Source organism: Mycobacterium sp. (genome assembly GCF_052144515.1).
Lineage (GTDB): Bacteria > Actinomycetota > Actinomycetes > Mycobacteriales > Mycobacteriaceae > Mycobacterium.
The window spans coordinates 1-54,667 of the sequence record NZ_JBKQQD010000521.1 but is presented as its reverse complement, the minus strand read 5'-3'; the positions used below and the strand labels follow the sequence as shown (position 1 = coordinate 54,667).

Sequence of the window (54,667 nt, the reverse complement as noted above, 5' to 3'; positions counted from 1 at the left end):
GCGAGCTTGGCCTGGATGGCATTCCAGGTGGTGGAATTGTCGCCGATGCCGTGAATCAGCAGGATCGCCGGCCCGGAACCGGCGATCCGGTACGCCCGCCTGTAACCGTGGATGGTGCGGAACTGAAGCGTCGGCGCGGTCACTTCCCGCACCGGGCGAAGATTGCGATTTCGCTCAGGCATGTCGCAACCTCGTCGTCGGGCCGTCAGGGCGTCTTGTGCGGGTCAGGAGGGATCAGCTGGGATCATCGTCGTCAAACTTCTTCTCGGCCTGCTGGGCGAGGAATCGCTCGAATTCCGCGCCAAGCTCGTCGCCGCTAGGTAGATCTTCGTCGCGCCTCAGTAACGACCTGTTCTCCTGAGCGTCGATGAACGCATCGTACTGGCGCTCGAGTGCCGCCACCACTTGAGCGACCTCCGCGCTTCCCTCGACTTGCTCGTCGATCTTGGCCCGGATCTCGGCCGCCGCTTCGGACAGCGCCGTCAACGGCAGCTCCAGCGACCCGGACTTGGCCACCTGCTCGAGCAGCGCCTGGGCGGCGGCGGGGTAGTCGGTCTGCGTCAAGTAGTGCGGGACGTGCACGGTGAATCCGACCACCTCATGACCGTGCTGGGCCATCCGGTACTCGAGCAGGTTGGAGGCGCTGCCCGGGACTTGGATCTCCGAGATCCACGGCTGGAAATCGGAGATCAGCTCACCGTTGTTGGAGTGCGCGGTCAGCGTGATCGGCCGCGTGTGCGGAACCGCCATCGGGACGGTGCCCAGGCCGATGGTCCGTCGTACTCCCAGGCGCTCGGCCAGCAGCCGCACCGCGCCGATGAAGCGCTCCCACTTCAGGTCGGGTTCCATGCCGGCCAGCAGCAAAAATGGCGTGCCGACGCTGTCGCGCAGCGCGTACAGGCTCAGCTCCGGGTCGTCGTAATTGGTGAAGTGATCGGTCTTGAAAGTCATCAGCGGGCGCCGCGAGCGGTAGTCCAGCAATTCGTCGATCGCGAACGAAGCCACCAACTCGGTGTCCAGGGCCGCCTTCAGGTGGGTAGCGGCCAGCCGGATCGCGTGACCGGCGTCGGAAAAGCCCTGCAGGGCGTGTACCAACACCGGACCGCGGCCGTCGGATGTCACCAGTTGGGGCGCCGGCAACTCAAGCTCGTAGATGCCGGACTGCCCGGGCTGGTGGTGCTGCTCGTCAACTCGGTCTTGATCGTCAGACATGGTGCTGCCTCCTCTCTGGGGGCCCTTAACCAGTGTCCCCCAAATCGAGGGGCACTGGCTGTTTCTAACTTCGGAAAATGCGCGAGCGGCTTGGGCGGTGGTGAATTTGCCGGCAAGACGATTAGTGCGATTGTTACAGGCTGACCACAGATCGGCGGCCGGTGGTCGGGCATGATGGGACTCAATGCGCACGATGAGGGTCTTGCTTTGCCTGCTGGCCGGCTTGGCGCTGCTGCTTGTGTCGTGCAGCCGGCCCGCTGGTCACGGGTTGGCTCTTCCCGCGCCCGAGCCACGGCCCAGCGTACCCGCCCAGCAGCTCGGCGACCCTGGGCGCGGGGGCGTGGCAGGTCCGGTGGACCCCGACCCGCGGGTGGGTGCGGTCTTCTTCGACGGGGGCAATCAGCACTCGTGCACGGCCTCGGTGGTGCATTCGAAGGGGGGAGATCTCGTCCTGACCGCCGCGCACTGCCTGTCCGGGGGTCCGCAGGCGGGCTTTGTCCCCGGTTTCGCCGGTAACGCCGCCGACATGTGGACGCTCAACGAGCTGTACTTCGACCCGCGATGGCTCGCCGGCAAGGATCCGCACGCCGATTACGCGATCGCGCGGGTGAGCGGCGCCGGCGGGGGACCACTGGAAGCCCACGTCGGCTCCGCCCTGTCCCTGGCCACAGCGCCCGCCCCGGGCAGCCGGGTCAGCGTGATCGGCTATCCGGGTGGCGTGGGTGGCCTGCCCATCGGCTGTCAGGCCAGTACCGCGGTGACCGACAGCGGGTTTCCCTCGTTGCCGTGCGAAGGATTGGTCGACGGCACCAGCGGCGCGCCCTGGATCAGCGGTTCTGCCGTCACCGGGCTGATCGGCGGCCTTGAGGGCGGTGGGTGCGCGGAAAACGTGTCGTACTCGGCGCCGTTCGACGAACACACCGCCGCGCTGCTGGCGCGCGCTGAGGGCGGCGGCCCCGGCGACAGCGCGCCGAGCGACTACCGGGACCCCTGCTAGACCCCTGTTAGCGGCGGAACTGGCTGAGCGCCCGCATCTTGTTGGTCACGTCCAGCGCGGCGACCTTGTAGGCCTCGGAGAACGTCGGGTAGTTGAACACCGCGTCGACCAGGTAGTCGACAGTGCCGCCGCAGCCCATCACGGCCTGCCCGATGTGCACCATCTCGGTGGCGCTGGTGCCGAAGATGTGCACCCCGAGCAGCTTGCGATCCTCGGTGGACACCAGCAGCTTGAGCATTCCGTAAGAGTCGCCCGCGATCTGGCCGCGGGCCAGCTCCTTGTACCGCGCCACTCCCACTTCGTAGGGAATCGAGTTCTTGGTCAGTTCCACCTCGGTGGCTCCGACGTAGGAGATCTCGGGGATCGAATAGATGCCGATGGGCTGTAGGTCGGTGATGCCGTCGCACGCTTCCCCGAACGCGTGGTAGGCGGCGAGTCGGCCCTGTTCCATCGAGGTGGCCGCCAGGGCGGGGAAGCCGATGACGTCGCCGACGGCGTAGATGTGGTCCACCTTGGTCCTGAACTTGTCGTCGACCCAGATTCGTCCGCGGCCCTCGACCTCGAGGCCGGCGTTGTGCAGGTCGAGGTGGTCGGTCTGGCCCTGGCGTCCCGCGGAGTACATGACCGTCTCGGCGGGAATCTGCTTGCCGCTGGCCAGGGTGGTCACGGTGCCCGCAGCGCCGACGTCGACCCCGGTCACTTCCTCCCCGAACCGGAAGGTCACCGCCAGGTCGCGCAGGTGGAATTTCAGCGCCTCGACCACCTCGGGGTCGCAGAAGTCGAGCATGTCGTCGCGCTTCTCCACGACGGTCACCTTGGTGCCCAACGCGGCGAACATCGAGGCGTACTCGATGCCGATCACACCGGCACCGACGACGACCATCGAGGCCGGCAGCGACTTGAGGTCGAGGATTCCGTCGGAGTCGAGCACCCGGTCCTCGTCGAACTCGACACCGGACGGCCGAGCCGGCGTGGTGCCAGTCGCGATGACGATGTAATCGCCTGTGATGGTGGTCGTTTCGCGTTGTGAGGGGTCTTCGACGGCGATGGTGTGGGGATCGACGAAACGGCCGTGCCCGACCAGCAGGTCGACCCGGTTGCGCATCAACTGGTTGCGCACCACGTCGATTTCCTTGTTGATCACGTGCTGGGTCCGGGCCAACAGGTCGCCCGGGGTGATCCGGTCTTTGACCCGGTAGCTCGCCCCGTACAGCTCGCGTTGATTCATCCCGGTGAGGTAAAGCACGGCCTCGCGCAACGTCTTTGACGGGATTGTGCCCGTGTTGACGCACACACCGCCGAGCATGCGGCCGCGTTCGACGATCGCGACGGATTTGCCTAGCTTGGCCGACGCGATGGCGGCCTTCTGCCCGCCCGGCCCCGAACCGATCACGACGATGTCGTACTCCTGTATCGAACCCATGGCATAGACGATAAGGCTCACAGTCGGAACTTTCTCCACAGACGACTGGTTGATCGCAGTGCGCGAGCACGCGTTGACGGCCGGGGTCGTCAGCGTTGAGGTTCATGACCAAGCATCGAGCTGACTTTGAGCTGAACCGCCCCGGAGCATTAATCGCCGCGCTACCGGCCGTTCTCGGTTTCGTCCCGGAAAAATCACTGGTCCTCGTGTCGCTGGATGGTGGCGAACTGGGGTCGGTGATGCGGGTCGACCTCTCCGAGGAACTCCTCGACCGGGTTGAGCACCTCGCGGAGGTCGCCGCCGCCGCCGCGCCCGAGGCCGCGATCGCAGTGATCGTCGACGCGGACGGCGCGCACTGTCCACGATGCAACGAAGATTACCGGCAGCTGTGCACGGTACTCGCAGAAGCGTTGTCGCAGAACGACATTGAGCTGTGGACGGCGCATGTGGTGGACCGGATAGCCGCTGGCGGGCGCTGGCATTGCGTGGACGGCTGCGGTTCGAGCGGCGTGGTCGACGATCCGTCGGCGTCGCCACTGGCGGTTGCCGCGGTGCTGGACGGCCGACGGCTCTACCCGCGGCGTACCGACCTGCAGGCTGTCATCGCGGTCGACGACCCTACGCGCAGCGCTGAACTGGCGGCCGCCGTCGAGCGACAGGCGGCAACACGCAAGGCCGCGCATCGTGTCGATGCCGCGGAAGAGGGCCTGTTATGCCGCCGGGACGTCGAGAACGCGGTGGCCGCCGCCGCGCGGGTCGCCGACGGGCAACCGCTGCCCGACATCGAGTTGGCGCGGCTGGGTTGCGCGCTGACCGACCCGCAGGTGCGCGACATCCTCTATGCGCTCGCCGTCGGCGAAAACGCCGGTGCCGTTGAGTCATTGTGGGCGGTTCTGGCGCGCACCCTGCCCCCGCCGTGGCGGGTCGAGGCGCTGGTGTTGCTCGCGTTCAGCGCCTACGCCCGCGGCGACGGGCCGCTGGCCGGGGTGTCGCTGGAGGCCGCGCTGCGCTGCGAGCCGGGCCATCGGATGGCGGGCATGCTGGACACCGCGCTGCAATCTGGTCTACGGCCGCAGGACATTCGGAAACTCGCGGACACCGGTTACCGGCTTGCGGATCGTCTCGGGGTGCGGTTGCCGCCGCGTCGCACGTTCGGCCAGAGGGCGGGGTAGATGCGGGATCGATCAGACCTTTTCGACCTTGACCGCGTGCGCCATCTCGTGAGGCAGGGTGACGTTCTCGTGGCCCGGGATCACGATGGTGACTCCGCCGCTCTGCGTGGTTTCGACGGTCACCCGGGCATTGGGCACCACGCCGGCGTCCTTCAGCCGCGTGATCAGGTCGATGTCGCCCTGGACATGCTCGGTGAGCTGCCGCACGACGACCGCGACCGGCGATCCGGCCGGCAACTCGGTCAAGCGGACCAGATTGGCGTCGCCGGCGCCGAAGTCCGGACCCACGCCCAGATCCAACAGACCAGGGATCGGGTTGCCGAACGGGGACGTGGTCGGGTTGTTGAGCACCTGAACCAGCCGGCGCTCGACATCCTCGCTCATCACGTGCTCCCAGCGGCACGCCTCGGCGTGCACTTCTTCCCACGGCAAACCGATGACGTCGACGAGCAGTCGTTCGGCGAGGCGGTGCTTGCGCATCACTGCGATCGCCAGCGCCCGGCCCTTGTCGGTGAGCTCCAGATGGCGGTCGCCGGCGACTTGGAGGAGCCCGTCGCGCTCCATCCGGGAGACGGTCTGGCTGACGGTCGGCCCGCTCTGCTCGAGCCGCTCGGCGATCCGGGCACGCAGCGGCGTCACGCCCTCTTCCTCGAGGTCGTAGATCGTCCGCAGGTACATCTCGGTGGTATCGACCAGCTCGTTCATTCGGCACCCTCCATTGCCGCTGAGTCTACTTGGCCAGCTGCGCGAATGGGTCTAACGCTTCCCAGGCAAGCAGTATGCCCGCCGCTGGTGCGGCGGGCATACTGTCTGCTAACTGGTTTGAGTTGTCGGCAATCAACTGGCGTAAGAGCGCAACCGATCGGCCCGTTCGCCGTTGCGCAGTTTGCACATCACGTCGCGCTCAATCTGACGGACCCGCTCGCGGGACAGACTGAACAGCTTGCCGATCTGATCCAGCGTGCGCGGCTGGCCGTCGTCCAGACCGAACCGCAACCGGATCACCTGGTGCTCACGCTCGTCGAGAGTGGCCAGAACACTGCGGATGTCGGTGTGCAACAGCTCGGCAATCACCGCGTTCTCCGCGGACATGGCTTCGGCGTCCTCGATGAAGTCACCCAAGGGGGCCTCTTCCTCGGAGCCGACGGGCATGTCCAGGCTCACTGGGTCGCGGCTGTGCTCGAGCAGGTCGTTGATCTTGTCGACCGGAATGCCGGATTCGGCGGCCAGTTCCTCGTCGGTGGCTTCACGTCCCAGGTTCTGGTGCATTTCCCGCTTGATTCGGGCGAGCTTGTTGACCTGCTCCACCAGGTGAACCGGCAGCCGGATGGTGCGGCTCTGGTCGGCCATGCCGCGGGTGATGGCCTGACGAATCCACCAGGTGGCATACGTCGAGAACTTGAATCCCTTTGTGTAGTCGAACTTCTCCATCGCGCGGATCAGTCCGAGGTTGCCCTCCTGGATGAGGTCCAGCAACGGCATGCCCCGACCGGTGTAGCGCTTGGCCAGCGAAACCACCAGGCGCAGGTTCGCTTCCAGAAGGTGGCGGCGGGCCTCTTCGCCATCGCGCACCACGGCAGCCAATTCGCGCTTGCGGTTCTCGCCGAGGCGCTTACGCGTCTCCAGCAGGTGCTCGGCGTAGAGCCCGGCCTCGATGCGCTTCGCCAACTCGACTTCGCCGGCGGCGTTGAGCAACGCCGTCTTTCCGATGCCGTTCAGATATACACGCACCAGGTCGGCAGCGGGGCTTTGAGCATCCAGATCGCCCTCAACCCGGCTTGTGGTGGCCCTTTTGGTGGCTTCGGCCATTACGCTCTCCCCGATCGGCTTTGTACTGTCATGAGGTTTAACGACAGATCAGCACTGAGAGTTCCCACCCGCGCGTCATCTCACACGCTTTGACGTGCAGAAATGTGCCGACGACCTGAGAATGTGCTGAGAAGTGCGGCGCGTGCCCGCCAGGCGACCCGACTAACCCGGGCCCTCGGGGTCAGCAGACCGCGGGGCCTCGATCGCCGGACGCTCGGCTGTCGGGAACAACGGCGTGCGTCGCGCAGGGGCGTCAAACCGTCGGGGCTCGGTCGAGCGGCGAGGCGGTCGATCGTTGGCGATCAGCACGGCCATCCACGGCAAGGGCACCGACGCCGCCACGATCAGTAGTGAGATCAGACCGTTGTGCCAGGCGCCGTAGGCGACCGCGGCGAGGATCAGCGCCGGAATGCGAAACGCCATCAAGGTCAGGTACTTACGTACCCGCGCGCGATGCTCCTCCTCATACGACGGAGCGGCGGCGGTGATCAGTACCGGGTGACCATCATCGTCGAAACCCAGCTTGGGGCCGCGCTTCATTACTCCACTCTCCCACATCAGATCGGTTCCGGCTTGGGCGAGTTAGGAGGCACAATGTCAGGTATGGACACCCAGACGATCGAACGCACCGACGCCGACGAACGCGTCGATGACGGGACCGGCAGTGACACGCCTAAATACTTCCACTACGTCAAAAAGGACAAGATCGTCGAGAGCGCCGTCATGGGCAATCACGTGGTCGCCTTGTGCGGCGAAGTGTTCCCCGTCACGCGGTCTGCCAAGCCGGGCTCGCCGGTTTGTCCGGATTGCAAGCGGATCTACGACACGATGAAGAAGGGCTGATCAGGGCCGATCAGCGCCAATCAGTTTGGCGGCTCTGCCGTCACCGTATTCTGCTGCGCCGGCGGCGAATCCATTGACGTCCTAGCAGTCCTGGCGGCGCGCATCCCACGCACGCGCGACACCAGCCACGTGCGCAACCGGTGGGCATGCGTCTTGGGTGCCGGGAACTCCTCCTGAACGGCGGCGTTGAGTTCGGCGCCGATCATGATCGCGAAGCCGGCGAAGAATGCGTACAGCAGGAACGCGATCGGCGTGGCCAGCGCGCCGTAGGTGTAGCCGGTGCTGGTGATCCATCGCAGGTAGAAGCGCAGGCCCAGCGTGGTCACCACGAACACCGTGGTCGCCAGGATCGCCCCGTATATCAGTCGGTGCGACGGCAGTGGCACTGGCAGCGCGACCCGGTAGAGCAGCATGACCCCGATCGCAAGGCCGACAACCAGGGTGGGGTAGTAGCCGTAGTGCAGCATGTTGGCCCAGCTGTTCGGGATGTGCTCGCCCACCTTGCGCGGTCCCACCACCGCCAGCGGCGCGGCTGCGACGACAAACATCAGCAACACGATGTACAGAAAGAGCGCGAAGAATCGCTGCCGCACCGGGTGGCGCAGCGGGGTCTGGTCATGCGCCTCGACGACGGAATCGACGAATGCCGACATCGCCGACGATCCCGCCCACAGCGAGATCACAAAACCGAGCGAAACCACCTCGCCGCGCGCCTCGCCGGCGATATCGCGGATGGTGGGCTCGATGATCTCGTTGACCACGCTGGGGGAGAAAAAGCTGTGGGCAGTGGAGACTACGCGTTGCTCGATGATGGACAGCGTGTCCGCGCCGAACAGCGGCGCGACGTAGGCCAGGCTGCCCAGCATCCCCAACAACAGCGGCGGCAACGACAAACAAGACCAAAAGCCGGCCTGCGCCGACTCCGAGAAGATCGAGTCGTCCCAGCTCTTGGACAGGGTCCTCAGGCTGATTCGCCAGATGTGGTGGCGCGTCGGCTTAGCGGGTTGGTCGTTCATACCCTTCCAGCATTGCCGACGATGGCAAGCGCGGCCTTCATTACCGACGGGCGATTCGCCCTAACTAGCTTCCGCTGACCTCCAGCACTGCGGCTAGCTCGGTCAGTTTCGCCTCATGCTCGTTGGCGTGATGCTGGCAGAAGAGAAGCTCGGCACCGGAGGGCAGCGTGGCACGGACGCGAGCTGCAGCGCCGCAGCGATCGCACCGGTCGGCTCTAGTCAGCTCGGGAGTGGTCAGAGTTGCGTTCATGGCTGCTCCGTTCTGGCGTGTCTTCAACTCTGTCAGACGCTCGGGGTTTTCGCGTTGTTCCCGGGCCGTTGTCAGGTGTGTCGTTTCTCACGAATTCCCGCCCGCGCATCGGGCAAACTAGCTACCATGCCGCCCACCCCCGCCGTGCTGGCCCATCTGTGTGGGGAACAAGAGTGGGCCCAAGCCCGTATCCGGGGCGGAATCCCCGTTGAACCGAGCGATTCGTCCGATGAGGCCCCGTTCATCCATCTCTCGACGCTCGAGCAGGTGCACCTGCCGGCAAACCGGCTGTTTCGCGGGCGCACGGACCTGGTCCTGCTGTACATCGACCCGGCGGCGCTTGACTCACCGGTGCGTTGGGAACCGGGGGTGCCCACCGATCCGGAGTCGATGCTGTTCCCGCATCTGTACGGTCCGCTGCCGGCGGGCGCCGTGATCAAGGTCACCCCGTACCCGCCCGAGCCCGATGGCATCTTCCCGCCGGTCGCCGAATCTCAGGATTCCACGTAGGCGTCGGCTTCGATCTCCACCAGCAGCTCAGGTGCAATCAGCGCCGAAACTTCGACCATGGTGGCTGCGGGACGTGTTTCACCGAAAACTTCAGCGTGCACTTCTCCGACCTCGCGCCACCGCGAAATGTCGGTCACGTAGATGCGGGTACGGACCACGTCGGTGAGCGTCGCGCCGGCCTGCCGAGAGCAACTTCGATGCGGCGCAACGCATCTCTGGTCTGGGCGGCGATGTCACCGGCCGGCCCAGCGCCGGTTGTTCCGGCCACCGCCACGTGCGGGCCGACCCGCACCGCGCGGGAGTACCCGACCACCGATTCGAAATCGGATCCGGACGAGACGACGGTGCGGCTGGCTGACATGCGGTCACAGTACGGCCCCTAATCTCGCGGGGTGTCGCGGGCGCAGCCGACTTTGGTGTGCCGCAGCGGAATCGAGCGGTCCAGTAACCCGATGACCCCTGCAACGTGCACACTGGTGGTCGTGACCCCGCAGGTGAGGCGTGGATGCGCAATGTTTGAGGGTTTGTCGCCGCAGATACAGCGGGATTTCGCTGGATCGTTCCCGGCGTATGCGAGGTGAGATGTCGTGGACTTTTCAGCGTTGCCCCCCGAGGTCGTCTCTGCGCGGATTCATGCTGGACCGGGTGCGGAATCACTCATCGAGGCATCTGGCGCGTGGCAGCGGCTCGGCACGAGTTTGGAGGAATCGGCCATGGATCAATGCCGCCGCGTTGTCGTCACTGACTGAGGCCTGGCAGGGTCCCTCCGCGGCGGCCATGGCCGAGTCCGTCCAGCCGTACCTCTCTTGGCTGCGCAGCACCGCGCAGCAATGTCAGCAGATAGCCGTCGCGGCACAGGACGCCGTCGCGGCCTTCACCTCCGTTCGCGCGGCGGTGGTTCCGGTCGCGCTGGTCAGAGCCAATAGGACTCGGCTGGCGCAGCTATTGGCCACCAATCAGTTCGGGATCAACCTTCCGGCGATCGCCGAAACCGAAGACGAATACCAGGGCATGTGGGCTAACAACTCGGCGGCGATGAGTCGTTATCTGGCGGCCTCGGCGCACGCCACCACGCTGCCGCTGTTCTCGTCGCCGGCTGCGATTGCCGATCCGGCGGGGTTGGCCGCCCAAGCCAGTGCGGTGTCGTCGGCGACCACTTCTACGACGGCCGCTGCCAGCTCTCCGATCTCTTCGATCATCTCGGCCATCCAGGGCTTCGACCCGAACAGCGGCTGGGCCGGATTCGTGAACACCTGGATCACCCAGGTCATCGCCGGGGGACTTCCGATCAACCTGCTCAGCTACCTCGCGCAGTCCACCGCGGCCCAGGCACTGCAGACGGTGGGAGGCGACGTTGGCCAGGGACTGGCCGAGGGCCAAGGCGCCCTGGGAGGGGTGGCCGGGGGAGCGGGTGCGTTCGGCGCCGCCGGACTGTCGGCAGAACCCACCGCGGCGATCGGTGTGGGTGTGTCGATGGGCAAGCTGACCCTGCCGCCCGCGGTGGTGGGCATGTTGCCCGCGGCGCAGGCGCCGGTCCAACTCGCGTCGGCGGCAACGCCGCTTGCTTACCGATCTGGACACTGTGGACTCCGACTTCCCCCTGCCGCCGTTGATGCCGCCGCCGGTCTCGTCGGCAGGCAGCGGTTGGCGCAAGAGGAAGCAGCAAAAGTACGGGGCGTACCAGGATCCCGACGAAGACGAGTACGAAGAGCCTGCAGACGAGTCGGAGGAGCCACCGCAGTCGCCAGGCAGCGGTTGGCGCAAGCGGGCAAACTACGACGACATCGAGCTTGGGGCGGAGCTTCGCGGGACGGTAATAAAAAAGCCGCCATCGGCTGGATGAGTAGCGGCGCAGACGCATGCGGCGCGTCACCCCGCCGGCAGCTCCACCACCCGATCGTTGCCGTAATCGGTGACGTAGAGGTTGCCCGCGGTGTCCACGGCTACGGCGGTGGGATTATTGAGGCCGGTGATCGGCAGCGCCGTCGGGGTGGCCGCGCCCACCGCCAGTTTGAGCACCCGATTGTTGAGATCGTCGGCGACGTAGAGGTTGCCGCCGGCATCCACCGTCACCCCGTAGGGGCCGTTGAGGCCGGTGAACGGCAGCTCCGCCGGCACGTCCGAGCCGGCCGGTAGCCTCAGCACGCGATTGTTGCTGAAGTCGCTGACGTAGACGTCGCCGGCGGTGTCCACCGCCACGCTCTGGGGGGCCCTGAGGCCGGTGAACGGCAGCACGGCCAGGGTGGCGGAGCGCGCGGCCAGCTTGACCACTCGATCCTTCGTCACGTCGGTGACGTAGATGTTGCCGACGGCATCGACCGCCACACCCCAGGGCTCGTTGAGGCCGGTGAACGGCAGCACGACCTGGGTACCGGGGCCCGCCGCCAGCTTCAGCACCCGTTTGTTGCCGGGGTCACTGACATAGAGGGTGCCGGCGGCATCGACCGTCAGACCCTGCGGCTTGTTGAGGCCGGTGAACGGCAGCCCGATCGGGAAGCTCGACCCGGGCGCCAGTCTCAGCACCCGACTGGTGCCGAAGTCGGCGACGTAGACGTCACCGGCGGTGTCTACCGCCACGTCGCCGGGTCGGCTGAGGCCGGTGAACGGCAGCGTGACTTGAGGACCGTATCCGAGTTGAAGGGGCTGGGCGCCAGTGGGCTGCCCACTGCTGGTGGACTGCGCAGTGCTGGCGGGCGGCGCGATCACGGGGCGATTCGCGTTGTGTTGGCGTCGGCCGGTGATGACGGTGACGAGAATGGCGGCAGCGATGACGGCCACCGCCACCAGGACAGCCGAGATCACGCTGGCCCGCCCGCGGCTCGACCACGGCTGCCGTGGCAGGGTGCCGGTGTCGGGTGTCGGGCGGTTGGCGGGCTGAGCCGGCGGCATCGCGGCCTAATCCTTTCGCACCGTGCGCGATCTTGACGTTGTTGACTCCGAACTTCGGCTACGGCTTGCCGACTAGCCGCAAGCCCGGGTGATCCAGGATTTCCGGCTGTTGGTGAAGGTTACCGCGCTGCCGCTTGATGAAACCCCGGCTTTTTGGGAGCGGGCTGGCCGTACTGGGGGCAGTAGGCCTGGATGGCGGCTCCGGTGAAGTAGGCGGCATCGTTGGCCGGCCAGCTGGTGGCGCCGGTGACCTTGGCGATCAGATCCGCGTTGCTGGTGTTCGGGTTGTCGTTGAGGGTGCCGCAGACGACGGTTTTCGCGACCTGGATCGCCCTGTCGGGTGCGCCGTAATTGATGCCGGAGCTGTTGAGGTTGGCGAGGAATGCATCGTCGGTGCTGTCCGCATAGGCCGGGGCGGCCAACCCGACGGCGAGCACCATCAGCGCTAAAGCTCTTACGGCTCTTACCACGTTGCTCTAGTCCAGGTAGTCCCGCAGAACCTGGGAACGGCTGGGGTGGCGCAGCTTTGACATCGTCTTGGACTCGATCTGGCGGATGCGCTCGCGGGTCACGCCGTAGACTTGGCCGATCTCGTCGAGGGTGCGGGGCTGCCCGTCGGTGAGGCCGAAGCGCAGCCGTACCACGCCGGCCTCTCGTTCCGAGAGTGTCTCCAGCACCGACTGCAGCTGATCCTGCAGCAGCGTGAACGAGACCGCATCGACGGCGACCACCGCTTCACTGTCTTCGATGAAGTCACCCAGTTGGCTGTCGCCCTCGTCACCGATGGTCTGGTCCAGCGAGATGGGCTCGCGGGCGTACTGCTGGATCTCCAGCACCTTCTCGGGGGTGATGTCCATTTCCTTGGCGAGCTCTTCAGGCGTGGGCTCGCGGCCCAGATCCTGTAGCAGCTCGCGCTGAATGCGGCCGAGTTTATTGATCACCTCGACCATGTGCACCGGGATGCGAATGGTGCGCGCCTGGTCGGCCATGGCGCGGGTGATGGCCTGACGGATCCACCACGTCGCGTAGGTGGAGAACTTGTACCCCTTCGTGTAGTCGAACTTCTCCACCGCGCGGATCAAGCCCAGGTTTCCCTCCTGGATCAGGTCCAGGAACGCCATGCCGCGGCCGGTGTAGCGCTTGGCCAGCGAAACCACCAGCCGCAGATTGGCTTCCAGCAGATGGTTTTTCGCGCGGTCGCCGTCACGGCAGATCCACACCATGTCGCGGCGCTGAGCGGCGGGCAGTTTGTCGCCCCGCTCGGTCAGCTCGGTCATCAGTTGTGTGGCATACAGACCGGCTTCGATCCGCTTGGCCAGCTCGACCTCTTCCTCCGCGTTGAGCAGCGCCACCTTGCCGATCTGCTTGAGGTAGGCGCGAACCGAGTCCGCCGAGGCGGTGAGTTCTGCGTCCTTGCGAGCCTGGCGCAGCGCCTCGGATTCGTCTTCGTCCCACACGAAATCGCCGGAGGCCTTGTCCTTTTCGGACGGCTCGGCGATCTCCTCGTCCTCATCGGTGTGAGCTTCGCCGGCCGCTGCGGCCGGGGGGGCTTCGCCGTCCCCGGCATCGCCCGGCTCGATGTCGGTGTCCTCGGCATCGGCCGCTACGTCGTCGTCCTCCAGGTCGTCGAGGTTGAGGTCGGCGGCCTCGATGTCCTCGCCGGCGAGGTCCGGTTCGACGTCCAGGTCCTCTTCGAGCTCAGCGCCGTCGGAGTCGACGGCCTCCAGGGTTACCTCTGAATCTTCCGGAGCGTCGTTGGGCGCCGCGGCTTTTGTTCCGCGGCCGCGGGTGGAGGGTGCCTTGGCCGGCGCGCCCTTGGCCGAGGCGCGGGTTTTCTTCGGGGCCTCCTCGGCGGCGGCCCCAGCGTCCCCAGCGGCCCCAGCGGCTTTAGCGGCCCGGGGTGCCGTCTTGGTGGCCCGCTTCGCGGGGGCGGACCCGTTGGCGGCCTTCGCCACTGGTCGCTTGGTGGCGGTTTTGGCTGGTGAACCGTGAGATTTCGTGGCGGTGCGCTTCACCGGCTCATCGGTTGCCGGGCTTGCTTTGGTCGCTGCCACATACACCCCTTCGGTAGGACTCACTTCCGGCGGGTCTGGGCATGCTTAACCGAAAGTGTCTGCTATGTCGAATGTCGGCTTTGATATCAGCGTGAGTACTCGCGCGCTATCGGTCGGGCGGCCGCGGTGACCATTGTAACGACAGTGCGGGCCTCTACCGCGCCACCGGGCAAAATTCAGTGCGTGACGTCGGTGGTGGAAGCCATGGCCGCGCCGACTATTCCGGCGGTGTTCTGCAGGGCTGCGGGCACCACCGGGGTGCGGTTTTCCAGCAGTGGGACCCATTTGTCGGCCTTGCGGCTGATGCCGCCGCCGGCGATGAACAAATCGGGCCACACCACGTTCTCGATTGCAATCAGCACCCTGGTGACCTGCGTGGCCCACCTTTCGTAGCTCCAGTTGTTGAGCTCTTTGACCGACGACGCCGCCCGGTGCTCGGCCTCTTTGCCGCCGACCTCGAGATGCCCGAATTCGGTGTTGGGTATCAACGTCCCGTTGTGGATGACCGCAGACCCGATTCCGGTGCCGAACGTGAGCAGCACGACGAGGCCGGAGTTGCCTTTACCGGCCCCGTAGCGTTCCTCGGCGAGCCCGGCCGCGTCGGCGTCATTGAGGACGGTGACGTCCTGGCCGTTCAACTCGGACCTGATGACGTCGCGCACATTGGTGCCGATCCAGGCCTTGTCCACGTTGGCCGCCGTCTGGACAACGCCGTGGGTGACGACGCCGGGATAGGTCACCCCGAGCGGTCCGGTCCAGCCGAATCCGTTGACCACCTCGGCGATGGTCTTGGCGACCGCCGACGGGGTGGCCGGCTGCGGGGTCAGCAGTTTGATCCGGTCGCCGATCAGCGCTCCGGTGTCCAGGTCGACGATTCCGCCCTTGATGCCACTGCCGCCGACGTCGATGCCGAAGCCACGGCGCTGGGCTGAATCCGCGGTCGAGTCGGTGCTGCTCATCGAATCTCCTCGGCGAGATTTGGCTGTCCGCTCACCTTAACCGGATGAGGTCGCCGCTTGGGCGGTCTGAGATGGCCGTCGGCGGCACCAGCGACTTTGATGCGACTGTGATGCGATAGAGCGGTGACACGACCTGAGAACGAGCCCGCGCGGCTGCGCTCGGTGGCCGAGACGCTGGCCGCCGGGGCCGCCGAGTTCGTGCGGTGTCGTCGCGCCGAGGTGTTCGGCGCCCACGCCGATGCCGCCGGTGGTGGCGCGGTGCGGGCAAAGAGCACCCCGACCGATCCGGTGACCGTGGTCGACACCGAGACGGAACGGCTATTGCGTGACCGGTTGGCTCAACTGCGGCCCGGTGATTCGATCCTGGGGGAGGAGGGCGGCGGGCCCGCCGATCCGGCGTCCACTCCCGCCGGCGCGGTCACCTGGGTGCTTGACCCCATCGACGGCACGGTCAATTTCGTCTACGGCATCCCGGCGTACTCGGTGTCGGTGGCAGCACAGGTCGGCGGCGTGTCGGTGGCCGGCGCGGTCGCCGACGTCGTTGCGGGCCGGGTGTATTCGGCCGCCAGCGGCCTCGGCGCGCACGTCACCGACGAACAGGGCACACACGTGCTGCGGTGCACCGACGTCGACGATTTGTCAATGGCGTTACTGGGCACCGGCTTCGGGTATTCACCGCGGCGCCGCACCACCCAGGCGGCCCTGTTGGCCCAGATGCTGCCGGTGGTCCGCGATGTGCGTCGCATCGGGTCCGCGGCGCTGGACTTGTGCATGGTCGCGGCGGGCCGGCTGGATGCGTACTACGAACACGGCCTGCAGGTGTGGGACCGCGCGGCGGGCGCGTTGATCGCGGCCGAGGCGGGGGCGCGGGTGGTGCAGCCCGCGCAGAACGGGCCGGTGGATCTCGCGGAATTGGTGGTGGCCGCGGCCCCGGGCATCGCCGACGAGCTGTTGGCGGCCCTGCAGCGATTCAACGGCCTGGCGCCGATCCCGCACTGACGTCAGCAGCTGCTGGCGTGGATCTTTGACAGCAGCGTGGGGTCGGACGGCTCGTTGGCGCCGGGGCGCAGGGTGGCGAGCACGGCGTCGATGTCGTCGCTGTGCGCCAGCGCGCCGAAATCGGTGCCGATCGCGAGGTCGACGGAGTCGTCGGCGCGGTTGTCGTGGAACAGCTCGGCGCACGGCGCGACCAGCCACACCGCCGCCGCGGTGGCTTGCCCGGCCGTGCCGAAGCGGATCTGACCTTGGCAGTTCAGGCGGGCGGTGGCGTAGATCGGATCGTTGGCCGCGGTCGACTGGGCGAAGCCCAGATCCTTGAGCGCGCCGGCGACGTCGGCGGCTTGTCCACCCCGCCCGCTGGCGTTGAGGACGTGGATCTTGGTGTCGCTGAGCTTGGCGGGCGTGACGTCCATCATTTCGCTGCGCGACGCCGGCTCGCCGAGCTGTGCTGGCGCCGACCCGGTCGTTTGCGTGGTTTGCGGAGGTGGATTGCAGGCTTCGGCCTGGTGAACCTTGGCCGGCCGGGTCAGCGCGACGGTCCAGGCCACGCCCGTCGCCACCACCAGGAAGACCAACACGACAGTCGCGGGCCGGGGATTCCGCCGCCGAAAGGGTCGACCGTGCTTGTCGAAAGCGGTTCCTTCGGTGATTTGTGCGACCACAGGGAGCACTCTAAACGCCCTGTTTAGGCGCGGTTGTTGAGGTCAACCGCCAAGTGTGACGTAAATCACACTCGAATGGGACGCGATACGGGCACGAATCATTTGGTGGATGCGTTCGACGCTGGTACAAAGCGTTGCTTGAGGTAATGAGGGCTTAGAGGGTCTTAGAGGGGATAGGACGGGGACAGGAAGATGCCTACCGACTATGACGCTCCGCGGCGCACCGAGACAGATGACGTCTCGGAGGACTCGCTCGAGGAGCTGAAAGCACGACGTAACGAAGCGGCCTCGGCCGTGGTCGACGTCGACGAATCCGAATCCGCTGAGTCCTTCGAGCTGCCTGGCGCCGACCTGTCTGGCGAAGAGCTGTCGGTTCGCGTGATTCCGAAGCAGGCCGATGAGTTCACCTGCTCCAGCTGCTTTTTGGTCCAACACCGCAGCAGGCTGGCCAGCGAGAAGAACGGCGTGATGATCTGTACCGACTGCGCAGCCTGATAGCTGCACTCAGCTTCTCAGGGCCGACAGCACCCGCTCCGGGTGACGGCAGCTCACCAGCCAGTACGGCGTCGGGTCGTCTGGGTCATCCAGAACCAGCAGAACCATCGGGCCGACCCATGCCCGATGAAGCACGAAGGCCGCCGGATCGAGCTGCCGGCCCAGCGCAGCTGACTTGGCCGAGCGCGGGATTTCGGCAGAGCGGGCGATCACGGTGACAGGTAGATGCGCTGGCCCGGCCCACAGTTCGACCCCGTTGCCGGCGGCTCCGAAGTTCTGGGTCACTTGGATCTCGACGCGGCCCAACCACAACAGCGTCGCGGCCGCCACGGTGAACAGCGTCGCGTACGGGAGCCAGTCAGGTAGGGCCGCGACACCCAGCTTCACTTCGAAGGCGATGAGCGCCGCCAGCGCGAACCCCAGCGGCCACCACCACCACGGCACCCACAATCGCTCGCGATATCGCACACTGTGCGGCGCGACGCGCGTATCGGACACGCGGTCAAGGGTAATCTGTGGCCCCGTGTCGACCAGTCTGGCCTTTGAAGTCAAAATTGTCCGCCTCGATCCCGGGCTTCCGCTGCCCAGCCGCGCTCACGATGGCGATGCCGGGGTTGATCTCTATAGCGCAGAAGACGTCCAGCTGGCGCCCGGGCAACGTGCCCTGGTGGGCACCGGCGTCGCGGTGGCCATCCCGTTCGGCATGGTCGGGTTGGTCCATCCGCGCTCGGGATTGGCCGCGCGGGTGGGACTTTCGATCGTCAACAGCCCAGGCACCATCGACGCGGGCTACCGTGGAGAGATCAAGGTTTCGCTGATCAACCTCGACCCGGTCGCGCCGATCGACGTGCATCGCGGTGACCGGATCGCGCAGTTGCTGGTGCAGCGGGTTGAGTTGGTCGAGCTGGTTGAGGTCTCGTCGTTCGACGAAGCCGGGCTGGCCGAGACATCCCGTGGCGACGGCGGCCACGGTTCCTCCGGCGGACATGCGAGTTTGTGACCGCCGGCGACGATGCAGAGCGAAGCGATGAGGAGGAGCGGCGGCGCTCATGATGGCATTCGGTAGACGCTCAGGCAAAGAAGACAGCGAACACACGTCCGGCGAGCAGGTGGAACCGGAAGGACCTGACGAGACAGCGGTCGACGCGCCGGCGTCCGGCGAGCAAGGCTCCGGTGAATCCGGGGAGCTGGACGGCCCGTTCGACATCGAGGACTTCGACGATCCCGCGGCCGCGGAGCTGGCCCGGCTCGACCTGGGTTCCGTGCTGATCCCCATGCCGGAGGGCAGCCAGCTGCAGGTCGAGCTGACCGGGGGCGGGGTGCCGAGCGCGGTGTGGGTTATCACACCCAACGGTCGTTTCACTATCGCCGCGTACGCGGCACCGAAGACCACCGGCCTGTGGCGTGAGGTGGCCGGCGAGCTCGCCGACTCGCTGCGCAAGGACTCGGCCAAGGTCGTCATCAGGGACGGCCCGTGGGGCCGGGAAGTGATCGGCACCGCCACTGGCGTCGTGCATTTCATCGGAGTCGACGGCTACCGCTGGATGATTCGCTGCGTCGTCAACGGCCCGCACGAGACGATCGACGCGCTGAGCGAGGAGGCCCGGGAGGCGCTGGCGGACACCGTCGTTCGCCGCGGTGACACGCCGCTGCCGGTACGGACGCCGTTGCCGGTGCAACTGCCCGAGCCGATGGCGGCGCAGCTGCAGGAGGCGGCGGCCCAGCAGGCCGCACAACAAGCCTCGCAACAAGCCGGGGAGCAAGAGCAGCCCAACGAGCCGACCGCACGCCGTAGCGCCGAGGGGTCGGCGATGCAGCAGTTGCGCAGCACGAGTACCGGGGGCTAGCCGGGGCTAGACGCGTCGGCGAGCGCGGCAAGGCAGGCGGCGCCCAGCGCGGAGGCGTCCGCGCCGAACTGAGCCAGCGTCACCGTGCGCAGCGCTGCGTGCGGTGCCGCAGCCGCCCAGTCGGCGCCCACCTGCAGCGGGTGAATCGGATCGTCGACCGCGGCGACCACGCCCAGTGGCGTGGCCAGCCGGGCCAGCTCGGCGCGGCTCGGTGCGACGTAGCCCGCCGCTTCGTCCATCGCGCCGGGCAAGTGTGGCCACTGCGCCCGCCACGAGCGGGTCAGCTCCTCGGCCAGCCACGGCGGACTGGATGCCCGCATCTGAGTGGTCGTCGCCGCCAGGCCGTCGCGACGCAGTTGGGACGCCGAATGCCGGGCCGCCAGAGCGGCGGGCGCCGACCCGGGCGCCCCGGTCCAGGCCGGCAGTGCGGCCAGGACGGCGACGGCGCGCTCGGGGTGGTCCAATGCCCACGCGGTCGCCACCGCCGCGCCGATTGAGACCCCGCCCACACAGATCGGACCTGCGCTCGCGGCCTCGTCCAACGCGGAAAGGTAGCCCTCGATCAGATGCTGTGGCTGCGGCGGCGGCGTCAGCAGAACCGCGCCGACGCTCTGCAGGGGACCGGAAAATGCCCGGTAGACGTAGTCGTCGTCGGACCCGGTTCCGGGCAATAACACGGCGGTGACACCGCGCAGATCGACACTCACTCCTTGATACTGCCGCGCTTGGACGACGCATAGACAAGCAGTCCAATAACGTCGGTTTGGTCTGTGTGGCGCCGGGGAACCAACAGGTCTACGGTGTCCGTTGGCGGACAATAGGCGGAACAAACGGATAGCTGCGTGAGCAGTGTCAGGAGGGGCCAATGGGGGCCCGGGGTTATCTGCGCCGGCTGACGCGGCGGTTGACGGAGGACCCGGAGAAACTCGACTCCGAGGACTCGTCCGATGACGTCGCCAATACCGGTGCGCAGCGGGCGATCGACTGCGAGCGTGGCCAAGAGGTCACGATGGTGGGCACGCTGCGCAGCGTCGAGACGAACGGCAAGGGCTGCGCCGGCGGGGTTCGCGCCGAATTCTTCGACGGCAGCGACACGGTTACGCTGGTGTGGTTGGGTCAACGCCGGATCCCCGGCATCGATTCGGGCCGCACGCTGCGCGTGCGGGGCCGGCTGGGCAAGTTGGAGAACGGGACCAAGGCCATCTACAACCCGCGCTACGAAATTCAGCGGTGACCGTCGACAGCGATGACGGGCCGGTGACTGCTAACCGCGTCAGCCCGGAGCGCCTGCTGGCGCAGGTAGGCGGCGTGAGTGGCCTTCTCTACTCGTCGCTGCCGGTGGTGATCTTCGTGGCGGCTTCCAGCGCCTCCGGCCTGCCCGTCGCGATCGCAAGCGCGCTGGGCGTGGCCGCGTTGGTGTTGCTGTGGCGCCTGGTTCGACGCGAATCCGCTCAACCGGCGCTGGCCGGGTTCATGGGCGTCGGGGTCTGTGCGGTGATCGCCTACCTCGTCGGCCAATCCAAGGGCTACTTCCTGCTGGGCATCTGGATGTCTTTGCTGTGGGCGGTGGTCTTCACGGTGTCCGTGGTGATCCGCCGGCCCATTGTCGGCTACCTCTGGAGCTGGTCCACCGGCCGTGATCGCGGCTGGCGCGGCGTCCCCCGCGCGGTGTATGCGTTCGACATCGCCTCGCTGGGCTGGGTGCTGGTCTTCGGTGCCCGCTTCGTGGTCCAACACCTGCTCTACGACGCCAATCAGACCGGCTGGCTGGGCGTGGCGCGGATCGGGATGGGCTGGCCGCTGACCGCGGTGGCCGCGCTGCTGACGTACGTGGCGATCAAGGCCGCGCAGCGCGCCCTGGCCGAATCCGACAGCGCCGAAGGCCTGGCCGGCAGCCCCGAACTCGAGGCCGGCACCAGCTGCGACTAATCGCCGAGAGAGGGGCCTTCCGGCAGCAACAGCTTGCGCAGATCTTCCTCGACCTCGGTGACCGCCACGAAGAGCAACTCGTCGCCGCCTTCCAGAGGTTCGTCGGATTCCGGCACGATCACTCGCGGCCCGCGCAGGATCGTCACCAGCGCGGCATCCCGCGGCAGTTGCAGCCTGCGCACCGGCTTGCCGCCCCACGGCGTGTCGTCGGGCAGGGTGATCTCGACCAGGTTGGCCTGACCCTTGCGGAACTCGATCAGCCGCACCAGGTCGCCGACCGCGACGGCCTCCTCGATCAGCGAACACAGCATGCGCGGGGTGGACACCGCCACGTCCACACCCCAGGCGTCGGTAAACAGCCATTCGTTGCGGGGATCGTTGACCCGGGCCACCACCCGGGGTACCGCGAACTCGGTTTTGGCCAGCAAGCTGAGCACCACGTTGACCTTGTCATCACCGGTGGCGGCGACCGCCACATCGAAATCTTCGAGGTGTAGCGACTCCAGCAGGCTCACCTCGCAGGCGTCGCCCAGCCGCCAGTGCGCCGCGGGGATCGCGTCGACGTCGACGTGGTCGGGGTTGCGTTCGATCAGGGTCACGTCGTGGCCGTTCTCCACGAGTTCGCGGGCGACCGAGCGGCCGACGGCACCGGCCCCGGCGATGGCTACTTTCATTTGTGGGCTCCCTCTAGGTCATCACCGGGTGGCAACGCCGCGATGGCTACCGCCTCGGCGGCGCGGCCGGATATCGCGGCGACATAGACCTGATCGCCCGCCTGGATCACTGTCTTGGGTTCCGGCAAGATACCGGTTCCGAACCTGATGATGAACGCCACCCGCGCGCCGGTGGCCTGCTCCAGATCGGTGGCCCGGTGCCCGACCCAGTCGTCGTGCAAGACGACCTCGGACACGGCGACGGTGCCGGTCGGATCGCGCCACTTCGCCGTCTCGCTCTCCCGGGTCAGCGCATTGAACAACCGATCTGTGGTCCAGGGCACCGTGGCGATCGTGGGAATCCCGAGGCGTTCGTAAACCTCGGCGCGCTTCGCGTCGTAGATCCGGGCGACAACGCGCTGCACGCGGAAGGTTTCCCGGGCCAGGCGCGCGGAGATGATGTTGGAGTTGTCTCCGGAGGACACCGCGGCGAACGCGTCGGCCTCTTCGATGCCCGCCCGCAGCAGGACATCTCGGTCGAATCCCTGGCCGAGCACCCGTTCGCCGGCGAACTCTGGGCTGAGCCGGTTGAAGGCCGCGCTCTCGCGGTCGATGACCGCGATATCGTGGCCGATCCGGGACAACCCGTCGGCGAGCGAAGAACCCACCCGGCCGCAACCCATCACAATTACCCGCACTTGAGGTCCTCTCGGTGCTTTGCCAGCCGACTCGGTCGGAGAACATTCTCGCCTACGGCGACGCTACCGGCATGCCGGGCTTACCCTTGGCTCTCGTGTCCAAACTTTCAACCGGTGCGCGCCGGTTGCTTATCGGCCGGCCGTTTCGCAGCGACCGGCTGAGTCACACGCTACTGCCCAAGCGGATCGCCTTGCCGGTGTTTGCCTCCGATGCGCTGTCGTCGGTGGCCTACGCACCCGAAGAAATCTTTTTGATGCTCTCGGTCGCGGGCGTGGCGGCGTACTCGTTGACACCGTGGATCGGCCTGGCGGTGGCTGCGGTGATGCTCGTCGTGGTTGCCAGCTACCGGCAGAACGTGCATGCTTACCCGTCCGGCGGTGGCGACTACGAGGTGGTCACCACTAACCTGGGCGAAACCGCGGGCCTCACGGTGGCCAGCGCTCTGATGGTGGATTACGTTCTCACCGTTGCCGTTTCGGCGGCGTCGGCAATGTCGAACATCGGCTCGGCGCTTCCTGTTGTGGCCGAAAACAAGCTGTGGTTCTGCGTGGCCGCGATCTTGCTGGTGATGGCGTTGAACCTGCGCGGGATCCGCGAGTCGGGGGCGGCGTTCGCGATCCCGACCTACGCGTTCATCGTCGGCATCGTCATCATGATCGGCTGGGGATTGTTCCGGATCTTTGTGTTGGGCAATCCGCTGCGGGCCGAATCAGCCGGTTTCCAGATGCACGCCGCGCACGGCGGCATCGTCGGCTTCGCGTTGGTGTTCCTGGTGGCCCGGTCGTTCTCCTCGGGCTGCGCGGCGCTGACCGGTGTCGAGGCGATCAGCAACGGGGTGCCGGCGTTTCAGAAACCCAAGTCGCGCAACGCCGCAACGACCCTGCTGATGCTGGGCGCGATCGCGGTGACCCTGCTGATGGGCATCATCGTGCTCGCTGAGCAGATCGGGGTGAAGCTCGTTGAGGATCCCCAAACCCAGCTAAGCGGCGTCCCGGCAGGCTATATGCAGAAGACCTTGGTCACCCAGCTGGCCGAGACGGTATTCGGCAGCTTCCACATCGGGTTCCTGTTGATCGCGACGGTGACCGCTCTCATCTTGGTGCTGGCGGCCAACACCGCGTTCAACGGATTTCCCGTGTTGGGTTCGGTGCTGGCGCAGCACAGTTACCTGCCCCGCCAACTCCATACCCGTGGCGACCGCCTGGCGTTTTCGAATGGAATCCTGTTCCTGTCGGCGGCGGCTCTGTCGTTCATCATCGCGTTCCACGCGGAGGTGACCGCGCTGATCCAGCTCTACATCGTCGGCGTCTTCATATCGTTCACCTTCAGCCAGATCGGCATGGTCCGGCACTGGACCCGGTTGCTGCGCATCGAGACTGATCCCAAGGTGCGGGGCGAGATGATGCGCTCGCGGGTGGTCAACACGGTCGGCTTCGTGGCCACCGGTGCGGTTCTGCTGGTGGTGCTGGTCACCAAATTCCTTGCCGGGGCGTGGATCGCCATCGTCGCGATGGGTTCACTGTTCGTCATCATGAAGCTGATCCGCAAGCACTACGACACCGTCAACCGGGAATTGGCGCAGCAGGAGGCCGCCCAGCACGACGTGGTGCTGCCCAGCCGCAACCACGCGTTGGTCTTGGTATCGAAGTTGCATCTGCCCACATTGCGCGCGCTGGCCTACGCGCGAGCGACCCGACCCGATACCCTCGAGGCCCTCACGGTCAGCGTCGACGACGCGGAAACCCGTGCGCTGGTGCACAAGTGGGAGGACAGCGATATCAGCGTGCCGCTGAAGGTCATCGCCTCGCCCTACCGTGAGATCACCCGTCCGGTACTCGATTACGTCAAACGGGTCAGCAAGGAGTCCAAGCGCACGGTGGTGACGGTGTTCATCCCGGAGTACGTGGTGGGTCATTGGTGGGAGCGGGTGCTGCACAACCAGAGCGCGCTGCGGCTCAAGGGTCGGTTGCTGTTCATGCCCGGGGTGATGGTGACTTCGGTTCCCTGGCAATTGAATTCGTCGGAGCGGGTCAACACGTTTCAGCCGCACGCCGCTCCGGGCGACGCTCGGCGGGGAATATTCGATTGACCTTGGACCAGCAGCTTGCATCCGCGGGTGCGGAATTGACGTTGGACACCGGTGCGCCGGCGAACGGCGGCAGCTGCGTGGCGCACCACGACGGCCGGGTGGTGTTCGTCCGCTACGCGTTGCCCGGCGAACGGGTGCGGGTGCGAGTCACCGCAGATCGCGGGTCTTACTGGCACGCAGAGGTTATCGAGGTGATCGAGCCGTCGGCCGATCGGACGGCGTCCCTGTGCCCGATCGCCGGGGTGGACGGTGCCGGCTGTTGCGACCTGGCGTTCGCTGTCCCGGACGCGGCCCGGGCGCTCAAGGCGCAGGTCGTGGCCAACCAGCTCGAACGGCTCGGCGGATATCGCTGGGACGGCCCGGACACCGGAGCCGAACCGCTTTCGGCTGCCGGCCCCACCGGTTGGCGGACCCGGGTTCGGCTGGATGTCGGGCCGGACCGTCGGCCCGGCTTTCACCGCTACCACAGCGACGAGCTGGTGACCGACCTGCGCTGCGGGCAATTGCCGACCGGAATGCTCGACGGGCTCCCGCAGCCTAGGTCGGCAACCGAGTGGCCGCCGCACGCCCACCTGCACGTTGCGCTCGACGACGACGGCCGCCGCCACGTGGTGCGCAGCGCGCGAGCGGGCAGGCGGACCGCGACCATGGTGGCCGAGGGTGACTACCACGCGGTGCAGCGGGTGGGCCGGCGCAGCTGGCGGGTGCCGGTGACGGCCTTCTGGCAGGCGCACCGGGACGCGGCGGCGGTCTACAGCGCTCTGGTCGTCGACTGGGCACAGCCTGCTGCGGGCATGACCGCGTGGGATCTCTACGGCGGTGTGGGCGTTTTCGCCGCGGCGCTCGGTGAGGCGGTGGGGGAGTCAGGACGGGTGCTGACCGTCGACACTTCGCGCGCCGCGACACGCGCGGCACGGGACGCGCTGGTCGATCTGCCGCACGTGGACGTGGTAACCGATTCCGTGCGGCGGGCGCTGACGGGGCAGCGCGTGAGCGCCTCAAGAGCAGATGTGGCGGTGCTGGATCCGCCGCGCTCGGGCGCCGGGCGCGAGGTTGTCGACCTACTGGCCGCGGCCGGGGTCCCGCGCGTGGTGCACATCGGTTGTGAGGCCGCATCTTTCGCCCGCGATATCGGGCTCTACCGCGGTCACGGTTACACCGTCGAGAAGATCAAGGTCTTCGACGCCTTCCCGCTGACCCATCACACCGAATGCGTCGCGCTGTTGACCCGCACAAGCTAGCTCAAAGCTAGTTAAAAGCTAGCAACTGCCGCCGATGGCGGGAAAAGTGCACATTCCGCCGGACGGGTCGTTAGGTTTTCTCTTCAGGCTTGATGAGGAGGGATCTGGGTGCCGAACTTTTCGGTGTTGCCGCCGGAGGTCAATTCCCTGCACATGTTCGTCGGTGCGGGGTCGGGTCCGATGCTGGCGGCAGCAGCGGCGTGGGACGGGCTGGCGGGCGAGTTGAGCTCGGCGGCAGCCTCCTTCGGTTCGGTGACCTCCGGTCTGGCCGCAGAATCGTGGCAGGGCCCGGCGGCGGCGGCGATGACGAGTGCGGCCGCCCCGTATCTGGGTTGGTTGAACGCGGCGGCGGCCCGGGCCGCGGGAGCGGCTGGTCAGGCCCGGACGGCGGTGGCCGTCTACGAGGCGGCGCTGGCGGCCACGGTGCATCCGGCGGTGGTGGAGGCTAATCGGGCGCAGCTGGTGTCCTTGGTGACCTCAAACCTGTTGGGGCAGAACGCCCCGGCGATCGCGGCGACCGAGGCCCACTATGAGCAGATGTGGGCCCAGGACGTCGCCGCGATGTCCGGCTATCACAGCGGGGCGTCGGCGGTGGCCGCGCAGTTGTCGTTGTCGTCCTGGCAAGCGTCGCTGCAAAGGGTGCCGGGCCTCGCGCTGCCGGCGAACCTGCCGCCGGGCAACACCGGCACCGGCAACCTGGGCGGCGGCAACTTCGGCAACAGCAACGTCGGCAGCGGAAACGTCGGTAACTCCAACGCGGGCAGCGGAAACAGCGGCGACCAAAACCGGGGTAGCGGAAACATCGGCAACTCCAACGTGGGCAGCGGAAACTGGGGCAATCAAAACCTGGGCAGCGGAAACCGCGGCAACAAGAACATCGGATTCGGCAACGCGGGCGCGGGGTTCGGGATGTCCAAGGGCAACTCCAACATCGGCAACGGAAACCTGGGCAACTCGAATTTCGGCAGCGGAAACGTCGGCAGCAACAACGTGGGCTCGGGCAACCTCGGCAGCAACAACATCGGCTTCGGTAACACCGGCTCCTCGAACACGGGCCTGGGCAACTACGGCGACAACAACGTCGGCCTGGGCAACAAGGGAAACGGGGACATCGGCATCGGGCTCACCGGCGACAACAAGGTGGGCATCAATTTCCGTGGCGGTCTGAACTCGGGCAGCGGAAACATCGGCCTGTTCAACTCGGGCAATGACAACGTCGGCTTCTTCAACTCGGGCAACGGGAACTTCGGCATCGGCAACTCGGGTGGCACCGACACCGGCTTGTTCAACTCGGGCCAGGTTGACACGGGCATGTGGAACTCGGGCGGCAACGATACCGGCATCGGGAACTCGGGCAGGGACTCGTTCGCCGAGGGCGGCCTCAACACCGGCTTCGGAAACGGGGGGCTCGCCGACGTGGGCTTTGCCAATGCCGGCACCTATAACGCGGGCAGTTTTAACTCGGGCAGCGAGAACATGGGCAGCTTCAACTCCGGCGTGCTCAACACGGGTGACTTCAACGGCGGCTACGGCAACACGGGTTTCTGGAATTCGGGGTCCACGAACACCGGCACCTTCAGCTCGGGCATCTTGAATACCGGCTTCGGCAGCTCGGCCGACCTAACCGGGCTGGTTTCGAACTCCGGCTTCGGCAACTCGGGCACGGACAATTCGGGTTTCTTCAACTCGGGCATCGGCGGCAGCAACTCGGGTTTCTTCAACTCGGGCATCGGCGGCATCAACGCGGGCTTCTTCAACTCCGGCAGCGGAGGCCTCAACACGGGCATCTTGAATGTGGCAAGCGGCGGCAACAACACGGGCTACGTCAACTTCGGCACCGGCGGCTTCAACGCGGGAATCCTGGACTTCGGGCCCGGCGGCCACAGCGGGGGCGTGTTCACCGCCGGCGCGGCCAACTCGGGCCTGTTCAATTTCGGCAGCCTGAACTCGGGCGCCTTCAACTTCGGTACGAATCGGTCGGGCTTCTTGAACTGGGACCTCGGAGACCTCTGAGGCGGTTAGGCGAGGACGAAGTAGCGCAGCCACAAGTAGGCCGCGGACAGCCCGACCGAGATTGTCGTGACGACCGCGCCTTTGCGGGTGAATTCCCAAAAGGAGATGGGACTGTCCGCCCGCCGGGCGATTCCCAGGATGACGACGTTGGCGCTGGCCCCGACGGCGGTCAGGTTGCCGCCGAGGTCGGTGCCGAGGACAAGGGCCCACCACAGCACCTGCGGGTGGACGTGGCCGGTGATGGTGGGGACCAGATGCGCGACGATCGGCGCCATGGTCGCGGCGTACGGAACGTTGTTGATGACCCCGCTGATCACGAACGACACCGCCAGAATCAGCATCGTCGTGAACAACGCATTGCCACCGGTCGCTTCGGTGGCCAGCCGCGCCAGTTGGTTGACAACGCCGGTCTTCACCAGGGCCCCGACCATGACGAACAGTCCGGCGAAGAACAGCAGTGTTTCCCATTCGACGCTGGACAGGTAATCCGAATGGTCCAGTCCGGAAATCACGATGAGAATGCCGGCACCCACCAGCGCTACGAGCGACGGTTCGATGTGTATCTGTGCGTGGGCGACGAACCCGGCAAGGACCGCCACCAGGACAACGCCGCATTTGATGAGCAGCCCGGGATCGCGGATGGCCTCGCGTTCTTCGAGCGACATGACGTCGGCGACCCGCTCGGGATCCACGTCGAACGCACCGGGAAATAAGCGCGGCAGCAACGCGACGAACGCGGCGATGAGGATGATCACAATCGGCGTCAGATGGATTAGAAAGTCGTTGAAGCTCAGGCCTGCCCGGCTGGCGATGATGATGCTGGGCGGGTCGCCGATCAACGTCGCCGTGCCGCCGATGTTGGACGCGAACGCCTCGGCCATCAAAAACGGCGCCGCACCGATCTCCAGCCGGTCGCAGACCAGCAGGGTAACCGGTGCGATCAGCAATACCGTGGTGACGTTGTCCAGCAAGGCCGACGCGAATGCGGTGACCAGCACCAACAGGATCATGATGCGCAGTGGGGAACCGCGCGCGCGTTTGGCGGCCCAGATCGCGGTGTATTCGAACACCCCGGTCTTGCGCAGCACGCTGACGATGATCATCATGCCCAGCAGCAAAAAGATGACGTCCCAGTCGATTCCGGTGCCGCGGGAGTAGAACACGTCATCCGAATTGATGACCGGCAAGGCGACCATTATCGATGCGCCCGCCAATGCCACCAGTGTCTTGTTGACCCGATCGCCGGCGATCAGCGCGTAGGCGACTACGAACACGACGACCGCGATGACGCTCATCGATGTCCCCGTGAAATCAAGGCTTCAGTGCTTTAGTGCCGCGGCCAGCAAGTGCGATGCCGTGATCACTCCGACCAATGTGCCGTCCTTGACCACCGCCATAAGTGGGCTGCGCAGCCGCGCCATCACCGCGGCCACCTCGATGATGGTGTCATCCGCGTTTGCCGCAGGCACGTTGGTGAGATGGTCCGGGAGCACGTCGCGAACCGTCTTGCCGCCCAGCTTGTCCGCGGCGCGATCGGCCGTGGATTCGTTGAGAACGCCGGCAAGCGAGGGATCGTCTTGGACATATCGGGGCACGATGAATCGGACGACCTGCGAGGCGGGCAGCACCGCGAAAGGTTTTCCCGACGCGTCGGTGACGACGATTCCGGGCAGGCGGTGCTCGGCCAGCAGGCGCGCAGCATCCAGGGCGTCGGAGTCGATGGTCACGACCGGGAAAGCCTCGGCGAGGTCCTCGGCACGCATGTTTCAGAGAATACGTCGAAGGAGGGGGGAGGCCGGGGAGTGCCGGGAGTTTTGCCAGTAGTTATCCGGCGGTGGCTGCGTAGACTGGCCAGATGCTCCAACAGATCCGCGGGCCCGCTGATCTGCAGCACCTTTCCCAGCAGCAGCTACGCGACCTGGCTGACGAGATTCGCCAGTTCCTGATCCACAAGGTCGCCGCCACCGGTGGGCACCTGGGACCCAACCTCGGCGTCGTCGAGCTGACGCTGGCGCTGCACCGGGTGTTCGATTCACCACACGACCCGATCATCTTCGACACCGGTCACCAGGCCTATGTGCACAAGATGCTGACGGGGCGGTGCCAGGACTTCGAAACCCTGCGCAAGAAGGGCGGGCTGTCGGGGTATCCGTCGCGCGCCGAAAGCGAACACGACTGGGTGGAGTCCAGCCACGCCAGCGCGGCGTTGTCCTACGCCGACGGGCTGGCCAAGGCGTTCGAACTGACCGGGCACCGCAACCGGCACGTGGTCGCGGTGGTCGGCGACGGCGCGCTCACCGGCGGCATGTGCTGGGAGGCGCTGAACAATATCGCCGCGTCGCGGCGTCCGGTGATCATCGTGGTCAACGACAACGGCCGCAGCTACGCACCGACGATCGGCGGTGTCGCCGACCACCTGGCCACGCTGCGACTGCAGCCGGCCTACGAGCAGGCGCTGGAGCGGGGCCGCTACGCGGTGCGCGCCATGCCGCTGTTCGGAGAGGCCTTCTACCACTTCCTGCACAGCGTCAAAGCGGGCATCAAGGACTCCCTGTCGCCGCAGCTGCTGTTCACCGATCTCGGCCTGAAGTACGTCGGACCGGTCGACGGCCACGACGAACGCGCGGTGGAGGTCGCGCTGCGCAGGGCGCGCGGCTTCGGGCGCCCGGTGATCGTGCACGTCGTCACCCGCAAGGGCATGGGCTACCCGCCGGCCGAAGCCGACGAGGCCGAGCAGATGCACTCCACGGGGCCGCTCGACCCGGCCACCGGGCAGGCGACCAAGGTGGCGGGCCCGGGCTGGACGGCGACCTTCGCCGACGCGCTCATCGGCCACGCCAAGAAGCGCCGCGACATCGTGGCTATCACCGCCGCGATGCCGGGGCCCACCGGGCTGACGGCATTCGGGAAGCGGTATCCCGATCGGTTGTTCGACGTCGGCATCGCCGAACAGCACGCGGTGACGTCGGCGGCCGGGCTGGCCATGGGCGGGATGCACCCGGTGGTGGCGATCTATTCGACGTTCCTCAACCGGGCGTTCGACCAGATCATGATGGACGTGGCGCTGCACAAGCTGCCCGTCACCCTCGTGCTGGACCGGGCCGGGATCACCGGCAACGACGGTCCCAGCCACAACGGCATGTGGGACCTGTCGATCCTGGGGATCGTGCCCGGCATGCGGGTGGCCGCGCCCCGCGACGCCGTGCGATTGCGCGAGGAGCTCGGTGAGGCGCTCGACGTCAACGACGGCCCGACGGCGATACGGTTCCCCAAAGGCGATGTGGGCGAAGACATTCCGGCCCTGGAGCAGCGCGGGGCGGGCGTCGCGAGGATAGATGTGCTCGCGGTGCCGGGCGGCGGGTTGAACCACGACGTGCTGCTGGTGGCGGTCGGCGCGTTCGCGTCGATGGCGCTGGAGGTGGCCAAGCGGCTGCACAACCAGGGGATCGGCGTGACGGTGATCGACCCACGCTGGGTGTTGCCGGTCTCCGACGCTGTGCGCGAACTGGCGTTGCAGCACAAACTGCTCGTGACGCTGGAGGACAACGGGGTCAACGGCGGCGTGGGCTCAGCGGTGTCCGCCGCGCTGCGCGCAGCGGAGATCGACGTGCCCTGCCGCGACGTCGGGCTGCCGCAGGAGTTCTACGACCACGCCTCGCGCGGTGAGGTGCTGGCCGATTTGGGGCTGACCGACCAGGACGTGGCCCGCCGGATCACCGGCTGGGTGGCGGCTTTGGGGACGTCCGTATCAGAGACCGAGATCAGGGAGCATCTGGATTAGCGGTCGCCGCTTTCGGCGTCCCCCCGGGTGACCGCCGCGGCCAGTACGGGGTCCACGAGTTCGCGTTGCCAGGGCCGCGCCTGCCCGGCGCGCAAAAATGCGTCGACGGCTTCGAGGGTTTGGCCCGCTTGGTCCGCTTGGGCGCCGCCCTCCCAGTCCCAGCACAGGCGCCGCACCAGGTCGGGTGAGATCAGGTTCTCCGTCGGCACCCCCACCCGCTGCGACACCTCCGAGAGTCCCGCCCGGGCCGCCTCCAGCCGCGCGGCGGCCTCCGGCTTGCGCCTGCTCCACCGCGCCGGCGGTGGTGGCCCGTTGGACGGCTCGGCCACGTCGGGCAGTTCTCGGCTTTCCCGGGCCGCTTCCAGCGCCGCCATCCACATTGCGGCGCTGCGTCGCTGGTTGCGCCCACCGAACACGGGCAACGCGACGAGGTCGTCGATCGTCTTGGGGTCGGCAAGGGCGGCGTCGACGATGGCGGTATCCGGCAGCACCCGGCGCGGCGCGATGTCGCGGCGCTGGGCGACGCGGTCGCGCGCGGTCCACAGTTCGCGGACGGCGGCCAGGCTCCGCCGGTCATGCACCCGATGGATCCCCGACGTTCGGCGCCACCGTTCCCGCCGCGCAGCCGGCACAGATGACATAGCCTCCCTGGGGCCCACGATCCGTAGATGTTCGAATTCCTGTGCTGCCCAATCGGTTTTGCCTTGCTCGGCCAGGATCTGCGAGATCGCCGCCCGCAGTTCGATGAGCAGTTCCACGTCCAGTGCCGCGTAGTTGAGCCATTCCGCGGGCAGCGGGCGCTTGGACCAGTCGGCCGCGCCGTGGCCCTTGGCCAACCCGAACCCCAGCAGCAGCTGCACCATGGTCGCCAGGTTCACCCGCTCGAACCCGGCCAGGCGCCCGGCAAGCTCGGTGTCGTACAGCGCGGGCGGGCGCATGCCGACCTCCGCCAGGCAGGGCAGGTCCTGATCGGCGGAGTGCAGGATCCATTCGTCCGTGCTGAGCACCTCGGCCACCGGCCGCAGTGCGGTCAGCGGGTCAGCGCCGTGGCTGACCGGATCGATGAGCACGGTGCCGGCGTCGGCGCGCCGGATCTGGATCAGGTAGGCCCGGTTGGAGTAGCGGAAACCCGATGCTCGCTCGGCATCCACCGCAAACGGTCCGTGCCCGCGATCCAGCAGCGCCGCGGCCGCCGCGATCTGGCTGACGGTCACCGAGAGATCAGGAATCCCGTTGGCCGGGTGCAGTAGCGGGGTGTGGTCGGGCTCGGTGCCGCCGGACCCTTCGGCCGCCGCTTCGCACATGTCAGGCGCGTGACCGTGAGCCCAGGTCGGCGACCCCGGCCGGTGGTAGACCCGCCGCGTGCTCCAGCACCTCGCAGAACGCCTCGACATGGACGCCGACCTCAGGGGTGGTCGCCGTCCACGATGCCCGCAGCTCCAGCTGGTGGGCGCGCGGCGGCCCGGAGATGTCGCCGTACCGTACCGATGTGGTGGCGGTGACGGTGCCGCCCAAAGCGGTGACTTGCTCGAGGCGAGATCCCAGCGCGTCGGCCAGCCAGCTCCACGCCACCTCCGGCAGCAGCGGGTCGATGGCCTCGCTGGAGTCCAGGTCGGCCTGGATGTAGGCGACCAGGCGCATCGTGCCGTCCCAGGCGTCCGAGCCGTCCGGGTCGTACAACAGGATCAGCCGACCGAACGCGTCACCCTCGGAGCGCTCGGGGACGATGTCCAGGTCGGGGTGTTTGACCTCGGCGCCCAGCGCGTAGCTGTACGGCGCCAGTCGCTGCGGCGGCCGGATCGGGCCGAGTTCGATTTCCGGCCGCACGGTCACGGCGTTCATCGCCGCGACCGCCTCGCGGAAGGGGGCCGGTTCGGCAGACGTCACAGCTTTCGACGGTAGACCTATCGGCCGACCGGCGTCGAAAGGCGCGCCGTGCCGTGCTACACAGCTTCAGGCGTCGGTGCCCCCAGCAAACCGCGCCGGACGCTTCTCGCGATGCGCAGCCAGCCCTTCGGCCACGTCGGGGCCGCTGAATCCGAGGAACTCCAGGCCCAGCGACGTTTCGAAGGCGGGCTCGAACATGCGGTACCAGTAGTTGAGGCTGTGCTTGGTCCAGCGGATCGCGTTTTGGGCGCCGAGCGCCAGGTTCTCGGCGAGGCGGGTCGCGGTGGCCAGGACGTCGTCGTCGTCGACGCAGGTGGAGACCAGGCCGATGCGCTCGGCTTCCTCGCCGGACAGCGTCTCGCAGGTAAGAAGGTAGTACTTGGCCTTGGCCATGCCGACCAGCAACGGCCAGCAAATCGCGGCGTGGTCACCCGCGGCCACCCCGAGTTTGGTGTGCCCGTCGATGATCTTCGCGGTCCGGCCGGCGACCGAGATGTCCGCGAGCAGCGCCACCACCAGGCCCGCGCCGACGGCCGGGCCCCGGATCGCCGAGACCATCGGCTTGTCGAAGTTGACCAGGTTGAGCACCAGATCGCGGGCCTCGCGCATGATGCGGATCCGGCCTTCGTAGTCGTTGATGGTCTCTTCGATCAGGTCGAAGCTGCCGCCGGAGGAAAACGCCTTGCCTTCACCGCGGACCAGGACGACACGCACGTCAGGGTCGCGATCGATCACCGGCCAGATGTCGGCGAGGTCCCGGTGCATTTGCGGCCCGACGGAGTTCAGCCCGGGGGCGTCCAGAACCAGATTGAGCACGCCGTTATCGCTGGGTTCGCAGCGGAGGCTGGGGAAGTCGTCATAGACCGGCTTCGGCATTTTCTAAGCGCTCCTGGTGGTCTCTAAACGTCATGGCAGCATTGAGCTCGATGAGTACTCGTCGCGACCTTACCGAGTCGCCCTATTTGGCCGCGGTCTCCGGCCGCAAACCGGGCCGCGTCCCGGTGTGGTTCATGCGGCAGGCCGGCCGTTCCCTGCCCGAATACCGCGCGTTGCGCGAACGGCACAGCATGCTGGCGGCGTGTTTCGAGCCCGAAGTGGCCTGCGAGATCACCCTGCAGCCGATACGCCGCCACGACGTCGACGCGGCGATCCTCTTCTCGGACATCGTCGTGCCGCTGCGCGCGGCCGGCGTCGAACTGGACATCGTGGCCGACGTCGGACCGGTTATCGCCGACCCGGTACGCACCGCCACCGATATCGATGCCCTGAAACCCCTTGACTCACAAGCGATTCAGCCGATTTGCCAGGCGGTCTCGCTGCTTGTCGACGCGCTGGGCGAGGTGCCGCTGATCGGTTTCGCCGGCGCACCCTTCACGCTGGCGTCCTATCTGGTGGAAGGTGGTCCCAGCCGTGACCACGCCCGCACCAAGGCGATGATGCTTGCCGAACCGGCGAACTGGCATGCGCTGATGTCCAAGCTGACCGACCTCACCGTCGCGTTCCTGCGCGGGCAACTCGACGCCGGGGTGGACGCCATTCAGGTGTTCGACTCGTGGGCGGGCACGCTGTCATTGGCCGACTACCGCCAGTACGTGCTGCCGCACAGCTCCCGGGTGTTCGCCACGCTGGCCGAATACGGCGTGCCGATGACGCATTTCGGGGTCGGGACCGCCGAGCTGCTCGGGGCGATGTCGGATGCGGGCCCGACGGTCGTCGGCGTGGACTGGCGGACATCGCTGACCGATGCGGCCGGCCGGGTGCGGCCCGGCACCGCGCTGCAGGGCAACCTCGACCCGGTGGCGCTGCTGGCGGGGTGGCCGGTGGTGGAGCGCGCCGCACGGGCTGTCGTCGACGACGGGCGGCGCGCGGTCGACGCCGGCGCTTCCGGCCACGTCTTCAACCTGGGCCACGGCGTGCCGCCGCAGACCGATCCCGGCGTGCTGACCGAGCTGGTGTCGCTGGTCCACTCGTTATGAACGCCGGTTCGTATTGCATTGTGGGCGGCGGCATTTCGGGATTGACCGCGGCGTACCGGCTGCGTGCGGCCGTCGACCGTGCCGGTCATGACGCGACAATCACGGTGTTCGACCCGGGGGAGAAGCTCGGCGGGATTCTGCGCACCGAGCGCGTCGGCGGACAGCCGATGGACCTGGGTGCCGAGGCGTTCGTGCTGCGCCGGCCCGAGATGCCGGCGCTGCTGGCCGAGCTGGACCTGTCGGCGCGCCAACGGGTCACCACCGGCGCCCGACCGTTGATCTACAGCCGGCAGCGGCTGCATCCGCTGCCCGCGGACACGGTCGCCGGGATTCCGTCGTCGGCGGCGTCGGTGGCCGGGCTCGTCGATGACGCGACCGTCGCGCGCATCGACGCCGAACCCACCCGCCCGCTGAGCTGGCGGCCAGGCAGTGATCCCGCAGTGGCCGAATTGGTCGCCGACCGGTTCGGCGAGCAGACCGTGGCCCGGTCGGTGGACCCGCTGCTGGGTGGGGTGTACGCCGGGTCGGCGGCAACGATCGGGCTACGTGCGGGCGCCCCCAGCGTGGCGGCGGCCCTCGACCGCGGCGCGGCCAGCCTGACCGACGCGGTCCGGCGTGGGTTACCGCCGGCCGACGGCGGGCCGGTGTTCGGTGCGCTGGACGGCGGCTACCAGGTGCTGATCGACGAAATGGTGCGGCGCAGCCAGCCGCAGTGGGTGCAAGCCGCGGTGACCGGGCTGAAACCGGGCTGGGAACTCCGCGACGACACCGGCGGCCACTGGCACGCCGACGCGGTGATTCTGGCCATTCCGGCCCCGCGGCTGGTGCGCCTCATGGAGGGCCTGGCCCCGGGCAGCGTCTCCGCCGCGAGCCGGATCGGGAGCGCGTCGTCGGTGGTGGTGGCCCTCGCGGTGCCGGCCGAAACCCCGTTTCCGCGGAATTCGGGCGTGCTGGTGGCCAGCGGGGAACCGTTGCACGCCAAGGCGATCACGTTGTCTTCTCAGAAATGGGGCGCCCGGGGCGACTTGCAGCTGCTGCGGCTGTCGTTCGGCCGGTTCGGTGAAGATCTGGCGGGCACCGCTTCCGACGACGAGCTGCTGGCCTGGGCGCTGGACGACCTGGCCGCGGTGTTCGGCCTGACCGTCGACCCGGTCGATGTCCGGGTGCAGCGCTGGATCGACGCGATGCCGCAGTACGGGCCCGGCCACGCTGATCTGGTCGCGCAGGTGCGGGCCGGCCTGCCGCCGGGGCTGGCCGTGGCCGGCAGTTACCTGGACGGCATCGGTGTGCCGGCGTGCATCGCGGCGGCCGGACGCGCGGTCGAGACCCTGCAAGCGGAAGTGGCACGATAGGTCTCATGGCCAAGCTTGACTACGACGCCCTGAACTCGACGATCCGCTACCTGATGTTCTCGGTGTTCTCAGTGCGGCCGGGCGAGCTCGGCGACCAGCGGGACGCCGTGATCGACGATGCGTCGCGGTTTTTCAAGCAGCAGGAGGAACGTGGCGTCGTCGTGCGCGGCCTCTACGACGTGGCGGGCCTGCGCGCCGACGCGGACTTCATGATCTGGACCCACGCCGAACGGGTCGAGGCGCTGCAGGCGACCTACGCCGATTTGCGGCGCACCACCACGCTGGGACGGGCCTGCTCGCCGGTGTGGAGCAGCGTGGCGCTGCACCGGCCGGCCGAGTTCAATAAGAGCCATATCCCGGCGTTCCTGGCCGGCGAGGAGCCCGGCAATTACATCTGCGTGTATCCGTTCGTACGGTCGTACGAGTGGTACCTGCTGCCCGACGAGGAGCGTCGCCGCATGCTCGCCGAGCACGGCATGGCCGCCCGCGAGTATAAGGACGTCCGGGCCAACACGGTGCCGGCGTTCGCGCTCGGCGACTACGAATGGATCCTGGCCTTCGAGGCTCCGGAACTCGACCGCATCGTCGATCTGATGCGTGAATTGCGGGCCACCGATGCCCGGCGACATACCCGCGAGGAAACGCCGTTTTTCACCGGCCCGCGAGTGCCGGTCGAGCAGCTGGTGAACTCGCTGCCGTGACCCAATTCGACCCGACCGATCCCACCCGCTTCGAGGAGATGTACCGCGACGAGCGGACGTCGCACGGCCTGCCCGCCGCCACGCCGTGGGACATCGGCGGCCCGCAGCCAGTGGTCCAGCAGCTCGTCGCGGCGGGCGCGATCAAAGGTGAGGTGCTCGACCCGGGCACCGGCCCGGGCCACCACGCCATCTACTACGCGTCGAAGGGCTACTCCGCCACCGGCATCGACGTTTCGGAGGGTGCCCTGGAGCGGGCTCGGGAGAACGCGCGGAAGGCCGGGGTGACGGTGGACTTCCAGCTGGCCGACGCCACCAAGCTGGAGGGACTGGACGGCCGGTTCGACACCGTCGTCGACTGCGCCTTCTATCACACCTTCAGCACCGACCCGGAACTGCAGAGGTCCTACGCGCACGCGCTGCGGCGGGCCACCAAGCCGGGCGCGCGGCTGTACATGTTCGAGTTCGGCGAGCACGATGTCAACGGCTTCAAGATGCTGCGGTCGTTGTCCGAGAGCGACTTTCATGACGTGCTGCCCGTCGCCGGTTGGGAGATCACTTACCTGGGCAGGACCGCCTACCAAGTCAACATGAGCGCCAAGACGATCGAGATGATGGCCGCGCGCAACACCGACATGGCCGCCGAGGCGCAGAAGCTTCTCGAGCGGTTTCGCGCGATGGAGCCGTGGCTGGTCAACGGCAGGGTGCACGCGCCGTTCTGGGAAGTCCACGCCACCCGGGTGGACTGACCCTGCTACGCGCCGAGCACCTGCGCCGTGACGATGGCCGAGGTGCTTGCAGCACATAGGGAATCGCCCGCACCGCGGTCATGGCAGCCGCGAGTTGGCCGAACTCCTGGCCGAGGCCGCCGTGGTGATCTTCGTCCCGTGAGTTTCCGAGAACGGCGTTGCGCTGCACCCAGCCGAACTCGCTTCTATGCGTTGCCGCGGGTTGCTTCGGCCAGGGCGTTGGTAACCCGGTCGCCCTTCTTGTGATGGCTGAGGGCGCGGACGGACACATCATGGCCTTCCGCTGCCCGGCGTAGCGCGCCCACCGTAGCCTGCTCACGCGGATGGTGCGCGAACGGATCGAACGAGTACCAACGCATGGCGTTTTCGTGGGTCATTTTGTTGATGTCAGTTTCCGGCACGCCGTGGCCGCTGAGAACATCCCACAGTTGTTCGGGCGCTGCGGGCCACATCGAGTCGCTGTGCGGGTAGTCGGCCTCCCATGCGATGTTGTCGATGCCGATTTGGTGCCGCAGCTGGACTCCGACGTCGTCGCTGATGAAGCATGTCAAGAAGTGCTCGCGAAACACCTCGCTGGGCAGCTTGCCGCCGAAGTCCTGGTGCGTCCACACCGAGTGCATCTCATACGTGCGGTCGGCCCGCTCCAGGAAATACGGGATCCACCCGGTGCCACCCTCGCTCAAGGCGATCTTGAGGTCGGGGTATTTCTTGATCGGCGCCGACCACAGCAGATCCGCTGCGGCCTGCACGATGTTCATCGGCTGCAGCGTGATCATCACATCCATCGGCGCGTCTGGCGCGGTGATGGCCAGTCGCCCCGAGGAACCGATGTGCACGTTCATCACCGTCTCGGTATCCACCAAGGCTTCCCAGAGCGGCGTCCAGTAGTTGTCGTGAAAGCTGGGATAGCCCATCGTCGCGGGGTTCTCGGCGAACGTCAGCGCGTGCACGCCACGATTGGCGTTGCGTCGCACCTCGTCCGCGCACGCTTCGGCGTCCCAGATCACCGGCAAGCACATCGGGATGAACCGTGCCGGATACGCCCCGCACCACTCCTCGACATGCCAGTCGTTGTAGGCCCGCAACAAGGCCAGGCCGAACTCGGGGTCCTCGGTGGCGAACAGCCGTCCGGCGAACCCGGGAAACGTCGGAAAACAGATCGAGGCGAAGATCCCGCCCGCGTTCATGTCCTTGATCCGCTCATCGACCTGCCAACACCCCGGCCGGATCTCGTCAAGACCCTGCGGTTCGAGCCCGTACTCCTCCTTCGGCCGACCCGCCACCGCATTGAGCGCCACATTCGGGATTACCACATCGCGAAATTGCCAGCTATCACTGCCATCTTGGTTGTGCACCAATCGCGGCGCCTCGTCGGCGTACTTCTTGGGCAAGTGATTCTTGAACATGTCCGGTGGTTCGACGATGTGGTCATCGACGCTGATCAGGATCATGTCGTCTCTGTTCATGGACGTTCGCCTCCCGATGTAGCTGTATGCCTTACCGTTGGTGCAACGGTACAGCACCCGGCGCAACGGCGAAAGCGTAAGGTGAGGGCCCTGGAATCGCGAGGGAATCGCGAGGGAATCGCGAGCCGCGCGGGCGGCCGTCGTAACGCTGCTCCGCGCTACGCGTCCGTCGGCACCAGCTTCAACGAAATCGAGTTGATGCAGTAGCGCTGGTCCGTCGGCGTCGGATAACCCTCACCGGAGAACACGTGACCCAGGTGGCTGTGGCAGTTCGCGCACAGCACCTCGGTGCGCGTCGTCCCCATCGAATGGTCCGGACGCAGGATCACCGCGTCGGAGCTCGTCGGGTCGAAGAACGACGGCCAGCCGCAGTGAGACTCGAATTTCTCTGTGCTGCGGAACAATTCGGCGCCGCACGCCCGGCAGTTGTAGACGCCCTGGGTTTTGGTGTCGGCGTACTCGCCGGTGAAGGGCCGCTCGGTGCCCGCGCGACGCAAGACCTGGAATTCCTGCGGCGTGAGTTTCTTGCGCCACTCGTCGTCGGTCAGCTCCACTTTCGGATGGGTCATGAGAGTCCACGCTAGCTCTAATGGCGGTGACCCGCTGCGCCCCGCTCCGCCGTGCTTGCGATCACCGCGCGTGCTCTCGTTTGGACGGCAGCCAGGCCGGATCGATACCGCCGTCCAGCCGGTCCTCGGCCTTGGCGTCCAGATAGCGGAAGTAGAGCACCGTGAACACCACGATCAGCAGCAATGACCAGCCGTAGGTGATCTTGAGGTATTGCAGCGCGCGGCCATACCGCATGAATCTGTACAGCAGCCAGTCGTCCAGCGTCAAGAAGCCGTAGATACCCAGCCACGCCGGCCAGTTGCGGATCAGCGAGTTCGGCAGCACCACCGTCATCAGGAACGGGAACAGCATCATCGAGTAGTAGCCCTGGGCCAACGGCAGCACCAGCCACGACCACAGCAGCAGCACCCCCGACGAGTTGGTGAACCAGAACAGCGGGTCGCGGCTGCGGTAGTAGCGGTTCAGCAGCCACAGGCTGCCGATGGCCAACACCGTGAACAGGAGTCGCAGGAACACGATCAGCCAGGTCGGCAGACCGAAGTACACGCCGTTGCCCTCGATCGAGCTGTTGAAGTAGTCCCGGGTGCCCCCGATGTACGGGAGCGTTTTGGTGAAGAAGTCCATCGGGTGGCTGACCAGCGGCAGAGCGATTAAGTTGATGACCAGGGGAACGACGAAGGCCGGCACCAGCGCCCGCCACTGCCGGTTCAGCAGCGGCAGCAACAGCAGCGGCCCGAGCACCGGCTTAAGCGTCAGTGTCAGCCCGATCGCGGCACCGGCCCACCATTGATGGCTTTTCCTGCCGTCCAGCAGCCACCGCAGGAACAGCATCTCCGCCAGCAGGACGCAGCCGTTGATGTTGGTGAACACCAGCGTGCTGGTCACTGTCTCGGTGCAGAACATGGCCAGCAGCAGGGCGGGCGCGGCCACCGAGGACAGCGTGAATTTGAACAACCGCAGCAGCAGGTACCAGGCGATCAGGATGGCCACGGTGTTGATCAGGATGAACAGGTAGCGCGACGGCGAAAAGGGGAGGTACCCGAACGGTGCCATCAGCAGCGTGCCGCCGGGCGGGTACAGGTAGTGCGGGTCGACGTAGTCGAAGTGTTCGTTGTAGATGTCCCAGCCGTGCCGGAAGTTCAGTACGGCCCGGTAGACCGGTTTGAAGTCGTCGGTGATGTTGCCGTTGACGGTGAGCACGATGCTGCGGTGCAGCACCGACAGGATGGCCGCCGGCCACAACGCCGACCGCAGAACCGTCGAGGTGCTCGGGCGGCCGGCCTGGGGACGAAAGGCGGCCAGCAGCCAATCGCGCGGGCCGGTCCGGGTCGAGTCAGCTGCCGTCACCAGCGCACCGTACACCGGCGCGCCACCGCCAAGGATCAGGCGGGGCAGTAGGTGTCGGTTCCCGGGAGCTTGCCGCTGTCCAGATAGCCGACCAGCGGCGGGACCGCGCACGGCGAATAAATGCTGGCGCCGTGGCCGATGCCCTGCCACATCACCCGCTTGCTGGCCGCGCCGGCGTTGATGACGGTGGCCGCCGTCGCGGCGACCGCTTCCGAGCCCACGATCGGGTCGTTCTGCACACCCAGCAACAAGACGTCGACCTTGAGGTCTTTCGGCGGTTGCGACGGCGAGCCTGTTGGCCAGTGCACGCATTTGACGAGATCGAGCGCGGCGACCGTACCGAATTGCGGATAGAGCTTGGCCCAGGCGACCACCAGTTCGCGAACCCGGTCCGGGGTCGGGCGGTTGAGCGCGTCGCCGCACGAATTGACGAACTGACCGTCCGAGTCTGTCGTGGCGTCGGCGCGGTTGATCAGGTTGGACAGCTGGCCGGCGTCGCCGGAGCGAGCGGCCGCCAGCGCATTCGCCAGGTCGGTGGTGGCGTTGATGCGCCCGGCGTTGGGGAAGCCCAAAGCCGTGGTGATGGCGTCGGCGACTTGGGCCACCGAAGCGCCGCCCGGCGCCTTGCCGGCCCGCGCCGCGGCCAGCAGCGCGTCGACGGCGCCCTTGGGATCGGGCCCCAGCGCGCAGTTCACGGCGACGCACTGCGCGGCGAACGCGTCGAGGGCGGCCTGCTGGCCCTTGGCCTTCTGCTCGGCGGCGGCTTCGGCGTTGATCCCCAACGCAATCGGAGAGTCGAGGATCAGTCTGGCGACCTTGTCGGGGCGCGACCCGGCGTAGGCCAGCGCCACCTGGGCGCCGTTGCCGATCCCGACGATCGCTACCGCGGGTACGTCCCACAGGTTGCGCAGCCGCTCGATGTCGGAGGCGGCGTGCGAGTCGTCATAGGCCGACGCACCCGGCGCGATCGCGTCGGTGCAGTTGGTGGTGGCGGTATTCGACACGTCGGACAGGTTGGCCACCGGATCGTCGCCGGACTGAAATTGCGCCTGATCGCGCATCGTTTGGCGGTCGGACGGGTCGCGGCAGTCGATCGGGCTCGACATGCCCATGCCGCGGCGGTCGACGGCGACGATGGGGTGGGCACGCAGCACGTCGGCGCCCGCCCGCGACAGCCAGACCGGCAACTGAGTCGACGACGGCAGGTCAGAGCCGGTGGTGAAGACAAGGGGCCCGGCGTCGTGCGGGGTCTGGTCGGAGCGGGCCCGGACTGCGCCGATGGTCAGGGTCCCGGATCCACCGTTGGGGTCGAGGTCGGCGTCGTAGTTCGCGCAGTCCAGCTTGACGCCGGGCGCTGCGGGGACCCCGGCGTCCGCGAAAAGCCGCGCCGTGCAGTCGTGCCACGCCAAATCGTTCTTGGGTGCCGCGATCGGGGGCGGACCGACCGGTGGCGGCTTTGTGCCGACCGCGCCTTGCGGCCGGGCGCCGCGGTTGGTGGCAAAGCGCGGGTCTGCGGCCAGGCCCGGGACGCAGCCGGCCAGCACGGCACTGACCGCGATCAGGATCGCGGGGTACGTGATGTGCCGACGCATGCCGACCACAGTAGCGACCAGTGGCCTCAAGCTTTGACGTAGCGCGTGTAGAGAAAGCCGGCGTCGTCGGTGAGGACGTGCGCACACCGCATCGGGGTCTGCAGCTGGCCGGGGCCCGTCGCGATGCGTCGGGCCAGTCCGCCGACGACATAGGGCGCGATCGTCAGGCACAGGTCGTCGAGCAGGCCACGCTGGATGAACGAGCCGAGCAGCATCGGCCCGCCCTCGGTCAGGATGCGGTGCATTCCGCGAGCCCGCAGCGTCGCCAACAGGGCGGTCTCGTCGACTTCGGTCGGGTCGTCGCCAGAGCAGTCGACTACTTCGGCGACGCCGGCAAGCCGATGGCGGGTCTCCTCGCAGGCCGCCGTGCAGGTGCAGATCAATGGCGGCACCTCGGTGCGGGTGAACACGGGCATGTCCCGGTCCAGGCGACCCGACTTGGTGACGATCGCCAGCTGCGGGACTTCGCTTTGTCCGCGGGCCTGACGGTGCATGCGCTGTGCGACCGGTGGGTGAGCGCCGGAGTACCCCTCCATCCGCACGGTGCCCGCGCCGACCACGATCACATCTGCGAGTTCGCGCAGCATGTTGAAGATCAATTTGTCGCCGGGCCCCCCGAGTCCGCCGCTGGTGCCGTCCGCGGTGGCACCGCCGTCCACGCTGGTGATGAAATTCGCCCGCACCCAAACGCCGTCCAGTTGCTCCGGATAGCCGTAGAGGTGGGGAATGTCGCCCTCGCCGACGGCGCGCCCCGAGGCGAGCAATGTGAACGGCGTGTCGACAGCTCCGGCGGCTTCAGAGTCGGCCATGCGTTTGATTGCAGCACGCCGCTACAGTTCGTGCATGCACGGGCCCGCCTCTTCGAAAGCGGCCGACGGCTCGCCTCACATAGGGCACTTGGTGGATCGGCATCCAACCGTGTTGCCGCAGCGGCTGATCGCCCAGCTGATTCCGCCGCCGACCTTCGCCGAGGTGAGCTTCGCGACCTACCGCCCCGATCCGGCGGAACCGACGCAGGCCGCGGCCGTGGCGGCCTGTCAGGAGTTCTGCCGGCAGGCCGTCGAGCGCCGGGCGGGCCATGGAAAACGGTTGGGCAAACTGTTCGGCAAGCGGGCGGCGCTGCCCGGTGTGGGGCTGTACCTGGACGGCGGGTTCGGTGTTGGCAAGACCCACCTGCTGGCTTCGGCCTACTACCAGATGCCCGACGACGGGGCTCATCCCAATGCGTTCGCGACATTTGGGGAGCTGACTCAGCTGGCCGGGGTGTTCGGCTTCGTCGAATGCATCGATCTGCTGGCCGGCTACACGGTCGTGTGCGTCGACGAGTTCGAACTGGACGATCCGGGCAACACCACGCTGATCTCGCGGATGCTCTCGTCACTGGTCGAGCGGGGTGTGTCGGTGGCCGCCAGCTCCAACACGCTGCCCGAGCAGCTGGGCGAAGACCGCTTCGCCGCCCAGACTTTCTGCGCGAAATCAACACGCTGGCAAGCATTTTCACCACCGTACGGATCGAGGGGCCGGACTACCGGCACCGCGACCTGCCGCCGGCGCCCCAGCCGCTGTCGGATGAGGAGGTGACCGCGCGGGCGGCGAGTGTTCGGGGCGCGACGCTCGACGACTTCGACGCGCTGTGCGCGCATCTGGCCACCATGCATCCGTCGCGGTATCTGACGCTGATCGAGGGGGTGAGCGCGGTGTTCCTAACGCGTGTGCACGGCATCGACGACCAGAATGTGGCGCTGCGTTTGGTGTCGCTGACCGACCGGCTGTACGACGCCGGCATCCCGGTGGTGGCTTCCGGGGCGAAGCTGGACACTATCTTCAGCGAGGACATGCTGGCCGGTGGTTACCGAAAGAAGTACCTGCGCGCCACTTCTCGGTTGTTGGCCTTAACTTCAGGGACGGCCGTCGGCGTCAGCCAACCTCCCGGACCATGACGTAATCGTTCTCGCGACGGGCGCCTACGTGGAACGTTCTGGTGCCGCTGACCTTAAAGCCGCTCTTGAGGTAAAAGCTTTGTGCGCGTTGGTTTTCCTGATTGACACCAAGCCACACGCAGCGCACGCCCCATTCGGCGGCGGTGGCCAACGTCGTGTCCATCAACGCCGTCGCCACGCCGGAACCGTGATAGTCGGACAGCAGGTACAGCTTCGAAAGCTGCGCGGCCGGGCGAATTTCCACCGCCCGCTGCACGTCGGTGTCGTTATCGATACCGCGAATCAGCATGGCGTAACCCACAATCCGGTCGTCCTGCGCCGCGGTGAGAATTGCACATAGCGGATCGGCCAGATACTCGGCGAAGCGCGTCGCGGACAGGTTTGTGTCGATGAAGGACGCGATGTTGTCGGCGGGCGTCGACGGTGGACAGGCCAGGGGAAACGTGCGCGCGGCCAAGGCGGCCAGCTCGTCGACGGAATTCAGGGAATCCCGGGTGGCGATACCGACGGCGAGCGTCAGAGGTTCCATTGCGCGAGGTGCTGGCCCGTCTTTTTATCCAACAGAACGACGTTGGAGACCGGATCGCGGTAGGCGTCCCAATACACTTCGCCGCGGACGATCGATCCTTGCGACGCGTTCACGATCACGTTGTCCAGCGCGTCGGGCGCATCGGATGCCCGGGGCTTGTAGGCGTCGGCGAACGGCGTCACGCCGTCGAAGCTGAAGTTGGTCGCCATGATGAACGAATTCGGCACGCGGACAGCACGAATCGTCACGTCGGCGCGCTCGACGATGCTGCCGGGGAAGCTTTTGACCGGGACGCCGCTGCGGGTGTAGCCGAATCCCGGTGGCGGGTCGCACGGTTGCACGCTGCTGACGGTGATGTCCGCGACGTAGGTGCCGGTATCCACCCGCAGCGTGTCACCGATGTGGCCGATCGGTGCATCACCCGCCCAAGCGCGGGGGACGGCAGCAGCGCTTGCCGCCGCGACCAGCAAGGTGGACAGGACGATCAGCCAGCGGTGCACCTTCGCATAATCGCACACCCGCGACGGCGAAGGGGAGGGGTTCCGTGCACCTTGATCAGCCGTTCTTGCCGCCGCTGAGTGATTCGAGCGCGGCGATCAGGTCGGCCTCGACGCGCGGCTTGCCGACGCCGCATCGGTGCAGGGGCCCGGCGCCGTCTTCGAGTTCGAGCAGCGCCAGCAGCAGGTGTTCGGTCCCGACGTAGTTGTGGCCGAGCCGAAGCGCCTCGCGGACGGTCAGCTCGAGCGCCTTGCGCGCCGGGCCGCTGAACGGGATGAGCTCCGGCGGCTCGGCATCCGGGCAGGGTGGCGCAGTGGATGGCGTGACGGACGCGCGCAGTGCCTCGGTGTCGACGTCCTGTCGTTGCAGCAACACGGTGGCCAGCGCGCCCGGATCACTGAGCACTCCGAGCAGCAGGTGGTCGGGCGTGATCTCGGAGTTGGCGGCTGCGTGAGCGGCATTCTGGGCGACGACCACGGCGTTGCGGGCTCGCGGTGTGAAGCGGCCGAAGCCCTGGTCGGGATCGATCGCGGTGGCCTCGGCGCGCGGGACGAACCGCTTTTGGGCGGCCTGCTTGGTGACGCCCATGCTCTTGCCGATGTCGGTCCACGACGCTCCCGAGCGGCGTGCCTTATCGACGAAATGCCCGATCAAGTGGTCGGCGATCTCGCCCAGATGCTCGGCGGCCAGCACTGCATCGGAGAGTTGCTCCAGTACGTCGCCGTGCACGGTTTTGATGGCGTTGATCAGCTCGTCCAGGCGGACGGGATAGGCAATGGGCGTCGGATCGGACATGGCGTCAACCGTAGGTTGACGAAGTCAGGGCTGTCAACCTGAAGTTGACGACGCCGATGTTCATGTTTGGTTCACCGCAGGGGATGCGGGTTTGTCGCGACTCTGGGACGATCGGGGAGTCATGAAACTCCTCCTCACGCTGGCAAGCCTTGCCGCCATGGTCGGCACGGCGGTGCCCGCGTACGCCGATGGCGTCGATGACACATTTCTTGCCACACTCCGCGCGGCCGGGATTACCTTTCCCGACCCGGAGCGGGCGGTAGCGGCCGGCAAATGGGTATGCAACGCGGTCCATGGCGGCAACCCGATGGCCGACGTCGTCAAGACGGTCCAAAACGAGAACCCTGGGCTGCGCGAGGACCATGCCGCTCAGTTCACGGCGATCGCGGCCAAGTCGTACTGCCCGACGACGCTGGCGGGCACTTCCCAGTAGCTAGCCCGCAGACCTGCGGTTGTGATCGGATTTTTACAACCCTGCCATCTGTGCCCGGTTAACGAAACCTGTCGTCAACATTTCGCCTCTATGCTTTTCCGACTAACGGCGGCTCAGCTTGCGGGAGGAAGCAAATTTGGACTTCCTTCAGGAGCAGTTGATCGACCCGCTCAGCAATGTCCTGAACGCCCACGTCCTCGTTTATTTGCTCATCGCGGTTGGCATCTATTTCACGTTGCGCACCCGGTTCATCCAGATCCGTTACTTCGGGCGCATGTTTCGCCAGCTCCGGAGATCCCACCGCCAAGACGGTGGGATCTCTTCCTTCCAGGCATTCTGCGTCGGCCTTGCGTCGCGGGTCGGCACCGGCAACATCGCCGGCGTCGCTATCGCGCTGACCGTTGGTGGACCCGGCGCGATCTTTTGGATGTGGGTGGTGGCCGCGGTCGGCATGGCGACCGCGATGATCGAGGCCACGCTCGGCCAGATATTCAAGGTCCGCTCGGATGACGGGGCGTTCCGGGGCGGTCCCGCCTTCTATATTCAGCATGGGCTGCGCTCGCGGATGGGTGGTGTCGCCTACGCGGTGCTGCTAGTGGTCACGTTCTCGACCGCGTTCAACATGGTGGAGACCAACGCGGTCAGCGGCGTCTTGAAGTCTTCGCATGGCATCGACATCCGTTGGACAACAGTGGGTCTGGCGGTGCTGGCAGCGCCGGTGCTGTTCGGCGGGGTGCGCAGGGTCGCCGCGTTCGCGGGAATGGTGCTTCCCACCGTTGCGGCGGTCTACACGCTGCTGGCACTCGCGATCGTGGCGGTAAACATCACCGAGCTGCCGGGAATGATCGAGGAGGTCATCGGCGGCGCATTCGGAATCAAGCAGCTGGCAGGCGGCTTCGCCGGCGGTATCGCCGCGGCGATGCTCACCGGGGTGAAGCGGGGCCTGTTCGCCTGCGAGGCGGGGCTGGGTAGTTCGCCCAACATCGCCGGCGCCGCGACGGTGGCACATCCGGTGGAACAGGGCCTGATCCAGTCGCTCGCCGTGTTCATCGACACCATGGTGATCTGCACCGCGACGGCGTTCATCGTGCTGGCCTCGGCGCCGGAGCTCTACAACCCGGCGCACACGGATATCGCCGGCGCGAGCCTGACGGAGCAGGCGATCGCCGCAGACCTCGGTTCGTGGTCCACATTGCTGATGACGTCAGTGGTGTTCTTCTTCGCGTTCTCCTCGGTGCTCAGCAACTACGTGATCGCCGAGGCCAACCTGTTCTTCCTGGGCGGGCGCCGGTGGGCGATCAACATGCTCAAGCTGGTCACGCTGGGGTCGATCGCGTTCGGGGCCATATCCAAGCTCACGCTGGTTTGGTCGCTCGCGGATCTGGCGATGGCGCTGATGGCCATCGCCAACCTGGTCGCGATCTGTCTGCTGGGCAAGTGGGCCTTCGCCGCGATAAGGGACTACCACAATCAGGCCGCGCGGGGCGGGACGCCAATCTTCATTGCCAGCGAGGCCGGCCTGCCCGGTGTTCTCGACGGCGACATCTGGGAGACCCCGGAACGCCGCCAAGTCGGCGCGTTGCCCGGATCGCTGCTGATCGATCGCGCGCCAATCCCGTCGTCGAAGGTGTCCCGGGCGCCGGCGGCGTAACGGGGTCGGTTCGCGGCGGCGCACTCGCAATACGCTAGGGCGTATGCGCGTCGATCTGGGGCCGCTGACATGGGCTGCCGTGGTTGCGACCTGGCATTTGGACCTGACCTCCGCGACGGTAATCGTGGTGCTGGCCGGCGCATACGCATGGTGCTACCGACGCGTCCGAAACGACGGGCAACCGGTCCAACCGGTGCACGCGGGCTGTTTTGGTGTCGGCATCGCGCTTTGGGCACTGGCCACGCTAAGCGCAGTCGGCGCCTACGCCTACGACTTGTTCTGGATGCGCGCGCTGCAGGTGCTATTGCTGGTTTACGTCGCGCCGTTCTTCCTGGCGCTGGGCAAGCCGGTCACTGTGGTGCGCCATGCGCTGGGCCCGGTCGGCAGGGAGCGCATTGACCGGCTGCTGACGTCCCGGCTTGCCCGGGTGCTCTTTCACCCGCTGACCACGTCGCTGGCGATGCTGGTCACGCCGTGGCTGCTCTACCTCACACCCTGGTACAGCGCGGCCCTGCAGAGCGAGTGGGTGGGCGCTCCAACTCGAATTCTCTTGGTGGCGATAGGTTTTAGCTACTTCTATGCCAGGTTGCAAGCAGATCCTGTGCCCCGCAAATACTCTCAGGGGATTTCGTTGCTGATCTCGGTGGCCGAGGCCCTCGGCGATGGAGTGCTGGGGTTGGTCATCTGGCAGGGCTCGTTGATCGATCCGGCGTATTACGCTGCGCTGCAACGGGATTGGGGACCGGATCAGCGGCTGGATCAGACGATCGGGGCCGGTGTCCTGTGGATCCTCGGAGACGTGGTGGGGTTGCCGTTTGTGCTTGTGTTGATGCGTGCGCTATCCCGTGACGAGAAGGCGCACGCGATCGAAGTGGACGCCGAGCTGGACACGGCGCAAGCGGCCGACAGTGAAACGGCGGAGCCGTCGGGATTGTGGTGGGAGAACGACCCGCAATTGCGCGAGCGATTCCGCCGGCGCTGACGCTGGGGGCCATGCTGTGCGGGCTGCTGCCCCTGCGAAATCGGCATGAATTCCGCCCGGCGGCCCAAGCGGTCGGCTATGTTGCGCGAAACGTCACCGAACCCGAAGGAGTCAATGGTGATGAACGTATCGGCGGTGGCAGCGCGCCTGGCTGTGGGCACCGTGGTGGTTGGCGCGGCAGTCACCGGGTGCGGAAGCGGCAAGTCGTCAAGCCCATCGTCGTCGGCGCCGGCAGCGTCATCGTCCACGTCGGCGTCTGCCGCGTCGCCCTCGTCCGTACCCCCTTCCTCGAGCAGCCCTGCTGCCCAGCCCGGAGACTACAGCGGCCTGCTGATCAAGCCCACCGACATCGTCGTGCCGAACGACACCTTCACCCTGGCGCAAACGCTGCCGGTTCCCAACCCGGCGGGCGTCGAAGGCGTGTTCATGAATCAGGGTGGTTCCCGCAAACTCGACGACACGATCTATGTCTATCCCGACGCCGCCGCGGCGGGTCAGGCGCTCGACGGGATGGCGCCAAGTTTGAGTGACCCCAACATGGGTGTGAAGGGACCGCTGACACCGGTCGACGTGGGCAGCCGCGGCAAGATGGCCGTGGGGCCGGCGGCGGACGGCTCCAAGTCTGTGGGGATCGTGATGTTCACCGAGGGCAAGGCCTTCGCCGTCCTCGAGTTCAATAGCCCGCCGAACGATCCGGTGCCAGCCGACGTCGTTCTCGACCTCGCGCGCAAGCAGGATGTCGCGATTAAGGCTGGTATGCCTTCGTGAACCGAAGAGCGGCCGCGGGCGCGGCGCTGTTCGGTTTGGTGAGTTGGGGCGGCGCGCGCGCCTTGGTCGCGCGGATCGACCGGAACCCGGATCCCTTTACCCGCGAACGGCTGATGGCCGAACCGCAGGGTGAGGAGATCCTGATCTCTCGGTCGGACGGGACGCTGTTGCGCGCGCTGGTCGCGGGCCAAGGGCCGCCCGTTATTTTCGTGCACGGCTACACCGCGACCATCGCCGAGTGGAACTTCGTGTGGGATGAGCTGGTAGCCAAGGGCTTTCGTGTGATCGCCTTCGACCAGCGCGGCCACGGAGGTTCCACGCTGGGATCCGACGGTGTCGGATCTGAGCCCATGGCCACCGACGTCGCCGCGGTCTTGCGGCACTTCGACATTCGCGACGGCGTGCTCGTCGGACACTCGATGGGCGGATTCGTCACGATCCGCGCGATGATCGACCACCCCGACCTCGCCGGGGCGCGCCCTTCACCGGCCATGATCTCGGTCTTCATCGAGGGGTTCAAGCAGCACCTGGATGACCACGGACCGCTGGTACCGATTGTGCGGGCCTTCTCACGCGAAGACCGCTACCCGCGGCTTGGGGAGATCGCCGTGCCGACGGTGGTGATGGTCGGCTCCGCCGATCGCACGACGCCGCCGAGTCACTCGCGCCGGTTGGCGTCGGGGATACCCGGCGCGCGGCTCGTCACGGTACCCGACGCGGGACACCTGCTGAACTGGGAAGGAGCCGATGAACTGGTCGATGTCATCGAATCCTTTCCGGTGCAAAGCGATTCGGAGTAGCTTCAGTCCGGCCATTACGGACACATGAAGGCAATGGGAGGGCACACCCGCCCGGGCGGCGGGGGCGCGAGGCGGAGCACCCGGCCCTTCGGCAACCCCCGTGCGGGGCCGACTACCGCGAGCGCGGTTGCGGCAAATGGCAGGTCGTTGAGGGAGCCCAGGCCTGTCAGCACTCCGAGTAGGACAGCAACACATTGGAAGAAAACGACAGGGCCATTTGCATGCTGTTCTGACCGGGGCCCGGCAGTGAAGCCAGCCACTGATTCACCTGTTGCGCCGACTCGCCCTGCCGGAACATGAAGCACACCTGATGCGCGGTACGCAACATCTGCTGGTAGTCAGTGATCACCCAACCGTCAGCCCGCTGCCGGGACAGGAAAACTTGATCCTCTGCCGTGAGGACCGGGACCGTTGGCGGCAAAGAGGGCAGCGGTGCCGCGGCGTGGGTTGCGCTCGGCTCGGGCGGCTCGTCGAGGGTGACCGTCGTCGTGGAAGGCGCCGCCTGAACCGTGACAGTCGGTGGGGGTGAGGCCTGCACGGTGACCGTGCTGGGGGGCGGCGCCTGAACAGTGACGACCGTGGGCGCGGGGGCCTGCGCGGCGACGGAAACTGTTGAAACGGCCGGCTGGCGATGCGTTAATACCCAAACCGAACCGCCCATGGCGATGATGACGATGGCGATTACTCCGGCGACGAGCAGAACGGACGCTGACTGCGCCCAGGCGAGGCCCCAAGGTGGGCGTTGGACTGCCTCGGTCTCATCGTCTTGCGACCACGCCAATTCGGACGCGGCGATGGTCGGCGCGACGTCCGGAACGACGGCGGTCTCGCCGTCGTCGTTGCCGGCGTCGGGGGTCTCGGTCATGGGCGTCACCATATTCCCGGGGTACGACATCATTCCCGGGGTACGACATCGCCGGCGGCGAAGCTTCTGACCGGCCTCGGAGTCCGTTCTCTGCAAGCCAGGATGCTGATGTCGCTACAGGGCCGGCCGGATCCGGGCCCTGCCCGTCACATCACTATGTGCACGACCATTCAGCGAGCGCTTGGTGTCGGACACGCGGCGCGGCGCGTGTGCGTCGCTGTTCAAGTAGCGGCGCTGAAGTCGGTCAATGAAAACCTTCGCCTCGTTGATGTCTCGCCGCAGTGCAGCCGCTTCAGACCCGATGGCCGATGCCCGGCTGTTGGTGCCGGTGACATCTTGACGGTCGAGCCACTCCAGCTGGTGCGTCATTTGGTGCAGTTGATCGCGCAACGCGCGGATTAGCTCCACGGCCTGGGCGGCATCGACTTCGTCCATCCAGGAATCGTTGCACCGCTCGCCCCGTCCCGCCTGCGAAACGGCTCAGGCCGTAACAATCCACTCAGCAAAACGGTGTGCCGTCACCGGATCAAAGGCGCAATCTGCGAGGGCGGAGGGTGATCGGCGTCAAACAAGTTACTGTCGCAGCAGACGCGCACGAACGCGCCGCCACCATGCACGACCAAGCCGCAGCACGCAAGATTGGCGACGTTGCCGAACCCCGCCGCGCGGCAACCGCGCACCGTGCTGCTGCAGTCAGCGACAGACAACCTGGGCGGACCTACCCGCTGACGGGGCCGTCTTGGAGCAAGGACAGCAACCGCCCATCCGGTCCATCTTGTCGTTCGAATTGTCGGTAACCAGCGACACCCTGAGCGCGCTCAACTTCTACGCCGAGCGGCCACGGGCATTCGCTTGCTCAGGTTCACTCAGGACGACCACGCGTGGTGATTCACGGCGCCCGGACTTTGTGTCTCGCGCTCATGGCATCTTCCCGGCCCCGGCGCCGTGCGGTAGCGATAGAGCCTGGTCCCACTAACCTTTCAGGTGTCGAAAAAAGAGAGAGTGGTAGAACGTTTCTTTGGTGCCCGCATGAAATAGGACGGTCGATGCGGTGTGCAGCTCCCATCCTGCGGCGGTCCATTCGTCGAGGGTCTTGTTAACTTGTTCGCCGTCGACCGTCGCGCATTTGTACTCGTATGACATGAACCCTGACAGTAGCCTTTGCCGCAGCCGAGCGTTCACCGTTTGATTCGCTGTAACGTTTTGTTTCACTGAGTCACGGTCACGGCGCGCATGGCGTGAAATACCTTGGCCCCGTGCAATGTACAGATACGCGGCAATGCGCTGGCACGCGGCAAATGACGAAAACGTCTGGCTAGCAGGCTGATTCGCTACTTGCGTCTGCGCCCATGACCGTCAACATCGCGACATTGACAGCGCCCGCGTGGGCCGAACCCGGCGCGCAGCCTAAGCTGCTGCACCTGACCGATGGCCGCTCGTGTTCACCTGGGAGCGCGTCGTGAGCGCCGCCGTGTGGCTCGCGCGCGAGGACAGCATCGGCACCGACGGCCAGGTGGTCGCCGGGTCGACAACCATCCACGTCGAGCACCAGGGCGGCACCCCAACAATCAGAAGCCCGGTCCCGAACACCATTCCAATAAATGACCACATGGTTCAGTCCCCCTCCGCGCTACGGCAAATAGTCCACGCCAGGCGTCTGTTGCCAGGCGTTTATTGCGCGGATCGTAACGTCACCAGCCGACCTGGAACAGTGGATTTCTCTGAGAGTAATTGGACAAATTAGGCAGCTCATGAATGTGTTGTCATCGGCCAGCATGGAGCATTGGCGTCGGCGCGGACTGTGCCCGTCGTTAGGTTAGCCCACCGGCTCGGGGTCGCCGCGCCTCGCGGGCGGCTGTCCGCCGAGCAGGCCGAGGGGGCAAGCACCTGACCTCGTGGGGTTCTGCGATTCGGTTCACTGGGCAGGTCGGCTTGGACTAGCGTCAATCTGTTATGAGGGCGGTCGTCGTCGCGGTGGCCTCCGTGATCGTCGCGGGGTTTCTCGCCGTCCCGGCGGTGGCGCACGCCGACCCGTGCGTTAATGGCACCGTCCGGCGTGGTGGTTCGGGTGGCGACTACTTCCTGTGCCAGGATCGCGGCTGGTTGCACGTCCTGCCGACGTTCGACGGCCCAAATCAGCCGCTGCCACCGACGTGTGTGAGGTTTCCGGACAAGTACATGTGCCCGACTGATGGGCCTCCGCCCGGCCCGGAGTGGACAACTCCGG

59 protein-coding genes and 3 pseudogenes (1 of these 62 cut by a window edge) are annotated in these 54,667 nt (G+C 66.8%); 28 read left to right on the top strand and 34 right to left on the bottom strand.

What is annotated here, in order from left to right:
- Together ACLP9N_RS35670 and ACLP9N_RS35665 are read right to left on the bottom strand one after the other, a co-directional pair.
- On the bottom strand, positions 1–182 hold the 5' end (the start) of the coding sequence (locus ACLP9N_RS35670) for an alpha/beta fold hydrolase (RefSeq protein ID WP_442411811.1). 844 nt of this gene lie to the left of the window's left edge; only the first 182 of its 1,026 coding nucleotides appear in the window; its start codon is at positions 180–182; its stop codon lies beyond the left edge, outside the window.
- 52 nt (positions 183–234) lie between these two features.
- On the bottom strand, positions 235–1,212 hold the full coding sequence (locus tag ACLP9N_RS35665; RefSeq protein ID WP_442411810.1) for a proteasome assembly chaperone family protein: 978 nt from the start codon (positions 1,210–1,212) through the stop codon (positions 235–237).
- A gap of 184 nt (positions 1,213–1,396) precedes the next feature.
- On the opposite strand from ACLP9N_RS35665, the gene ACLP9N_RS35660 reads away from it, so the two are divergent.
- Positions 1,397–2,209: a trypsin-like serine peptidase gene (locus ACLP9N_RS35660; protein ID WP_442411809.1), complete on the top strand. Its 813-nt coding sequence runs from the start codon at positions 1,397–1,399 to the stop codon at positions 2,207–2,209.
- A 7-nt stretch (positions 2,210–2,216) separates the two neighbouring features.
- Here the strand turns inward: ACLP9N_RS35660 and sthA are convergent, their stop codons facing one another.
- A complete protein-coding gene (gene sthA / locus ACLP9N_RS35655) occupies positions 2,217–3,623 on the bottom strand; it encodes a Si-specific NAD(P)(+) transhydrogenase (RefSeq protein ID WP_442411832.1) in 1,407 nt (468 codons plus the stop codon).
- Between the two features lie 113 nt (positions 3,624–3,736).
- Between sthA and ACLP9N_RS35650 the strand changes: the two genes are divergently transcribed.
- Positions 3,737–4,804 carry a DUF4192 domain-containing protein gene (locus ACLP9N_RS35650; protein ID WP_442411808.1) on the top strand — a complete coding sequence of 356 codons (1,068 nt, stop codon included), beginning with the start codon at positions 3,737–3,739 and terminating at the stop codon, positions 4,802–4,804.
- Between the two features lie 12 nt (positions 4,805–4,816).
- On the opposite strand, the gene ideR is transcribed toward ACLP9N_RS35650, so the two are convergent.
- The 3 genes from ideR to ACLP9N_RS35635 form a co-directional block, all read right to left on the bottom strand.
- On the bottom strand, positions 4,817–5,509 hold the full coding sequence (gene ideR / locus ACLP9N_RS35645; protein ID WP_442411807.1) for an iron-dependent transcriptional regulator IdeR: 693 nt from the start codon (positions 5,507–5,509) through the stop codon (positions 4,817–4,819).
- A 132-nt stretch (positions 5,510–5,641) separates the two neighbouring features.
- Entirely contained in the window at positions 5,642–6,613 is a 972-nt protein-coding gene (sigB, locus tag ACLP9N_RS35640) for a sigma-70 family RNA polymerase sigma factor SigB (RefSeq protein WP_442411806.1), read from the bottom strand.
- A 162-nt stretch (positions 6,614–6,775) separates the two neighbouring features.
- The gene (locus ACLP9N_RS35635; RefSeq protein ID WP_442411805.1) at positions 6,776–7,171 is read right to left on the bottom strand and encodes a DUF3099 domain-containing protein; all 396 of its coding nucleotides are present in this window, start codon (positions 7,169–7,171) and stop codon (positions 6,776–6,778) included.
- Positions 7,172–7,216: 45 nt separating this feature from the next.
- Between ACLP9N_RS35635 and ACLP9N_RS35630 the strand changes: the two genes are divergently transcribed.
- Positions 7,217–7,456, top strand: a complete 240-nt coding sequence (locus ACLP9N_RS35630; protein ID WP_442411831.1) for a DUF3039 domain-containing protein — start codon at positions 7,217–7,219, stop codon at positions 7,454–7,456.
- A 20-nt stretch (positions 7,457–7,476) separates the two neighbouring features.
- Here the strand turns inward: ACLP9N_RS35630 and ACLP9N_RS35625 are convergent, their stop codons facing one another.
- The gene (locus ACLP9N_RS35625; protein ID WP_442411804.1) at positions 7,477–8,472 is read right to left on the bottom strand and encodes a YihY/virulence factor BrkB family protein; all 996 of its coding nucleotides are present in this window, start codon (positions 8,470–8,472) and stop codon (positions 7,477–7,479) included.
- 64 nt (positions 8,473–8,536) lie between these two features.
- Positions 8,537–8,722, bottom strand: a complete 186-nt coding sequence (locus tag ACLP9N_RS35620) for a DUF7455 domain-containing protein (RefSeq protein ID WP_442411803.1) — start codon at positions 8,720–8,722, stop codon at positions 8,537–8,539.
- A 126-nt stretch (positions 8,723–8,848) separates the two neighbouring features.
- Between ACLP9N_RS35620 and ACLP9N_RS35615 the strand changes: the two genes are divergently transcribed.
- Positions 8,849–9,232, top strand: a complete 384-nt coding sequence (locus ACLP9N_RS35615) for a DUF952 domain-containing protein (RefSeq protein WP_442411802.1) — start codon at positions 8,849–8,851, stop codon at positions 9,230–9,232.
- Here the strand turns inward: ACLP9N_RS35615 and ACLP9N_RS35610 are convergent.
- Positions 9,217–9,593, bottom strand: a pseudogene (locus tag ACLP9N_RS35610) (RidA family protein). The gene ACLP9N_RS35615 and the pseudogene ACLP9N_RS35610 sit on opposite strands and share 16 nt — an antisense overlap.
- Before the next feature lie 226 nt (positions 9,594–9,819).
- On the opposite strand from ACLP9N_RS35610, the gene ACLP9N_RS35605 reads away from it, so the two are divergent.
- Positions 9,820–9,981 carry a PPE domain-containing protein gene (locus tag ACLP9N_RS35605; protein ID WP_442411801.1) on the top strand — a complete coding sequence of 54 codons (162 nt, stop codon included), beginning with the start codon at positions 9,820–9,822 and terminating at the stop codon, positions 9,979–9,981.
- 28 nt (positions 9,982–10,009) lie between these two features.
- Positions 10,010–10,249, top strand: a pseudogene (locus ACLP9N_RS35600) (PPE family protein); the annotation flags it as partial.
- A gap of 26 nt (positions 10,250–10,275) precedes the next feature.
- Here ACLP9N_RS35600 and ACLP9N_RS35595 read toward each other — a convergent pair.
- Positions 10,276–10,503 carry a hypothetical protein gene (locus ACLP9N_RS35595; protein ID WP_442411835.1) on the bottom strand — a complete coding sequence of 76 codons (228 nt, stop codon included), beginning with the start codon at positions 10,501–10,503 and terminating at the stop codon, positions 10,276–10,278.
- Positions 10,504–10,814: 311 nt separating this feature from the next.
- On the opposite strand from ACLP9N_RS35595, the gene ACLP9N_RS35590 reads away from it, so the two are divergent.
- Entirely contained in the window at positions 10,815–11,075 is a 261-nt protein-coding gene (locus ACLP9N_RS35590; RefSeq protein ID WP_442411834.1) for a hypothetical protein, read from the top strand.
- 26 nt (positions 11,076–11,101) lie between these two features.
- Here the strand turns inward: ACLP9N_RS35590 and ACLP9N_RS35585 are convergent, their stop codons facing one another.
- The 4 genes from ACLP9N_RS35585 to ppgK form a co-directional block, all read right to left on the bottom strand.
- Complete coding sequence (locus ACLP9N_RS35585) at positions 11,102–12,121, bottom strand: NHL repeat-containing protein (RefSeq protein ID WP_442411800.1); 1,020 nt, start codon at positions 12,119–12,121, stop codon at positions 11,102–11,104.
- Positions 12,122–12,240: 119 nt separating this feature from the next.
- Positions 12,241–12,561, bottom strand: a complete 321-nt coding sequence (locus tag ACLP9N_RS35580) for a DUF732 domain-containing protein (RefSeq protein ID WP_442411799.1) — start codon at positions 12,559–12,561, stop codon at positions 12,241–12,243.
- 36 nt (positions 12,562–12,597) lie between these two features.
- Positions 12,598–14,175 carry an RNA polymerase sigma factor gene (locus ACLP9N_RS35575; RefSeq protein WP_442411830.1) on the bottom strand — a complete coding sequence of 526 codons (1,578 nt, stop codon included), beginning with the start codon at positions 14,173–14,175 and terminating at the stop codon, positions 12,598–12,600.
- Positions 14,176–14,351: 176 nt separating this feature from the next.
- Positions 14,352–15,134: a polyphosphate--glucose phosphotransferase gene (ppgK, locus tag ACLP9N_RS35570; protein WP_442411798.1), complete on the bottom strand. Its 783-nt coding sequence runs from the start codon at positions 15,132–15,134 to the stop codon at positions 14,352–14,354.
- Positions 15,135–15,257: 123 nt separating this feature from the next.
- On the opposite strand from ppgK, the gene ACLP9N_RS35565 reads away from it, so the two are divergent.
- Positions 15,258–16,133: an inositol monophosphatase family protein gene (locus ACLP9N_RS35565; RefSeq protein ID WP_442411797.1), complete on the top strand. Its 876-nt coding sequence runs from the start codon at positions 15,258–15,260 to the stop codon at positions 16,131–16,133.
- A gap of 2 nt (positions 16,134–16,135) precedes the next feature.
- Here the strand turns inward: ACLP9N_RS35565 and cei are convergent, their stop codons facing one another.
- Positions 16,136–16,795, bottom strand: a complete 660-nt coding sequence (gene cei / locus ACLP9N_RS35560; protein WP_442411796.1) for an envelope integrity protein Cei — start codon at positions 16,793–16,795, stop codon at positions 16,136–16,138.
- A 192-nt stretch (positions 16,796–16,987) separates the two neighbouring features.
- Here cei and ACLP9N_RS35555 point away from each other — a divergent pair, with 192 nt between their 5' ends.
- On the top strand, positions 16,988–17,290 hold the full coding sequence (locus tag ACLP9N_RS35555; RefSeq protein WP_003919098.1) for a DUF4193 domain-containing protein: 303 nt from the start codon (positions 16,988–16,990) through the stop codon (positions 17,288–17,290).
- 9 nt (positions 17,291–17,299) lie between these two features.
- On the opposite strand, the gene ACLP9N_RS35550 is transcribed toward ACLP9N_RS35555, so the two are convergent.
- A complete protein-coding gene (locus ACLP9N_RS35550) occupies positions 17,300–17,788 on the bottom strand; it encodes a DUF3093 domain-containing protein (protein WP_442411795.1) in 489 nt (162 codons plus the stop codon).
- A gap of 25 nt (positions 17,789–17,813) precedes the next feature.
- On the opposite strand from ACLP9N_RS35550, the gene dut reads away from it, so the two are divergent.
- Both dut and ACLP9N_RS35540 read left to right on the top strand, forming a co-directional pair.
- Positions 17,814–18,290: a dUTP diphosphatase gene (gene dut, locus ACLP9N_RS35545; protein WP_442411794.1), complete on the top strand. Its 477-nt coding sequence runs from the start codon at positions 17,814–17,816 to the stop codon at positions 18,288–18,290.
- Positions 18,291–18,339: 49 nt separating this feature from the next.
- Entirely contained in the window at positions 18,340–19,137 is a 798-nt protein-coding gene (locus tag ACLP9N_RS35540; RefSeq protein WP_442411793.1) for a DUF3710 domain-containing protein, read from the top strand.
- On the opposite strand, the gene ACLP9N_RS35535 is transcribed toward ACLP9N_RS35540, so the two are convergent.
- The gene (locus tag ACLP9N_RS35535) at positions 19,134–19,844 is read right to left on the bottom strand and encodes an alpha/beta hydrolase (protein WP_442411792.1); all 711 of its coding nucleotides are present in this window, start codon (positions 19,842–19,844) and stop codon (positions 19,134–19,136) included. The genes ACLP9N_RS35540 and ACLP9N_RS35535 overlap by 4 nt on opposite strands.
- Before the next feature lie 158 nt (positions 19,845–20,002).
- On the opposite strand from ACLP9N_RS35535, the gene ACLP9N_RS35530 reads away from it, so the two are divergent.
- Both ACLP9N_RS35530 and ACLP9N_RS35525 read left to right on the top strand, forming a co-directional pair.
- The gene (locus ACLP9N_RS35530) at positions 20,003–20,371 is read left to right on the top strand and encodes an OB-fold nucleic acid binding domain-containing protein (protein WP_442411791.1); all 369 of its coding nucleotides are present in this window, start codon (positions 20,003–20,005) and stop codon (positions 20,369–20,371) included.
- Between the two features lie 23 nt (positions 20,372–20,394).
- Entirely contained in the window at positions 20,395–21,066 is a 672-nt protein-coding gene (locus ACLP9N_RS35525) for a DUF3159 domain-containing protein (protein WP_442411790.1), read from the top strand.
- On the opposite strand, the gene ACLP9N_RS35520 is transcribed toward ACLP9N_RS35525, so the two are convergent.
- Both ACLP9N_RS35520 and ACLP9N_RS35515 read right to left on the bottom strand, forming a co-directional pair.
- Complete coding sequence (locus ACLP9N_RS35520; RefSeq protein WP_442411789.1) at positions 21,063–21,740, bottom strand: potassium channel family protein; 678 nt, start codon at positions 21,738–21,740, stop codon at positions 21,063–21,065. The two genes, ACLP9N_RS35525 and ACLP9N_RS35520, sit on opposite strands and share 4 nt — an antisense overlap.
- Positions 21,737–22,417, bottom strand: a complete 681-nt coding sequence (locus tag ACLP9N_RS35515) for a potassium channel family protein (protein WP_442411788.1) — start codon at positions 22,415–22,417, stop codon at positions 21,737–21,739. Before ACLP9N_RS35515 ends, ACLP9N_RS35520 begins: the two co-directional genes overlap by 4 nt.
- A 95-nt stretch (positions 22,418–22,512) precedes the next feature.
- Here ACLP9N_RS35515 and ACLP9N_RS35510 point away from each other — a divergent pair, with 95 nt between their 5' ends.
- The 3 genes from ACLP9N_RS35510 (at position 22,513) to ACLP9N_RS35500 (ending at position 27,761) form a co-directional block, all read left to right on the top strand.
- The gene (locus ACLP9N_RS35510; protein ID WP_442411787.1) at positions 22,513–24,507 is read left to right on the top strand and encodes an APC family permease; all 1,995 of its coding nucleotides are present in this window, start codon (positions 22,513–22,515) and stop codon (positions 24,505–24,507) included.
- A 2-nt stretch (positions 24,508–24,509) separates the two neighbouring features.
- Positions 24,510–25,748, top strand: coding sequence for a class I SAM-dependent RNA methyltransferase (locus ACLP9N_RS35505; RefSeq protein WP_442411829.1), 1,239 nt, complete (start codon positions 24,510–24,512; stop codon positions 25,746–25,748).
- Between the two features lie 153 nt (positions 25,749–25,901).
- On the top strand, positions 25,902–27,761 hold the full coding sequence (locus ACLP9N_RS35500) for a PPE family protein (RefSeq protein WP_442411828.1): 1,860 nt from the start codon (positions 25,902–25,904) through the stop codon (positions 27,759–27,761).
- A gap of 5 nt (positions 27,762–27,766) precedes the next feature.
- Here the strand turns inward: ACLP9N_RS35500 and ACLP9N_RS35495 are convergent, their stop codons facing one another.
- The gene (locus ACLP9N_RS35495) at positions 27,767–29,056 is read right to left on the bottom strand and encodes an SLC13 family permease (protein WP_442411786.1); all 1,290 of its coding nucleotides are present in this window, start codon (positions 29,054–29,056) and stop codon (positions 27,767–27,769) included.
- 24 nt (positions 29,057–29,080) lie between these two features.
- Positions 29,081–29,524 (bottom strand): CBS domain-containing protein, encoded by a 444-nt coding sequence (locus tag ACLP9N_RS35490; RefSeq protein WP_442411785.1) that lies wholly within the window; start codon positions 29,522–29,524, stop codon positions 29,081–29,083.
- Between the two features lie 92 nt (positions 29,525–29,616).
- On the opposite strand from ACLP9N_RS35490, the gene dxs reads away from it, so the two are divergent.
- The gene (gene dxs, locus ACLP9N_RS35485; RefSeq protein WP_442411784.1) at positions 29,617–31,542 is read left to right on the top strand and encodes a 1-deoxy-D-xylulose-5-phosphate synthase; all 1,926 of its coding nucleotides are present in this window, start codon (positions 29,617–29,619) and stop codon (positions 31,540–31,542) included.
- Here the strand turns inward: dxs and ACLP9N_RS35480 are convergent.
- From ACLP9N_RS35480 to ACLP9N_RS35470, 3 genes are all read right to left on the bottom strand, one after another.
- Entirely contained in the window at positions 31,539–32,846 is a 1,308-nt protein-coding gene (locus ACLP9N_RS35480) for an HRDC domain-containing protein (protein ID WP_442411783.1), read from the bottom strand. The genes dxs and ACLP9N_RS35480 overlap by 4 nt on opposite strands.
- A 1-nt stretch (position 32,847) precedes the next feature.
- Positions 32,848–33,384, bottom strand: a complete 537-nt coding sequence (locus ACLP9N_RS35475; RefSeq protein WP_442411827.1) for a DUF3000 domain-containing protein — start codon at positions 33,382–33,384, stop codon at positions 32,848–32,850.
- Positions 33,385–33,495: 111 nt separating this feature from the next.
- A complete protein-coding gene (locus tag ACLP9N_RS35470) occupies positions 33,496–34,305 on the bottom strand; it encodes an enoyl-CoA hydratase/isomerase family protein (protein ID WP_442411782.1) in 810 nt (269 codons plus the stop codon).
- A 50-nt stretch (positions 34,306–34,355) separates the two neighbouring features.
- Between ACLP9N_RS35470 and hemE the strand changes: the two genes are divergently transcribed.
- The 4 genes from hemE to ACLP9N_RS35450 are packed head-to-tail and all read left to right on the top strand — an operon-like array spanning position 34,356 to position 38,204.
- Entirely contained in the window at positions 34,356–35,405 is a 1,050-nt protein-coding gene (gene hemE / locus ACLP9N_RS35465) for a uroporphyrinogen decarboxylase (protein WP_442411781.1), read from the top strand.
- The gene (locus ACLP9N_RS35460) at positions 35,402–36,757 is read left to right on the top strand and encodes a protoporphyrinogen oxidase (protein WP_442411780.1); all 1,356 of its coding nucleotides are present in this window, start codon (positions 35,402–35,404) and stop codon (positions 36,755–36,757) included. Before hemE ends, ACLP9N_RS35460 begins: the two co-directional genes overlap by 4 nt.
- A 5-nt stretch (positions 36,758–36,762) precedes the next feature.
- Positions 36,763–37,458, top strand: a complete 696-nt coding sequence (gene hemQ / locus ACLP9N_RS35455) for a hydrogen peroxide-dependent heme synthase (RefSeq protein WP_442411779.1) — start codon at positions 36,763–36,765, stop codon at positions 37,456–37,458.
- Positions 37,459–37,496: 38 nt separating this feature from the next.
- Positions 37,497–38,204: a class I SAM-dependent methyltransferase gene (locus ACLP9N_RS35450; protein ID WP_442411826.1), complete on the top strand. Its 708-nt coding sequence runs from the start codon at positions 37,497–37,499 to the stop codon at positions 38,202–38,204.
- Positions 38,205–38,389: 185 nt separating this feature from the next.
- Here the strand turns inward: ACLP9N_RS35450 and ACLP9N_RS35445 are convergent, their stop codons facing one another.
- From ACLP9N_RS35445 to ACLP9N_RS35425, 5 genes are all read right to left on the bottom strand, one after another.
- Positions 38,390–39,670 (bottom strand): amidohydrolase family protein, encoded by a 1,281-nt coding sequence (locus ACLP9N_RS35445; protein WP_442411778.1) that lies wholly within the window; start codon positions 39,668–39,670, stop codon positions 38,390–38,392.
- A 158-nt stretch (positions 39,671–39,828) separates the two neighbouring features.
- Positions 39,829–40,239 (bottom strand): peptide-methionine (R)-S-oxide reductase MsrB, encoded by a 411-nt coding sequence (gene msrB / locus ACLP9N_RS35440; RefSeq protein WP_442411777.1) that lies wholly within the window; start codon positions 40,237–40,239, stop codon positions 39,829–39,831.
- A gap of 61 nt (positions 40,240–40,300) precedes the next feature.
- A complete protein-coding gene (gene aftC / locus ACLP9N_RS35435) occupies positions 40,301–41,602 on the bottom strand; it encodes an arabinofuranan 3-O-arabinosyltransferase (RefSeq protein ID WP_442411776.1) in 1,302 nt (433 codons plus the stop codon).
- A gap of 20 nt (positions 41,603–41,622) precedes the next feature.
- A complete protein-coding gene (locus tag ACLP9N_RS35430) occupies positions 41,623–43,179 on the bottom strand; it encodes an alpha/beta fold hydrolase (protein ID WP_442411775.1) in 1,557 nt (518 codons plus the stop codon).
- A 26-nt stretch (positions 43,180–43,205) separates the two neighbouring features.
- Positions 43,206–43,988 (bottom strand): pyrimidine reductase family protein, encoded by a 783-nt coding sequence (locus tag ACLP9N_RS35425; RefSeq protein WP_442411774.1) that lies wholly within the window; start codon positions 43,986–43,988, stop codon positions 43,206–43,208.
- Here ACLP9N_RS35425 and zapE point away from each other — a divergent pair.
- Positions 43,987–45,119 (top strand): annotated as a pseudogene (gene zapE / locus ACLP9N_RS35420) (cell division protein ZapE). The gene ACLP9N_RS35425 and the pseudogene zapE overlap by 2 nt on opposite strands.
- Here zapE and ACLP9N_RS35415 read toward each other — a convergent pair.
- The 3 genes from ACLP9N_RS35415 to ACLP9N_RS35405 are packed head-to-tail and all read right to left on the bottom strand — an operon-like array spanning position 45,097 to position 46,941.
- Positions 45,097–45,603 (bottom strand): GNAT family N-acetyltransferase, encoded by a 507-nt coding sequence (locus ACLP9N_RS35415; protein ID WP_442411825.1) that lies wholly within the window; start codon positions 45,601–45,603, stop codon positions 45,097–45,099. The pseudogene zapE and the gene ACLP9N_RS35415 overlap by 23 nt on opposite strands.
- Before the next feature lie 32 nt (positions 45,604–45,635).
- Complete coding sequence (locus ACLP9N_RS35410; RefSeq protein WP_442411773.1) at positions 45,636–46,148, bottom strand: hypothetical protein; 513 nt, start codon at positions 46,146–46,148, stop codon at positions 45,636–45,638.
- Between the two features lie 55 nt (positions 46,149–46,203).
- Positions 46,204–46,941 (bottom strand): Clp protease N-terminal domain-containing protein, encoded by a 738-nt coding sequence (locus ACLP9N_RS35405; protein ID WP_442411772.1) that lies wholly within the window; start codon positions 46,939–46,941, stop codon positions 46,204–46,206.
- A gap of 121 nt (positions 46,942–47,062) precedes the next feature.
- Here ACLP9N_RS35405 and ACLP9N_RS35400 point away from each other — a divergent pair, with 121 nt between their 5' ends.
- From ACLP9N_RS35400 to ACLP9N_RS35380, 5 genes are all read left to right on the top strand, one after another.
- Complete coding sequence (locus tag ACLP9N_RS35400) at positions 47,063–47,374, top strand: DUF732 domain-containing protein (RefSeq protein WP_442411771.1); 312 nt, start codon at positions 47,063–47,065, stop codon at positions 47,372–47,374.
- Positions 47,375–47,510: 136 nt separating this feature from the next.
- On the top strand, positions 47,511–49,025 hold the full coding sequence (locus ACLP9N_RS35395; RefSeq protein WP_442411770.1) for an alanine/glycine:cation symporter family protein: 1,515 nt from the start codon (positions 47,511–47,513) through the stop codon (positions 49,023–49,025).
- A 43-nt stretch (positions 49,026–49,068) separates the two neighbouring features.
- Positions 49,069–50,007, top strand: a complete 939-nt coding sequence (locus ACLP9N_RS35390; RefSeq protein WP_442411769.1) for a cytochrome c oxidase assembly protein — start codon at positions 49,069–49,071, stop codon at positions 50,005–50,007.
- A gap of 120 nt (positions 50,008–50,127) precedes the next feature.
- Complete coding sequence (locus ACLP9N_RS35385; protein WP_442411768.1) at positions 50,128–50,775, top strand: hypothetical protein; 648 nt, start codon at positions 50,128–50,130, stop codon at positions 50,773–50,775.
- On the top strand, positions 50,772–51,575 hold the full coding sequence (locus ACLP9N_RS35380) for an alpha/beta fold hydrolase (RefSeq protein ID WP_442411767.1): 804 nt from the start codon (positions 50,772–50,774) through the stop codon (positions 51,573–51,575). Before ACLP9N_RS35385 ends, ACLP9N_RS35380 begins: the two co-directional genes overlap by 4 nt.
- Before the next feature lie 166 nt (positions 51,576–51,741).
- On the opposite strand, the gene ACLP9N_RS35375 is transcribed toward ACLP9N_RS35380, so the two are convergent.
- Positions 51,742–52,440, bottom strand: coding sequence for a DUF732 domain-containing protein (locus tag ACLP9N_RS35375; protein WP_442411766.1), 699 nt, complete (start codon positions 52,438–52,440; stop codon positions 51,742–51,744).
- A 114-nt stretch (positions 52,441–52,554) separates the two neighbouring features.
- Positions 52,555–52,875: a hypothetical protein gene (locus tag ACLP9N_RS35370; RefSeq protein WP_442411765.1), complete on the bottom strand. Its 321-nt coding sequence runs from the start codon at positions 52,873–52,875 to the stop codon at positions 52,555–52,557.
- Positions 52,876–54,393: 1,518 nt separating this feature from the next.
- On the opposite strand from ACLP9N_RS35370, the gene ACLP9N_RS35365 reads away from it, so the two are divergent.
- Positions 54,394–54,667 (top strand): hypothetical protein (locus ACLP9N_RS35365; protein ID WP_442411764.1); only part of this gene is annotated, 274 nt, incomplete at its 3' end.

Coding starts and splice junctions, on each gene's coding strand:
- ACLP9N_RS35665 (WP_442411810.1), bottom strand. CDS start 1,212: ATGTCTGACGATCAAGACCGAGTTGACGAGCAGCACCACCAGCCCGGG.
- ACLP9N_RS35660 (WP_442411809.1), top strand. CDS start 1,397: ATGCGCACGATGAGGGTCTTGCTTTGCCTGCTGGCCGGCTTGGCGCTG.
- ACLP9N_RS35650 (WP_442411808.1), top strand. CDS start 3,737: ATGACCAAGCATCGAGCTGACTTTGAGCTGAACCGCCCCGGAGCATTA.
- ideR (WP_442411807.1), bottom strand. CDS start 5,509: ATGAACGAGCTGGTCGATACCACCGAGATGTACCTGCGGACGATCTAC.
- sigB (WP_442411806.1), bottom strand. CDS start 6,613: ATGGCCGAAGCCACCAAAAGGGCCACCACAAGCCGGGTTGAGGGCGAT.
- ACLP9N_RS35635 (WP_442411805.1), bottom strand. CDS start 7,171: ATGTGGGAGAGTGGAGTAATGAAGCGCGGCCCCAAGCTGGGTTTCGAC.
- ACLP9N_RS35630 (WP_442411831.1), top strand. CDS start 7,217: ATGGACACCCAGACGATCGAACGCACCGACGCCGACGAACGCGTCGAT.
- ACLP9N_RS35625 (WP_442411804.1), bottom strand. CDS start 8,472: ATGAACGACCAACCCGCTAAGCCGACGCGCCACCACATCTGGCGAATC.
- ACLP9N_RS35620 (WP_442411803.1), bottom strand. CDS start 8,722: ATGAACGCAACTCTGACCACTCCCGAGCTGACTAGAGCCGACCGGTGC.
- ACLP9N_RS35615 (WP_442411802.1), top strand. CDS start 8,849: ATGCCGCCCACCCCCGCCGTGCTGGCCCATCTGTGTGGGGAACAAGAG.
- ACLP9N_RS35595 (WP_442411835.1), bottom strand. CDS start 10,503: ATGACCTGGGTGATCCAGGTGTTCACGAATCCGGCCCAGCCGCTGTTC.
- ACLP9N_RS35585 (WP_442411800.1), bottom strand. CDS start 12,121: ATGCCGCCGGCTCAGCCCGCCAACCGCCCGACACCCGACACCGGCACC.
- ACLP9N_RS35580 (WP_442411799.1), bottom strand. CDS start 12,561: ATGGTGCTCGCCGTCGGGTTGGCCGCCCCGGCCTATGCGGACAGCACC.
- ppgK (WP_442411798.1), bottom strand. CDS start 15,134: ATGAGCAGCACCGACTCGACCGCGGATTCAGCCCAGCGCCGTGGCTTC.
- ACLP9N_RS35555 (WP_003919098.1), top strand. CDS start 16,988: ATGCCTACCGACTATGACGCTCCGCGGCGCACCGAGACAGATGACGTC.
- ACLP9N_RS35540 (WP_442411793.1), top strand. CDS start 18,340: ATGATGGCATTCGGTAGACGCTCAGGCAAAGAAGACAGCGAACACACG.
- ACLP9N_RS35530 (WP_442411791.1), top strand. CDS start 20,003: ATGGGGGCCCGGGGTTATCTGCGCCGGCTGACGCGGCGGTTGACGGAG.
- ACLP9N_RS35520 (WP_442411789.1), bottom strand. CDS start 21,740: ATGAAAGTAGCCATCGCCGGGGCCGGTGCCGTCGGCCGCTCGGTCGCC.
- ACLP9N_RS35500 (WP_442411828.1), top strand. CDS start 25,902: ATGTTCGTCGGTGCGGGGTCGGGTCCGATGCTGGCGGCAGCAGCGGCG.
- ACLP9N_RS35495 (WP_442411786.1), bottom strand. CDS start 29,056: ATGAGCGTCATCGCGGTCGTCGTGTTCGTAGTCGCCTACGCGCTGATC.
- ACLP9N_RS35490 (WP_442411785.1), bottom strand. CDS start 29,524: ATGCGTGCCGAGGACCTCGCCGAGGCTTTCCCGGTCGTGACCATCGAC.
- dxs (WP_442411784.1), top strand. CDS start 29,617: ATGCTCCAACAGATCCGCGGGCCCGCTGATCTGCAGCACCTTTCCCAG.
- ACLP9N_RS35480 (WP_442411783.1), bottom strand. CDS start 32,846: ATGTGCGAAGCGGCGGCCGAAGGGTCCGGCGGCACCGAGCCCGACCAC.
- ACLP9N_RS35475 (WP_442411827.1), bottom strand. CDS start 33,384: ATGAACGCCGTGACCGTGCGGCCGGAAATCGAACTCGGCCCGATCCGG.
- ACLP9N_RS35470 (WP_442411782.1), bottom strand. CDS start 34,305: ATGCCGAAGCCGGTCTATGACGACTTCCCCAGCCTCCGCTGCGAACCC.
- hemE (WP_442411781.1), top strand. CDS start 34,356: ATGAGTACTCGTCGCGACCTTACCGAGTCGCCCTATTTGGCCGCGGTC.
- ACLP9N_RS35460 (WP_442411780.1), top strand. CDS start 35,402: ATGAACGCCGGTTCGTATTGCATTGTGGGCGGCGGCATTTCGGGATTG.
- hemQ (WP_442411779.1), top strand. CDS start 36,763: ATGGCCAAGCTTGACTACGACGCCCTGAACTCGACGATCCGCTACCTG.
- ACLP9N_RS35450 (WP_442411826.1), top strand. CDS start 37,497: ATGTACCGCGACGAGCGGACGTCGCACGGCCTGCCCGCCGCCACGCCG.
- ACLP9N_RS35445 (WP_442411778.1), bottom strand. CDS start 39,670: ATGAACAGAGACGACATGATCCTGATCAGCGTCGATGACCACATCGTC.
- msrB (WP_442411777.1), bottom strand. CDS start 40,239: ATGACCCATCCGAAAGTGGAGCTGACCGACGACGAGTGGCGCAAGAAA.
- ACLP9N_RS35430 (WP_442411775.1), bottom strand. CDS start 43,179: ATGCGTCGGCACATCACGTACCCCGCGATCCTGATCGCGGTCAGTGCC.
- ACLP9N_RS35425 (WP_442411774.1), bottom strand. CDS start 43,988: ATGGCCGACTCTGAAGCCGCCGGAGCTGTCGACACGCCGTTCACATTG.
- ACLP9N_RS35405 (WP_442411772.1), bottom strand. CDS start 46,941: ATGTCCGATCCGACGCCCATTGCCTATCCCGTCCGCCTGGACGAGCTG.
- ACLP9N_RS35400 (WP_442411771.1), top strand. CDS start 47,063: ATGAAACTCCTCCTCACGCTGGCAAGCCTTGCCGCCATGGTCGGCACG.
- ACLP9N_RS35390 (WP_442411769.1), top strand. CDS start 49,069: ATGCGCGTCGATCTGGGGCCGCTGACATGGGCTGCCGTGGTTGCGACC.
- ACLP9N_RS35385 (WP_442411768.1), top strand. CDS start 50,128: ATGAACGTATCGGCGGTGGCAGCGCGCCTGGCTGTGGGCACCGTGGTG.
- ACLP9N_RS35375 (WP_442411766.1), bottom strand. CDS start 52,440: ATGACCGAGACCCCCGACGCCGGCAACGACGACGGCGAGACCGCCGTC.
- ACLP9N_RS35370 (WP_442411765.1), bottom strand. CDS start 52,875: ATGGACGAAGTCGATGCCGCCCAGGCCGTGGAGCTAATCCGCGCGTTG.